Source organism: Microbacterium sp. S308A+, from assembly GCF_049800815.1.
Lineage (GTDB): Bacteria > Actinomycetota > Actinomycetes > Actinomycetales > Microbacteriaceae > Microbacterium.
The window spans coordinates 1-57,110 of record NZ_JBNAFT010000005.1 but is presented as its reverse complement, the minus strand read 5'-3'; the positions used below and the strand labels follow the sequence as shown (position 1 = coordinate 57,110).

General features: G+C 70.6%; 48 protein-coding genes and 3 rRNA genes (1 of these 51 running past the window's edge). 24 read left to right on the top strand and 27 right to left on the bottom strand.

The features are described 5' to 3' along the window. The 5 genes in view from ACP15J_RS12715 to ACP15J_RS12695 are tightly spaced (at most 44 nt apart) and all read right to left on the bottom strand, a layout consistent with a single transcriptional unit that may run on beyond the window. Nucleotides 1–125: the beginning of a hypothetical protein gene (locus ACP15J_RS12715; RefSeq protein ID WP_424937635.1), read on the bottom strand. Its footprint begins 520 nt before the window's first position; the window shows 125 of its 645 coding nt (coding positions 1–125); the start codon lies at nt 123–125; the stop codon falls past the left edge of the window. Nucleotides 126–169: 44 nt separating this feature from the next. Then, nucleotides 170–1,543: an FAD-dependent oxidoreductase gene (locus ACP15J_RS12710; protein ID WP_424937636.1), complete on the bottom strand. Its 1,374-nt coding sequence runs from the start codon at nt 1,541–1,543 to the stop codon at nt 170–172. Nucleotides 1,544–1,555: 12 nt separating this feature from the next. Continuing rightward, nucleotides 1,556–2,617 (bottom strand): polyprenyl synthetase family protein, encoded by a 1,062-nt coding sequence (locus tag ACP15J_RS12705; RefSeq protein WP_424937637.1) that lies wholly within the window; start codon nt 2,615–2,617, stop codon nt 1,556–1,558. 9 nt (nt 2,618–2,626) lie between these two features. Next, nucleotides 2,627–3,376, bottom strand: coding sequence for a class I SAM-dependent methyltransferase (locus tag ACP15J_RS12700; RefSeq protein WP_424937638.1), 750 nt, complete (start codon nt 3,374–3,376; stop codon nt 2,627–2,629). Next, the gene (locus tag ACP15J_RS12695; protein ID WP_424937639.1) at nt 3,373–3,969 is read right to left on the bottom strand and encodes a hypothetical protein; all 597 of its coding nucleotides are present in this window, start codon (nt 3,967–3,969) and stop codon (nt 3,373–3,375) included. The genes ACP15J_RS12700 and ACP15J_RS12695 overlap by 4 nt, the downstream gene beginning before the upstream one ends. A gap of 129 nt (nt 3,970–4,098) precedes the next feature. On the opposite strand from ACP15J_RS12695, the gene ACP15J_RS12690 reads away from it, so the two are divergent. Then, complete coding sequence (locus ACP15J_RS12690; RefSeq protein ID WP_424937640.1) at nt 4,099–5,655, top strand: helix-turn-helix transcriptional regulator; 1,557 nt, start codon at nt 4,099–4,101, stop codon at nt 5,653–5,655. 30 nt (nt 5,656–5,685) lie between these two features. On the opposite strand, the gene ACP15J_RS12685 is transcribed toward ACP15J_RS12690, so the two are convergent. Beyond that, nucleotides 5,686–6,261 (bottom strand): TetR family transcriptional regulator, encoded by a 576-nt coding sequence (locus ACP15J_RS12685; protein WP_424937641.1) that lies wholly within the window; start codon nt 6,259–6,261, stop codon nt 5,686–5,688. Nucleotides 6,262–6,464: 203 nt separating this feature from the next. On the opposite strand from ACP15J_RS12685, the gene ACP15J_RS12680 reads away from it, so the two are divergent. Beyond that, entirely contained in the window at nt 6,465–7,739 is a 1,275-nt protein-coding gene (locus tag ACP15J_RS12680) for an isochorismate synthase (protein WP_424937642.1), read from the top strand. Nucleotides 7,740–7,797: 58 nt separating this feature from the next. Here ACP15J_RS12680 and ACP15J_RS12675 read toward each other — a convergent pair whose 3' ends face one another. The 3 genes from ACP15J_RS12675 to ACP15J_RS12665 all read right to left on the bottom strand — a co-directional run bounded on the left by ACP15J_RS12675 (nt 7,798) and on the right by ACP15J_RS12665 (nt 10,815). Continuing rightward, nucleotides 7,798–8,652 (bottom strand): PPK2 family polyphosphate kinase, encoded by an 855-nt coding sequence (locus ACP15J_RS12675; protein WP_424937643.1) that lies wholly within the window; start codon nt 8,650–8,652, stop codon nt 7,798–7,800. Nucleotides 8,653–8,752: 100 nt separating this feature from the next. Next, on the bottom strand, nt 8,753–10,471 hold the full coding sequence (gene menD / locus ACP15J_RS12670; protein ID WP_424937644.1) for a 2-succinyl-5-enolpyruvyl-6-hydroxy-3-cyclohexene-1-carboxylic-acid synthase: 1,719 nt from the start codon (nt 10,469–10,471) through the stop codon (nt 8,753–8,755). Next, entirely contained in the window at nt 10,468–10,815 is a 348-nt protein-coding gene (locus ACP15J_RS12665; RefSeq protein WP_424937645.1) for a PLDc N-terminal domain-containing protein, read from the bottom strand. The genes menD and ACP15J_RS12665 overlap by 4 nt, the downstream gene beginning before the upstream one ends. A 239-nt stretch (nt 10,816–11,054) precedes the next feature. Between ACP15J_RS12665 and ACP15J_RS12660 the strand changes: the two genes are divergently transcribed. Together ACP15J_RS12660 and ACP15J_RS12655 are read left to right on the top strand one after the other, a co-directional pair. Beyond that, nucleotides 11,055–12,116, top strand: a complete 1,062-nt coding sequence (locus ACP15J_RS12660; protein ID WP_424937647.1) for a hypothetical protein — start codon at nt 11,055–11,057, stop codon at nt 12,114–12,116. Between the two features lie 104 nt (nt 12,117–12,220). Further along, nucleotides 12,221–12,487 (top strand): hypothetical protein, encoded by a 267-nt coding sequence (locus ACP15J_RS12655; protein WP_424937648.1) that lies wholly within the window; start codon nt 12,221–12,223, stop codon nt 12,485–12,487. A gap of 22 nt (nt 12,488–12,509) precedes the next feature. Here ACP15J_RS12655 and ACP15J_RS12650 read toward each other — a convergent pair whose 3' ends face one another. From ACP15J_RS12650 to ACP15J_RS12630, 5 genes are all read right to left on the bottom strand, one after another. After that, on the bottom strand, nt 12,510–13,154 hold the full coding sequence (locus ACP15J_RS12650; RefSeq protein ID WP_424937649.1) for a dihydrofolate reductase family protein: 645 nt from the start codon (nt 13,152–13,154) through the stop codon (nt 12,510–12,512). Between the two features lie 29 nt (nt 13,155–13,183). Next, the gene (locus tag ACP15J_RS12645) at nt 13,184–13,477 is read right to left on the bottom strand and encodes a DUF4287 domain-containing protein (protein WP_424937650.1); all 294 of its coding nucleotides are present in this window, start codon (nt 13,475–13,477) and stop codon (nt 13,184–13,186) included. A 104-nt stretch (nt 13,478–13,581) separates the two neighbouring features. After that, nucleotides 13,582–14,571: a 1,4-dihydroxy-2-naphthoate polyprenyltransferase gene (locus ACP15J_RS12640; protein ID WP_424937651.1), complete on the bottom strand. Its 990-nt coding sequence runs from the start codon at nt 14,569–14,571 to the stop codon at nt 13,582–13,584. A gap of 68 nt (nt 14,572–14,639) precedes the next feature. Further along, on the bottom strand, nt 14,640–15,974 hold the full coding sequence (locus tag ACP15J_RS12635) for an aminotransferase class I/II-fold pyridoxal phosphate-dependent enzyme (RefSeq protein ID WP_424937652.1): 1,335 nt from the start codon (nt 15,972–15,974) through the stop codon (nt 14,640–14,642). Between the two features lie 118 nt (nt 15,975–16,092). Continuing rightward, complete coding sequence (locus tag ACP15J_RS12630; protein ID WP_424937653.1) at nt 16,093–16,545, bottom strand: Lrp/AsnC family transcriptional regulator; 453 nt, start codon at nt 16,543–16,545, stop codon at nt 16,093–16,095. Between the two features lie 72 nt (nt 16,546–16,617). On the opposite strand from ACP15J_RS12630, the gene ACP15J_RS12625 reads away from it, so the two are divergent. Further along, nucleotides 16,618–18,057, top strand: a complete 1,440-nt coding sequence (locus ACP15J_RS12625) for a DUF6421 family protein (RefSeq protein WP_424937654.1) — start codon at nt 16,618–16,620, stop codon at nt 18,055–18,057. A gap of 203 nt (nt 18,058–18,260) precedes the next feature. Further along, the gene (locus ACP15J_RS12620; protein WP_424937655.1) at nt 18,261–19,019 is read left to right on the top strand and encodes an SDR family NAD(P)-dependent oxidoreductase; all 759 of its coding nucleotides are present in this window, start codon (nt 18,261–18,263) and stop codon (nt 19,017–19,019) included. Between the two features lie 16 nt (nt 19,020–19,035). Here the strand turns inward: ACP15J_RS12620 and ACP15J_RS12615 are convergent, their stop codons facing one another. Further along, entirely contained in the window at nt 19,036–20,508 is a 1,473-nt protein-coding gene (locus ACP15J_RS12615) for an MFS transporter (protein ID WP_424980960.1), read from the bottom strand. A gap of 181 nt (nt 20,509–20,689) precedes the next feature. Here ACP15J_RS12615 and ACP15J_RS12610 point away from each other — a divergent pair, with 181 nt between their 5' ends. Further along, entirely contained in the window at nt 20,690–21,757 is a 1,068-nt protein-coding gene (locus ACP15J_RS12610; RefSeq protein WP_424937657.1) for a threonine aldolase family protein, read from the top strand. 180 nt (nt 21,758–21,937) lie between these two features. Here the strand turns inward: ACP15J_RS12610 and ACP15J_RS12605 are convergent, their stop codons facing one another. Continuing rightward, nucleotides 21,938–22,414 carry a nucleoside deaminase gene (locus ACP15J_RS12605; protein ID WP_424937658.1) on the bottom strand — a complete coding sequence of 159 codons (477 nt, stop codon included), beginning with the start codon at nt 22,412–22,414 and terminating at the stop codon, nt 21,938–21,940. Nucleotides 22,415–22,500: 86 nt separating this feature from the next. Here ACP15J_RS12605 and upp point away from each other — a divergent pair, with 86 nt between their 5' ends. The 3 genes from upp (at nt 22,501) to ACP15J_RS12590 (ending at nt 24,798) form a co-directional block, all read left to right on the top strand. Continuing rightward, nucleotides 22,501–23,133 (top strand): uracil phosphoribosyltransferase, encoded by a 633-nt coding sequence (gene upp, locus ACP15J_RS12600; protein ID WP_424937659.1) that lies wholly within the window; start codon nt 22,501–22,503, stop codon nt 23,131–23,133. Between the two features lie 247 nt (nt 23,134–23,380). Continuing rightward, nucleotides 23,381–23,986, top strand: coding sequence for a LysR substrate-binding domain-containing protein (locus ACP15J_RS12595; protein WP_424937660.1), 606 nt, complete (start codon nt 23,381–23,383; stop codon nt 23,984–23,986). A gap of 59 nt (nt 23,987–24,045) precedes the next feature. Further along, on the top strand, nt 24,046–24,798 hold the full coding sequence (locus ACP15J_RS12590; protein WP_424937661.1) for a glutamine amidotransferase-related protein: 753 nt from the start codon (nt 24,046–24,048) through the stop codon (nt 24,796–24,798). Nucleotides 24,799–24,856: 58 nt separating this feature from the next. Here ACP15J_RS12590 and ACP15J_RS12585 read toward each other — a convergent pair whose 3' ends face one another. Beyond that, nucleotides 24,857–25,354: a hypothetical protein gene (locus ACP15J_RS12585; RefSeq protein ID WP_424937662.1), complete on the bottom strand. Its 498-nt coding sequence runs from the start codon at nt 25,352–25,354 to the stop codon at nt 24,857–24,859. Between the two features lie 103 nt (nt 25,355–25,457). On the opposite strand from ACP15J_RS12585, the gene purU reads away from it, so the two are divergent. Both purU and ACP15J_RS12575 read left to right on the top strand, forming a co-directional pair. Continuing rightward, on the top strand, nt 25,458–26,321 hold the full coding sequence (gene purU, locus ACP15J_RS12580) for a formyltetrahydrofolate deformylase (RefSeq protein ID WP_424937663.1): 864 nt from the start codon (nt 25,458–25,460) through the stop codon (nt 26,319–26,321). Between the two features lie 97 nt (nt 26,322–26,418). Beyond that, nucleotides 26,419–27,171: an SDR family oxidoreductase gene (locus tag ACP15J_RS12575; RefSeq protein ID WP_424937664.1), complete on the top strand. Its 753-nt coding sequence runs from the start codon at nt 26,419–26,421 to the stop codon at nt 27,169–27,171. A gap of 48 nt (nt 27,172–27,219) precedes the next feature. On the opposite strand, the gene ACP15J_RS12570 is transcribed toward ACP15J_RS12575, so the two are convergent. Both ACP15J_RS12570 and ACP15J_RS12565 read right to left on the bottom strand, forming a co-directional pair. After that, a complete protein-coding gene (locus tag ACP15J_RS12570) occupies nt 27,220–28,257 on the bottom strand; it encodes an NAD(P)H-dependent flavin oxidoreductase (protein ID WP_424937665.1) in 1,038 nt (345 codons plus the stop codon). Between the two features lie 46 nt (nt 28,258–28,303). Continuing rightward, a complete protein-coding gene (locus ACP15J_RS12565) occupies nt 28,304–29,278 on the bottom strand; it encodes an EamA family transporter (protein WP_424937666.1) in 975 nt (324 codons plus the stop codon). Nucleotides 29,279–29,349: 71 nt separating this feature from the next. On the opposite strand from ACP15J_RS12565, the gene ACP15J_RS12560 reads away from it, so the two are divergent. Next, a complete protein-coding gene (locus ACP15J_RS12560; protein ID WP_424937667.1) occupies nt 29,350–30,285 on the top strand; it encodes a LysR family transcriptional regulator in 936 nt (311 codons plus the stop codon). Nucleotides 30,286–30,320: 35 nt separating this feature from the next. Here the strand turns inward: ACP15J_RS12560 and ACP15J_RS12555 are convergent, their stop codons facing one another. After that, entirely contained in the window at nt 30,321–31,430 is a 1,110-nt protein-coding gene (locus ACP15J_RS12555; protein ID WP_424937668.1) for an alcohol dehydrogenase catalytic domain-containing protein, read from the bottom strand. Between the two features lie 518 nt (nt 31,431–31,948). Here ACP15J_RS12555 and ggt point away from each other — a divergent pair. Beyond that, a complete protein-coding gene (gene ggt, locus ACP15J_RS12550; protein ID WP_424937669.1) occupies nt 31,949–33,907 on the top strand; it encodes a gamma-glutamyltransferase in 1,959 nt (652 codons plus the stop codon). 18 nt (nt 33,908–33,925) lie between these two features. Here ggt and ACP15J_RS12545 read toward each other — a convergent pair whose 3' ends face one another. Beyond that, nucleotides 33,926–34,927, bottom strand: coding sequence for a magnesium and cobalt transport protein CorA (locus ACP15J_RS12545; RefSeq protein ID WP_424937670.1), 1,002 nt, complete (start codon nt 34,925–34,927; stop codon nt 33,926–33,928). 428 nt (nt 34,928–35,355) lie between these two features. Between ACP15J_RS12545 and ACP15J_RS12540 the strand changes: the two genes are divergently transcribed. From ACP15J_RS12540 to ACP15J_RS12525, 4 genes are read left to right on the top strand one after another with little or no spacing between them, the layout of a single operon-like run. Next, a complete protein-coding gene (locus ACP15J_RS12540) occupies nt 35,356–36,210 on the top strand; it encodes a tryptophan 2,3-dioxygenase (RefSeq protein WP_424937671.1) in 855 nt (284 codons plus the stop codon). Next, entirely contained in the window at nt 36,207–37,226 is a 1,020-nt protein-coding gene (locus ACP15J_RS12535; RefSeq protein ID WP_424937672.1) for a hypothetical protein, read from the top strand. The genes ACP15J_RS12540 and ACP15J_RS12535 overlap by 4 nt, the downstream gene beginning before the upstream one ends. After that, nucleotides 37,216–38,472: a kynureninase gene (locus ACP15J_RS12530; protein WP_424937673.1), complete on the top strand. Its 1,257-nt coding sequence runs from the start codon at nt 37,216–37,218 to the stop codon at nt 38,470–38,472. Before ACP15J_RS12535 ends, ACP15J_RS12530 begins: the two co-directional genes overlap by 11 nt. Next, a complete protein-coding gene (locus tag ACP15J_RS12525) occupies nt 38,469–39,440 on the top strand; it encodes a PaaX family transcriptional regulator C-terminal domain-containing protein (RefSeq protein WP_424937674.1) in 972 nt (323 codons plus the stop codon). Before ACP15J_RS12530 ends, ACP15J_RS12525 begins: the two co-directional genes overlap by 4 nt. A gap of 59 nt (nt 39,441–39,499) precedes the next feature. Here ACP15J_RS12525 and helR read toward each other — a convergent pair whose 3' ends face one another. After that, nucleotides 39,500–41,782, bottom strand: a complete 2,283-nt coding sequence (gene helR / locus ACP15J_RS12520; protein WP_424937675.1) for an RNA polymerase recycling motor ATPase HelR — start codon at nt 41,780–41,782, stop codon at nt 39,500–39,502. A 179-nt stretch (nt 41,783–41,961) separates the two neighbouring features. Between helR and ACP15J_RS12515 the strand changes: the two genes are divergently transcribed. The 4 genes from ACP15J_RS12515 to cycA all read left to right on the top strand — a co-directional run bounded on the left by ACP15J_RS12515 (nt 41,962) and on the right by cycA (nt 47,110). After that, entirely contained in the window at nt 41,962–43,251 is a 1,290-nt protein-coding gene (locus ACP15J_RS12515) for a M18 family aminopeptidase (RefSeq protein WP_424937676.1), read from the top strand. 242 nt (nt 43,252–43,493) lie between these two features. After that, complete coding sequence (locus tag ACP15J_RS12510) at nt 43,494–44,963, top strand: purine-cytosine permease family protein (protein ID WP_424937677.1); 1,470 nt, start codon at nt 43,494–43,496, stop codon at nt 44,961–44,963. After that, nucleotides 44,960–45,526 carry a cysteine hydrolase family protein gene (locus ACP15J_RS12505; protein WP_424937678.1) on the top strand — a complete coding sequence of 189 codons (567 nt, stop codon included), beginning with the start codon at nt 44,960–44,962 and terminating at the stop codon, nt 45,524–45,526. Before ACP15J_RS12510 ends, ACP15J_RS12505 begins: the two co-directional genes overlap by 4 nt. 117 nt (nt 45,527–45,643) lie before the next feature. Further along, nucleotides 45,644–47,110 carry a D-serine/D-alanine/glycine transporter gene (gene cycA, locus ACP15J_RS12500; RefSeq protein WP_424937679.1) on the top strand — a complete coding sequence of 489 codons (1,467 nt, stop codon included), beginning with the start codon at nt 45,644–45,646 and terminating at the stop codon, nt 47,108–47,110. Nucleotides 47,111–47,219: 109 nt separating this feature from the next. On the opposite strand, the gene ACP15J_RS12495 is transcribed toward cycA, so the two are convergent. Further along, nucleotides 47,220–47,822 carry a TetR/AcrR family transcriptional regulator gene (locus tag ACP15J_RS12495; protein WP_424937680.1) on the bottom strand — a complete coding sequence of 201 codons (603 nt, stop codon included), beginning with the start codon at nt 47,820–47,822 and terminating at the stop codon, nt 47,220–47,222. 67 nt (nt 47,823–47,889) lie between these two features. Between ACP15J_RS12495 and ACP15J_RS12490 the strand changes: the two genes are divergently transcribed. Then, nucleotides 47,890–48,933: an agmatine deiminase family protein gene (locus ACP15J_RS12490; protein WP_424937681.1), complete on the top strand. Its 1,044-nt coding sequence runs from the start codon at nt 47,890–47,892 to the stop codon at nt 48,931–48,933. Beyond that, the gene (locus tag ACP15J_RS12485; protein ID WP_424937682.1) at nt 48,930–50,663 is read left to right on the top strand and encodes an amidase; all 1,734 of its coding nucleotides are present in this window, start codon (nt 48,930–48,932) and stop codon (nt 50,661–50,663) included. The genes ACP15J_RS12490 and ACP15J_RS12485 overlap by 4 nt, the downstream gene beginning before the upstream one ends. Nucleotides 50,664–50,716: 53 nt before the next feature. On the opposite strand, the gene ACP15J_RS12480 is transcribed toward ACP15J_RS12485, so the two are convergent. The 4 genes from ACP15J_RS12480 to ACP15J_RS12465 form a co-directional block, all read right to left on the bottom strand. After that, entirely contained in the window at nt 50,717–51,199 is a 483-nt protein-coding gene (locus tag ACP15J_RS12480) for an FBP domain-containing protein (protein WP_424937683.1), read from the bottom strand. A 482-nt stretch (nt 51,200–51,681) separates the two neighbouring features. Then, a 5S ribosomal RNA gene (gene rrf / locus ACP15J_RS12475) occupies nt 51,682–51,798 on the bottom strand. Between the two features lie 101 nt (nt 51,799–51,899). Further along, a 23S ribosomal RNA gene (locus ACP15J_RS12470) occupies nt 51,900–55,002 on the bottom strand. Nucleotides 55,003–55,383: 381 nt separating this feature from the next. Beyond that, nucleotides 55,384–56,908: ribosomal RNA gene (locus ACP15J_RS12465) — 16S ribosomal RNA — on the bottom strand. Together the 16S, 23S and 5S rRNA genes form the textbook arrangement of a ribosomal RNA operon. Between the last annotated feature and the right edge of the window lie 202 nt (nt 56,909–57,110).

The following is a 57,110-nucleotide window of genomic DNA, read 5'->3' as shown; positions in this document are numbered from 1 at the left end:
ACGACGACGCCGAGCCACCCCGGCATCGCGCCGCCCCCGGCGACGTGCGAGAGGAGGGCGACGAAGGTCGCGAGCGTCGCCGCAGTCGCCCCACGGGCGGCGCGGATCGCTCTCGTCCTCTCCATGTCCTCCATGCTACTCAGCGGGCGGGAGCCCCGTTTCCGGGCGGCTACGCGCCGCGGGAGATGCGTACCATCTCCTCGCGCGGCACGACCTTCACGCGCGCCCTCTCCTGAGGGGCGCCGAGCCCGATCTCGTGCTCGTCCAGACGGTGCCAGCCGTCGAGGTCGGTCCACGCGACGCCCCGCTCGGCGAGGAGCGCGGGGATCGCCTCTTCGGAGGGGTCTTCCGGCTGCCACCACGACCCCTGGTCGTTGATGAGGTGGCGGACGGTCTCCATCGCGTCGGACTTCGTGTGGCCGATGAGGCCGACAGGCCCGCGCTTGACCCATCCCGTGGCGTAGATGCCCGGCACGCGCTGGTTGGAGTCCTTCTCGAGGACCTGCCCCTCGCGGTTGGGGATGACGCCGTGCTTCTTGTCGAACGGGACGCCGGGGAGCGGGGAGCCGAAGTAGCCGATCGCGCGGTAGAGCGCCTGCACCGGGATCTCGCGCAGCTCGCCCGTGCCGACGGCCCCGCCCTGCCCGTCCGGCTTCGTGCGCTCGTAGACGAGGGCGGCGACCCGGCCGTTCTCGTCCTTTCGGACCTCGACCGGACGTGCCCAGAAGTGCAGGTGCAGCCGGCGGGAGGCCTCGCCCCCGGCGTTGTTGACCGAAGGGCGCTGCCGCCAGGACTGGAGGATGCGGTCGATGACCATCACCTGCTTGTTGCTGGCGACGGCGTCGCGCGAGGCCTCGTCGTAGTCGAAGTCCTCGTCGTACACGACCATGTCCACGTCGCGCAGCTCGCCGAGCTCGCGGAGCTCCAGCGGCGTGAACTTCACCTGCGCGGGGCCACGGCGTCCGAACACGTGCACGTCCGTCACCGCGCTCGCGCGCAGGCCCTCGTACACGTTCTGGGGCACCTCGGTGACGAGGAGGTCCTCCGCGTGCTTTGCCAGCATCCGCGAGACGTCGAGCGCGACGTTGCCGTTGCCGAGCACGGCCACCGACGCGGCGTCGAGCGGCCATTCCCTCGGGACGTCCGGATGGCCGTCGAACCAGCTGACGTAGTCGGCAGCGCCATAGGATCCGACCGCGTCGATGCCGGGGATCTCGAGCGCAGCGTCACGCACGGCCCCGGTCGCGAAGATCACTGCGTTGTAGTGGCGCTTGAGGTCGTCGAGCGTGACGTCCTCGCCGAACCGGACGTTGCCGAAGAGACGGATGTCGCCGCGGTCCAGCACGTCGCGAAGAGCCGTGATGATGCCCTTGATGCGGGGATGGTCGGGGGCCACGCCGTAGCGGACCAGGCCGTAAGGCGCGGGGAGCTGCTCGAACAGGTCGATCGAGACGTCGAAGCGGCGCTCCGCCTTGAGCAGGATGTCCGCCGCGTAGATGCCGGCGGGGCCTGCTCCGACGATGGCGAGCCTGAGCTTGGTCATGGTTTCCTTCCGTCAGCTGCTGCGGTCGGCCAGCGTCTGCGCGAACCGGACCAGCGCGTCACGCACCGGCCCCTTCGGCAGCGGGTCGAGCGCCACGATCGCATCGCGCGTCCAGGAACGCGCCAGTTCCATCGTCTTCTCCGTGACCGCGTGGTCCCGCAGCCGGGCGAGCGGCTCGTCGAGGATCGCGGGGTCCGCGCCGTCGGCGATGCGGGCGACGCCCTCGTCGATCTCGGCGGACAGAGCCCGGGAGACGTCGTCGGCCTCGGCGGCGAGGAGGAGCGAGGGCATCGTCGGCACGCCGGCGCGCAGGTCGGTGCCCGGCACCTTGCCGGTGTCGTCCGGGTTCGCGGAGAGGTCGATCACGTCGTCGAGCAGCTGGAAGGCGACGCCCACCTTCTCGCCGTACACGCGCAGCGGCTCCTCGTACTCCGCGGGCGCGCCGGAGAAGATGGCGCCCGCCTCGGTCGCCGCCGCGATGAGGGAGCCGGTCTTGTCCGCGAGCACCTGGAGGTAGAAGGCGATCGGGTCGTCGCCCTCCTGGGGGCCGACGGTCTCGTGCATCTGCCCCAGCACGAGCCGCTCGAACGTGTCGGCCTGGAGCCGGATGGCCCTGTCGCCGTGGTGCGACATGAGCTGGCTGGCGCGGGAGAAGAGGATGTCTCCGGTGAGGATCGCGACGTTGTTGCCCCAGACCGCGTGCGCGGCGGGCACGCCGCGGCGGCGGTCGGCGCCGTCCATGACGTCGTCGTGGTAGAGCGAGCCGAGATGCGTCATCTCCAGCGCCTTGGCGATGTCGATGACCGCGGGCACGTTGCCCTGCCCCAGCTGGGCGGTCAGGAGCGCCAGGACCGGGCGCACGCGCTTGCCTCCCGCCTCATAGAGGTAGCGGCTGGCGGCGTCCGCGAGCGTGTCGGCGACGCGCAGGTCCTCGGCCAGTCCCTCCTCGACCAGGTCCAGCCCGGCTTCGACCTCGCGCGCGAGCCGGCGCGCGGCGGGCCCGATGAACACGCGGTCGCTGAAGCCGATTCGGCTCGCGAGGCGCGAACCCGGGGCAGGAGCGCTCGAAGTCACCCGTCCAGCCTACCTGGGCGCGCCTGACGCCTCGGTCTCAGCGAGAGGGCTGGTCGCACGGTGCAGGGCGACGATGCCCATCGAGAGGTTGCGATGGGCGACCTCGGTCCATCCGGCCTCACGGATCCACGCGGCCAGCGTCGCCTGGTCCGGCCAGTCCCGGATCGACTCGTTGAGGTAGTCGTACGCCTCGGCGTTCGTCCCGGCCAGGCGGGCGACCTTCGGCAGCACCCGCGCGTTGTAGAAGCGGTAGAGCCGGCGGAAGAACGGCTGCGGCGGCGTGGAGAACTCGTTGACGACGAGTCGCCCGCCCGGCCGCGTGACCCGGAAGAGCTCGGCGAGCGCCTTCTTCGGGTCGTGCACGTTGCGCAGGCTGTACGACATCGTCACCGCGTCGAACTCCCCGTCCGCGAAGGGCAGGGCGGTGGCGTCGGCCTCCACGAAGCTCAGGTTGGGGAGGTGGCCGTGCCGGCGTCGCCCCTCCGCGAGCATCCCCGGCGAGAAGTCCGCGGCGACGACGTCGGCCCCGCTCGCCGCCAGGGACGCGGAGGACGAGGCCGTGCCCGCGCCGAGGTCGAGGATGCGCTCGCCGCGCCGGGGGGCCACCGCGCGCGTGGTCGCCGCACGCCAGAACGCATCGTTGCCGAAGGTCATGACGACGTTGGTGCGGTCGTATCCGGCCGCGACCTGGTCGAACATCCCGCTCACCTGCGCGGGGTCCTTGCCGAGGTCTGCGCGGTTGGGCTCGTCCGGGGTCACGCCTCCGAGTCTAGATGCCCGCTCGGCGCCCCTCCCGAGGCCGGCCCCGGCCGCCGCGCCGCGGAAGGGAGGACCAGCGTCTCGAGACGGTCCAGCCAGGAGCCGGGGACCGCGTCGTCGAACGGCGCCTCCTGCGCGCGCACCCGCCGTTCGAGGTCGAGCGCAAGCGCCTCCAGGTGCGCGACGACCTCGGCGGGATAGCCAAAGCGCACGCGATGCCGCGCCCATTCGTCGCGCTCGTCGACCCATGTCCCTCGCGGCCCCTCGACGCGGACGACGTCGAGGTCCATGTCGACGCCGGTCGCGAGCAGCGGGTCCCGAGAGCCGTCCGCCGCTCCCCCGCAGACCTCCCACCCGAGGTCGATGTAGATCCGCATGCCGCGCGGATGACGACGGTACGCCGTGACCGCATGGTCGCCGCTCGGCGGGACAAGAGTCACGTTGGGCGCGTCCGTGGCGAAGGAGGCGCCGGGGCGGGCGCTCCCCCAGCCGGCCGGCTGCCCGACCCAATCGCCCCAGGCGTCGGCACCGAGGTACACGCACTCGTGCCGCCGGTGCGGCGACCCGTCCCATTTGCGCCAGGGGAAGACCATCGCCTCTCCCGGGGAATGGCGGAGGGGCGCGGACCGACATGGACGCCTCCCCCATCCGGCCCTATCATCATAGTTATCTAACCGGTTACTTAAGGGCCCGAGTATGGCGTCCGGCACAAAGGAGGACGGATGGCCGCACGTGTCGAGGCGGGTCTGACCGCCCTGCATACGAGAGGGCTCAGCGCTGCTCCCTGGGTCGCTTCCTGCGTGATGGACCACACAGGCGGCGACACGACCGCGCTGATCGAGATCATGGCCGGACTCACCCCTGCCCAGAGGAGCGGCCTCTCCGCCCTGCCGGACCCGCTCCCCTTGCCACGCCCGATAGCCAGAGAGACGGCCGACCGCCTCTCTGACGCGACACCGGCAGAGAGACAGGTGCTCGCGACCGCGGCCCTCATGATCAACGATCGCGTGGACCTCCTCGTCGCCGCATCGGCGGTCGAGGCTCATGTCCTGCTCGGCACGGTCGTCTCCCGGGAGCTCGCGGTACGCAACGGGACGTTCTCCTTCCGGGAGGGGCGAGTACGCGCGGCGGCTCTGCAGAGCCTCGACGCCGAGGACCAGTATCGGATCCATCGCACGCTGTTCCGCGTCGCCCGCGCGGCGGGCCTCCGCGACGACGCCGCCTGGCACGCGCTCCTGAGCGGCCGGGCGTCGGCAGCGGAGTACGAGGCCGGCGTGGCACGGCTGGCGACGCGGCTCCTGCAAGCGGGGAACGCGGACGCGGCAGCCAGAAGCGCGGCGCGACTCGCGTCCGCGGTGACGGGACAGCGACGGGACCGCGCCCAGGTGCTCGCCGCCGGTGCCGCTCTCGCCGCGGGCTACCATGCGGACGCTGTCGCGCGGAGCCTGCGGGCACAATCCGGCGGGTCCGCGGTCCTGCACGCCGAGGCCGCGCGCATCGCCGCTGCCGCACAGGCCTTCGAGGAGGGCCCACCTCACCGCGGCGGCCCGATAGACCGACTGTCAACGCAGATCGACGCGCTCCGGGTTGCGGCGGCGACGGTCACCGACGGCACCACCGTCGATCGGATCTCGGAGGTGATCGCACTGTGGGTCACCAACCGCGGTGCGGCGGACGCGCGACAGGCGACCCTCCTCCTCTCGATGATCGAGACGCCACCCACCTGGCCCTGGACGAGCACAGCAGGCCCGCTCTCGCCCCTCGTCAACGCCTGGCTCCTGGCCCAGCAGATCTGGTTCCAGCTCTATGCAGGCGAGGACGAAGCGGCCTTCGAGACGCTGTCGGATGTCGTCGAGCGCTTTCCCATCACCCACACGGGCGGGGGCATGACCCACAGCGCCGCTCGCATCCTTGCTGCCCGAGGCCTCTCTATCGGCACCGAGACGATCATCGCACTCGGCCGGAACGCACCCGCCTCGCCGATCGAATACGCCATCGAGGGCCCTGCCAGCACCGACTACGCGGTGGTCGCCGCACGTCGCGGAGGCCCATCGGAACGGCGCCGCAACCGCGCCGACCGTCTGAGAGCGATGCTGACCCCGCGCCAGGAAGAAGCTTTCTCGCTCCTGCTCCGGGGATATTCGAACATGCGGATCTCGCAGGCGATGGGCATCTCACCCCGTACGGTGGAGGTCCACCTCACACAGGTGTTCCGACACGTCGGTGCCCGGTCCCGCGGCGAGCTGATCGCACGCACCTACGGGTCGGATCCCACGTGACCCGGCTCACGATCGGCGCGGTGGGCACGATCAGGGCGCGTCGCAGAGCCGGCGGACGCCGTCGACCAGCGCGACGCGGTGCGTGTTCAGCCGCGCCAGGGACTGAGGGCTTTCGTGGTGCAGTCCGTGCAAAGCCGATGACGCTCCAGCCCACGAGGTGACGAGCGCGAGAAGCATCGCCAGAAGGTCGACGGCGTCGACTCCACGGGGAAGAAGGCCCCGCTCCTGGGCTTCGCGCATCGCATCGACCTTGGCCCGGTAGGCGGCGGCCTCGCCCTGCGACGCCGCCGGGCGCTCGAGGTTCGCCCAGGTCGAGAGGCGCAGGATCTCGGGACGGCGCCCGAGATGATCGAAGAGGCGCCCCGCATAGCCAGGAAGATCGTCGGCGGTGAACGCGACATCCTCCGACAGCTCCTGCAGCGTGCGCGCGACGACGATGTCGAACAGCTCTTCCTTGTTGCCGAAATGGACGTAGATCGAGCGCTTGTTCACCTGGCCCGCCTCGGCGATCCGATCCACACGTGCGCCGGCGAGGCCGTGCGTCGCAAACTCGGCCAGTGCCGCGGCGAGAGTCCGCGCCTTTGTCGCCGATGCGTCGGGAGGCATAGAGAACACCTTATCGCCCACCCGCCGACGGCCGTGGGGCCGCCAGCGTCTGCTGACGGCCCCACGGGAGAGAGACGAGTGGACGTCAGTAGGACGCACGCTCGGTGATCGCCCGACCCACCATCGTCACGGCGGCTCCGGCCTCTGGAGCCGCCTTCTCGTCGGCGACGGCAGCGCTCCCAGCGGCGGATTAGGCTGGACGGGTGAGCAGCGCCCTGGTCGTGGAGACGCGGGAGATCGATCCCGTCGACGACCTCCTCCCCTACGCCGACCCCGATCTCCCCCTCGTCTGGCTGCGGCGGGGCGAAGGGATCGTCGCGGCGGGATCCGGCATCGCCGCCGCGCTGCGCGTGCCCTCCGGGGCCGCCGCGTCGCGCACGACGGCCCTCGCGGCGACATGGCGCGAGCTCACCGCCGCAGCCGTGGTGGAGGATCCGCTGCGGCTCCCCGGCACGGGACTCGTCGGCTTCGGCACCCTCGTGTTCGACGAGGGATCGGCGAAGGACAGCGCGATCGTCGTGCCGCGCATGATCCTCGGACGCCACCGCGGTCGCTGCTGGATCACCCGGATCCGGGACGCGGACGACCCCGCCGACGGCGAGCGCGACGACGCATCCCCCCGCGCGTACGGCGAGCACTGGTCGGGCACGCTCGGCCCCGGCGCGCAGTCGCCGCAGGGCTACCAGGACGCGGTCCGCGCCGCGGTCGCCGAGATCGCCGCCGGCGACTACGGGAAGGTCGTGCTCGCACGCGACCTCGTCGGCACCGCCCCGGCCGGCGCCGACCTGCGCCGCCTCGTGCGCGCGCTCGCCACCGGTTACCCCGACACCTGGACCTTCGCCGTCGAGGGGCTGATCGGGGCGAGCCCGGAGACCCTCGTGACCTCCCGACGCGGGACGGTCACGGCCCGGGTGCTCGCCGGGACCACCGCCCGTGGCGCCGACCCCGACGCGGACGCCGCCGCGGTGGCCGCCCTCGCCTCGAGCCCGAAGGACCTCGACGAGCACGGGTACGCCGTGCAGAGCGTCCTCGCAGCCCTGCGCCCGCACACGCGCGCCCTCGCCGCGAGCGAGCAGCCGTTCACGCTCGAGCTCCCGAACCTCTTCCACCTCGCGACCGACGTCGAGGGCGAGCTCTCGGACGGCGACTCGGTGCTCGACCTGGTCGGCGCGCTCCACCCGACCGCCGCCGTCGCCGGCACCCCGACCCCGACGGCCGTCGCGGCCATCCGACGCCTGGAGCCCTTCGACCGAGGCCGGTACGCGGGTCCGGTCGGCTGGATCGACGGCGACGGCGACGGCGAATGGGCCATCGCCCTGCGCTGCGCACAGTTCGGCCGCCCCCTGGGCCCGGGCGACGAAGGCCTCATCCCGGTCACGGCCTACGCGGGAGCCGGGATCGTCGCCGGAAGCGACCCGGAGGCCGAGCTGCTCGAGACCAGGGTGAAGTTCCGCCCGATCGTCGACGCGCTCGCCTGAGCCCCGTCCCAGGCGCCGCGCGTCCGGGACGTCCGGGGCGTTCAGGCCATCCGGGCGCTCAGCTCTCGGCCAGACGTCTCCGCTCGACCTCGACGTCGAAGTCCGCCGCCGGCCACTGCGGATCGATGTCCTGCAACGCGGCGAGCAGGAGCTCCTGCACGGCCAGACGCGCGTACCACTTGCGGTTCGCCGGGATCACGTGCCACGGCGCCGCCGCTGTCGAGGTCCGGTCGAAGACGGTCTGGTATGCGGCCATGTAGTCGTCCCAGAGCAAGCGCTCGTCCACGTCGCCCGGGTTGTACTTCCAGTGCTTGTCCGGGCGGTCGAGCCGCTCCATCAGCCGCTCCCTCTGCTCGTCACGGGAGATGTGGAGCATGACCTTCACGACCCTCGTGCCCGTCGCGGCGACGCGCTCCTCGAAGTCGGCGATCGCGCCGTAGCGCCGCTCGATCTCCTCGGCCGGAGCGAGAGCGCGCACCCGCCCGATCAGGACGTCCTCATAATGCGATCGGTCGAAGACGCCGATGAGCCCCGGCTCGGGGAGCCGTTTCTCGATGCGCCACAGGAAATCCTGCGCGCGCTCCTCGGGGGTCGGCGCCTTGAACGCGGCGAGCGCCACGCCCTGCGGATCGACGCCGCCCACGACATGGCGCACGATCCCTCCCTTGCCGGCGGAGTCCATCGCCTGCAGCACGAGCAGGACCGCGTCACGCGTCTCGCCCACGCGGCTGCGGGCGAACAGGCGCTCCTGCAGGTCGCCGAGCAGGACGAGCCCTGCGGCCAGGTCCCGTGCGCCCTCGGCCTTGTCCCCGTCGTATCCCGGGGTCGACGCCGGATCCACGTCATCGAGGCGGAAACCGGGGCCCACCCGGAGGACATCTGCGGCATCGGCGGTCCATCGCTTCGCGGTCATGGCCTCATCCTGCCGCACCGGTCGCCGATCCGAGCGATGGCACGACCGATCGGGGACGGGGACAGGCCCGGAGAGGGCGACCCGACTCGTCTCGGAGCTGTCAGCGCGGGAGCGGGACCTCGATGATCTGCGGGCCGGACACCGGCGAGGTGAGCGACTGATCGAGAGCGGCCCGCGTCTCGACGCGACGATGCTCCCAGCCGTAGGCGGCCGCCAGCGGTCTGAGATCCACCGACTGCGGCGTGTAGAACGCGCGGTCGAGGTCGGTCGCCGGAGCGGAGCCCGCCACCTCCAGCCCGTCGAAGATCGTCCCTCCGCCGTCGTTCCCCACGACGACCTGGATCCGCGGCGCGGGCTCGTCGGCGGGGAGGAGGAGCGCGCCGACATCGTGCAGGAACGCGAGGTCCCCCAGGAGCACCCGGGTGACGCCAGGAGCGCCGTCGGCCTGACTCGCCAGAGCGATGCCGGTGGCGGTCGCGATCGTCCCGTCGATCCCGGCCAGACCCCGGTTGGCGTGCACCGGCACCCGCTTGCCGGCCAGCAGCGCATCCGCGACGCGCACGAGCCGCGACGAGCCGAAGACCAGACGGTCGTGCGGCCAGGTCGCCCTCCAGACCGCGTCGACGAGCAGCGTCCGGTCCAGCGGCCGGCGCACCGCCGCGAGCTCTGCCCGCACGGCCTCCCGACGGGTCTCGGGATCGGTCGAGGCGAGCGCGTCCGGGTCGGGGGCGGCGGCATCGAGATCCACGGCGGCGCCGACGGAGGCACGCATCCATTCTCCGAGCCAGGCGCGATCGGCCTGTTCCTGCCGCATGCCGGCGGCATCGACCTCGGCGACGAGCGTCACGGCGTCCACGCCGCGAGCACCGCCGGGGCCGAGGGCGACGAGCTCGCCGCCGCGGCGCACCACGATCACCTCGACGTCTGCGCGAGCGAGCAGGGCGGAGACCTCGCGGCTGAGCGTGGGGTGGCCGAAGACGACCACGCGCTCGATGCGCCCGCCGAGCGACGGCTCCCGCAGCAGCCTCCGGTAGTCCCGCACGACCCGACGACCGAAGCGGGCTCCGCTCACGATCTCGGCGATGAGGGGCCAGCCCGCCGCGTGGGCCAGCTCCTCGGCCGCCGCTCCCGCGTCGGCGCCGGCGACGACGACCGTCCTCGCACCCCGCGCGAGCACGGCGGCCGGCTCACGGGGGACGGCGGGCAGCGCCCCGGGGGCGAGGGGCGGAAGGTCTCCCGCCGGTCCCGACAGCGGGTCGCGGACGGGGAGGTTCAGATGCACCGGTCCCGCCACGCCGGGAAGGCCGCTGCCCGTGACGCCGACCGCGGCGGAAACGGCCCGGAACGCGAGCATGCCGAACGCGTCCGGCCCCGCCTCACCGGGGACGGGGGCGTCCACGGCGTCCCGCACCCAGGCGTCGAACATGCCCGGCTGCACCGTGGCCTGGTTCGCGCCGACGCCGCGGAGCTCCGGCGGACGGTCGGCGGTGAGCAGGAGCAGCGGCACCCCGGCGTGGAACGCCTCCATCGTCGCAGGGAGGAGGCCGGCGGTCGCCGTGCCCGAGGTGCACAGGACCGCGACGGGCGTCCCGGTCTCCCTGGCCATGCCCAGCGCGGTGAAGGCGGCGACGCGCTCGTCGAGCCGCACGTGCAGCCGCAGCGCCCCTGCCCGCGCCGCATCCGCCGCCGCCAGCGCCAGTGCCTGCGACCGCGATCCCGGGGAGAGCACGAGGTCACGAACACCGTGCTCGACGAAGCCGCGCACGAGCGCCACGGCAGCCGTGGTGGCAGGGACGAGGCCTCCGCCAGCGTCGGTCATGAACGGTCGCCCGGGGCGTCGCCCTCCCGAGGATCGTCGAGACGGGCGAGCTCCTCCTCCAGCTCGCGGATGCGGCGATCCTGCTCGGCCTCGCTGACCCGACGCAGGCGGGCGGGGTCGTCGTCGAGCGGCACGAGGCCCTCAGGCCCGCTCCTCTCCCCGCGCGAGCGTCCGATCGCGAACCAGAGGATCCCGCCGATCACCGGGATGAGCACGACGATCGCGACCCAGGCACCCTTCGACACCCCACGGTGACGCGTCGCCGGCTGAAGCGAGCAGTCGACGATGCTGAAGATCCAGAAGACCGCGGCCAGGAAGCCGCCGATCACGAGAAACCGCGCCACCGTCCCAGTCTAGGCATGTCATGCGGCGGCGGCGCGCGAGAGAGCGGCGAGGACGCCGCCCCCGCCGCCGGACGCCGCGATCGCGAGGTGCCCACCGGCACGATCCGGATCGGATTCCTCACTCGCCGGGGGCCGATACCTCACCGATCCTCCACCGGCATCCCGCCGTGCGCGGAGGGCCGGGTGCAATGGGACGAGCAGTCCAGACATACATCTATATGCCATACGGAAGGAACAGCGTGGAAGAGCCCAGAGGAACCAGCCCCCAGCACGACGCCTCTCGCCTCCTTCGTCGGCGCACGATCGTCAAGGGCGCCGCGTGGACCGTACCGGCGATCGCGACCGCCGTCGCCGTCCCCGCCGCGTCCGCGTCCGCCGGATGCACGCCTGGGAGGCAGACCTTCACCCAATGGGGACCGAACGACACCGTGGCGATCCCGCCCTGCGCCTCGGTCGTGCATTTCGAGATCGCCGGGGCGGGTGGCTCCGGCCCCTTCGGAACCGCGCTCACCGGCTCCAACGGCGGCAGCGGCGCGCTGATCTCCGGCACCCTCACCGGGGTCGCCGGGCAGGTGCTCGTCTGCGTCGTCGGGACCGGCGGCGGCAGCGCGACCCCCGGCAACGGCAGCAGTGGTGGCGCAGGCGGTCAGCCGGGCTACGGCAACGGCGGCTCCGGCGGCACCGCGGGAGCCGGTGACCCCGACGTCAGCGGCGGTGGCGGCGGCGCCGGCAGCGCCATCCTCCTCGGCAGCCTCCCGCTCGTCGTCGCCGGTGGCGGCGGCGGCGCCGGCAGTGCGATATCACCCCTCACCAATCCGCCGGTCGCGCAGCCGGGCGGCGACGCCGGTGCGGCAGGCGGGTCCTCCACGTCCACCCACCCGGACGGGCAGGCCTTCTCCGCGACCGGCGGGCAGCCTGGCTCGGGCGGCAACGGAGGCGCAGGCGGTGGGCAGGGCGCCGGAGCCACCGGCGGCAGCGCAGGGGCCTCGGGCGGCGGCATCGGCAGCGGCGGGGTCAGCGGCGGGAACGGCGCGAACGGCGCCGGCACCAACACCGCGATCGCGGCCGGCTCGGGCGGCGGCGGCGGTTGGGGCGGCGGCGGCGCCGGCGGCCTCGGCACCTACGAGGGCATCGTCAACGGCCAGTCGATCGTGATGGGCGTGGGCGGGGCCGGCGGAGGCGGCGGCTCCTACACCACCGACCCCAAGGTCACGGTGCAGACGATGGGCAGCGCCGGAAACGGATCCACGGCCCAAGGGCAGCCGGGCGGCGACGGCATGATCACCATCTCCTGGACCTGACGTCAGGGACGCCCCGGCGGTGCGTGGGGCGAGCGGAGTCGCTCTCACCCCACGCATCGCCGCCTCACAGCGGACCCCTCGGGCGGCGAGCCTAGACTGTCCGGGTGAAGCTTCCGCCCCTGCTCGTCTACTCCGTCCTGCGGCTGCTCGCCTTCCTCGTGCCTCTCGGCATCCTCTGGTACTTCTTCCCGATCTTCCGGGAGTTCTGGTGGCTGGCGGCGCTCTTCGCCGCGCTCATCGGCATCAGCATCTCGATGCTGTTCCTGCGCCGTCCGCTCTCGGACGCGTCGCGCACGATCTACGAGCGACGCGAGAGCGGCGTGGCGCAGGTCCGCGACGAGGACGTCGAGGACGGGACCACGCGCCGCTGATCCGCCTCGCGGCGGCGGCCCCTCAGCGGCGGTCGAACGTGACGTGCACGATGCCGCCCGGCGCGGTCTCCGCCGTCACGGCGTAGCCGGACTCCAGGCCGCGGAGGTCCTCCCACAGCCGTTGCCCGCGACCGAGCACGATCGGCGCGATCGCGACGTGCAGCCGGTCGACGAGCCCTGCGGCAAGGTACTCCTGCACGACGCTCACGCCACCGCCGATGCGCACGTCGGCGCCCCCGGCCGCCTCGGTGGCCCTGTCGAGGGCGTCCTTCGGCGAGGCCTCCAGGAAGTGGAAGGTGGTGCCGCCGGCCATCTCGATGGACGGACGCGGCGTATGGGTGAGGACGAAGACCGGCACGTGGAAGGGCGGCTCTTCTCCCCACCATCCCCTCCAGTCGGGGTCGTCGGGGAAGGAGTGCAGGCCGAACATCCCCGCCCCCATGATCTCGGCCCCGATCCCCTCGAAGTATCGCTGGGCATAGGCGTCATCGACACCCGTCGTCCCCTCGCCGGAGGCATCGCCCAGCACCCGGGCACGGAACGTGCGGGTGGCGGTGTAGGCGGCGACGAGGCGGGACCAGTCCTCGCCCATCGGGTTCTCGGGCGTCTGGTCGGCCGTCGAGGCGTAGCCGTCGAGCGAGATGTTGAGATCGGCGCGGACCACCATGCGGGCTCTTCCCTTCTTCCGGCTTCGGGTCAGGCGTTCGCCGGGTTGCTCGAGCGGCCCTCCAGCCAGAGGGTGTCCGAGGCGTCGCCGTGCGGCCCGCTGCGCCCGACGTGCTTGTCGCCGATCTTGGCGCCCTTCGTGATGACGTGCACGAGCGCCATGCCGTGGCCGCGCGCGAGCCCGTGCTCCTCCTTGAGCCATTCGAGGATCGGGGTGGCCTTGGTCCCGGGGCCGAACCCGCGCTCGGCGGCGAGGTCGATGAACTGGCGCGGGGTGAGACCCGTCTTCTCCTCGATGTTGTCGAGATAGGACTGGAAGGACATCGATGCTCCGTTCGGTCGTGCGCGGTCCTCGACGATCCGGCCCGCTAGCCCACTCTGGCAAAAGTCCGGCTCCGGCGCGAGGGCGGGCCGGGACAGGACCGTCTTCAGCCGGTGAAGGCCCAGAACAGGGCGCCGGCGAAGAGGAGCGATGTGAGCGAGGTCAGCGCGAGCGCGATCACCAGCTCCTTCGCCTCCCGGTACATCCAGACGATCGTGATCGCCGGGAGGGCCGCGAGCAGGGCGAGCAACGAGAGCCAGGCGATCGGGTAGAACACCGCGAGGAAGACTGCGATCCCGAACGGGACCACGGCGCAGAGGGTGTATAGGACCTGCGTCGCGCGCTTGCCGACGCGGACCGTGAGCGTGCGCTTGCCGGAGACGCGGTCCTGATCGATGTCGCGGAGGTTGTTCGCCAGCAGCACCGCGCACGCGAAGAGCCCCGCTGCGACGGCGCCGAACCACGCCTCCTGCGGCAGGTCGAGGACCTGCACCCAGGTCGTGCCGAGCGTGGCGACGAGCCCGAAGAAGACGAAGACGAAGACCTCGCCGAGTCCGGCGTATCCGTAGGGACGCTTCCCTCCGGTGTAGAACCAGGCCGCCACGATGCACACGGCGCCGACCGCGATCATCCACCACTGCTGAGCGCGGACGACGACCGCGAGGCCCACGACCGCGGCGAGCGCGAAGAAGGCGAGCCCGACGAGGAGGACCACGCGTGCCGGCACGCGCCCCGACGCCGTCAACCGGGCCGGCCCCACCCGGTGCGCATCGGTCCCGCGTACGCCGTCGCTGTAGTCGTTGGTGAAGTTCACGCCGATCTGCAGGAAGATCGCGATCGCCAGGCAGGCGAGGGCCAGGACCCAGTGGAACTGCGGCTCGGAGAGCCGCGCGGCGCCCGTGCCGATGAGCACCGGGGCGATCGCGAGCGGCAGGGTGCGGGGCCGCGCCGCGCCGATCCAGTCGCCCGCTGTCACCGGCCGCGGGGCCGCGACAGGTCGTCGGGCGGGATTGCCGGAGCGATGCGCCGGGTTCCCCGAACGGGAACGGTTCGCGGGACGGGAGGCCGGACGGCGGGAACGCGGGGAGGATGCCACGCCGAAATCCTAGTCACGGACGCTGTCCCGCCGCCCTGACATCGCGCCAGGGCGCAGCGCCGCCGGGCTCAGCGCCCTCTGACCGGCCGGCGGTCTCCGGCTTCGTCGATCGCCGCGCGGAGGTCGTCGGCGAGTCCGCGGAGCCCGGCGTCGTCGAGCGTGTGCGCGGTGAGACGGAGCTCCGGCGCCGCCTCGTCCGGATGGAGGTGGAAGACGCCGCCGGTGCGCACCAGCCAGCCACGGCGCATCATCGCCGCCGAGACCGCGCGCGCGTCCGCCCGGCACTCCACCCAGACGTTGAGGCCGTCGTCGCCGCGCGCCGTGATCTCGCGTTCGCGCAGCAGACCGCGCAGCATGTCGTTGCGCTCAGCGTAGTGCGCCGCCGCCCGTTCGAGCGCTCCCGGGGTGTCGGGGTGGTCGAGCATCCCCACCGCGACGCGCTGCAGGATCCGGCTCACCCAGGTCGTCCCCGGCGAGAGGCGGGCGCGCAGCTGCACGGCGGTGTCCGGATCGGTGGCCAGGAGCGCCAGGCGCAGGTCAGGGCCGAGGAACTTCGACATCGACCGGACCAGCGCCCACCGTCCGTGTCGCCCGGGGATGACCGAGTGGTACGGACGCCGGGAGAGCAGCGAGTAATGGTCGTCCTCGATCACCAGCACATGCGGCACCTCGGCGAGGACTTCGCGCAGGGCGGCGGCACGGCGCTCGCTGAGACTGACGCCGGTGGGGTTGTGCGCGCGGGGCGTGCAGACGATCGCCCGCGCCCCGGCGTCGATCGCGGCACGCAGGCCGTCCACCGTCATGCCCTCATCGTCGAGGGGGATGCCCACGGGGCGGTAGCCGCCGAGGGTGACGACCGTGATGCTGGAGAGGAAGCAGGGATCCTCCATCCCCACGACGTCGCCGTGCGCCAGGGACGCGGCGAGCAGGCGCTCCAGGGCATCCACCGCGCCCGAGGTCACGCTGAGCTCGAAGGGGCGCGGCTGCGCGCGGCTCAGCCAGTCGGTCGCCCAGGCGCGCAGATCGGCGTCGATGAGGGCGTCGCCGTACAGCGCGGGAGTGCGCAGGTCGAGCTCGGAGAGCACGGGGAGCGGGAGGAGGTCGGGATCGGGGTTGCCGCTGCCGATGTCGCGCAGCACGGTCTCGCGGGCGAAACCCTCCTCCTCCGTGCGGACGGGACCGGCCACCACCGTGCCCGATCGCCCGCGGCTGAGGACCGCTCCGGCGCGCGCGAGGGAGCGGTAGGCGGAGGAGACCGTGTTGCGGTTCACTCCCAGCTCCTCGGCGAGCGCTCGGACGGTCGGCAGCGGGTCCGCCGCCGCGAGCACGCCGGTGTCGATCAGGGCGCGGATGCTGTCGGCGATCTCGCCCGCGGTGCCGCCCTGGATCCTCACCTCGCTCACGGTCCCAGCCTAGGGGCGCGCCCGCGAGGCAGCGGCGAGCAGCATGGCGGCCGCCGGGTCGTCCGGCGCGATCGGCGCGCGCCCGCGAAGCCACGGCGAGCAGGAGCGACGGTCCCGCTCAGGGTGCGACGGGGACGATCGGACGCCCCTCGTAAAAGGTCTGCAGGACCACGGTCGTGCGGGTGCTGACCGAGGCGGCGAGACGGATGTCCCGCACGAGCTGCTCCAGATCGCGCGGCGTGGCCACACGGACGAACAGCATGTAGCTCGCGTCGCCGGCGATCGAATGGCAGGCCTCGATCGCGTCCAGATGCTCCAACAGCTCCGGGGCGTTGTCGGGCTGAGCCGGATCCAGCGGCGTGATCTCGATGAAGGCAGAGAGCGGACGTCCGACGGCCTCGGGGTCCAGGAGCGTCCGGTAGCCGCTGATGACGCCCCGCGACTCCAGCCGCCGGAGCCGGGACTGGACGGCCGAGACCGACAGGCCCACGGCCTGTGAGAGCTGCGCGAGGGTCGTCCGGGCGTCGCGGGACATCTCGGCGAGGATCGCGCGATCGACAGCATGGTCCATACGTGGAAGAATATCGCTGCTGATCGCAAATCGTCGGAAAATTTCCGCCCTACCTCATGATCGGAGGCACCGATGTCCACCATCTCTCCCAAGGCGACCACCGTCCAGGCCATCATCGGCGAACCCGAGGTCGTGGAGGACGCCGCCGTCGCCGAGAAGAGCGACGCGTGGCGCCTGCTCAAGGACGCTGCGATCGCGATCCGCCCGCTGCAGGTCAAGGACGGTTCTATCCCCGAGGCGACCGACCACGACGCCGCACGCGGTCATGTCGCGGCGATCGTGGCGGGCATCCGGGCGCTCGCTCCGGCCTTCCCGCACGACGCCGACTATCTCGCCGCCGCGGTGCGCGACTTCGAGCGCTGGGCCGACGAAGGCTTCGGCGTGCCCGACTTCCACGACTCGCTCGTAGCGTTCCAGCCGCAGCAGCACCGGACGGACGGCATCCGTCACCTCGTCGTGTTCCCGATGTACACCCAGAACGGATCCAGCGACCGTCTCGTCGAGGCGCTGATCGTCCAGGCGATCTGGCCGGAGTTCATCGCAGAGCTGGAGGCGGGCGACTACGGCAACAAGCTGTTCGTCTCGCTCCGGCTCGTGGACTTCACACCGGGCTACGACACGAACTCCGCCGTGCTCTTCCCCGAGACCGTCGCGATGCGCGAGATCCCGGCGTTCACCTGGGGCGCCATCTTCCAGGACCGCGAGGCCGCCCGCTACCGCAGGGTGGTCCGCGCCGCGAGCGAGATCACCAAGCTCGACCTGCCGGAACGGGCAGCGGCGATGCTCGACGACCAGGAGCTCGCCGAGAAGACGTTCGTGATGTGGGACCTCATCCACGACCGCACCCACATGCGCGGCGACCTGCCGTTCGATCCGTTCATGATCAAGCAGCGCATGCCGTACTTCCTCTACTCGCTGGAGGAGCTGCGCTGCGACCTCACCGCCTTCCGCGAGTCGGTGAGGATCGAGCGCACGCTCGGCGCCCGCATCGCGTCCGGCGAGAGGCTGACCGCGAGCGAGCAGGAGATGCACGACTACGCCGGCCTCGTGCAGTACGCGGTGATCTTCGACCGGATCTTCCGGTTCGCGATCACCGGGTCCAGGGTGCGCAACTACGACGGCCTCGGCGGCCAGCTGCTGTTCGCCTGGCTGCACCAGCGGGGCGTGCTGCACTGGACCGACACGGCCCTCGCCTTCGACTGGGAGCGTGTGCCGGACGCCGTGGTCGCTCTCGGCGACGCGATCGACGAGCTGTACTGGCGCTCGATCGACCGGCCGAAGGTCGCACACTGGCTCGCCGCGTACGAGCTGGTCCGGGGCACCGTCGAGCCGCACCCCGCGTCGCACTGGGCGCGCGGGCTGTCGGACGATATCCTCGCCGGACCGCCGAAGGGGTACACCGACGCGGTTCTTCCCGACGAGTTCCCGCTCTCGATGTTCTTCGAGGCGCTGGACAAGAAGATGAAGCCGGTCATCGAGTCGACGGTCGGCATCCGCGGCACCGACGACTGAAGCCGGGCGCGGCGCCTCCGGCCAAGGCACGGGAGGCGCCGCGCCCGCCGATCCACGGCACCGGCCTGGCCGGAGAGCAAAACGTCGGAGGCGGGTGAGAATGTCGGCCAGGATCCACGGATCGAGCCGACGTTCTTCCTTCGGTCCGACATCCTTGATCGATCGACGTCGCGACCGAGCGGGCACGACGAGAGGAGCCAGTCATGTCGGACATGCCGAGTGAGATCGGGAACGCGCCGGGCGGCGCCGCGGGGCGGACCGTCCTGCTCGCCGGGGCGACGAGTCCGTCGGGGCTCGCGATCGCCCGTGCGCTGCTGTCCCGCCGAGCCCGTGTCATCGGTGTGGGTCGCGATCCGCAGAAGCTCGCCGCCCTGACCGCCGCGCTCGGCGCCATGCCCGCGGCATCGGGAGCCTCTGCCGGGCCGGGGCGGAAAGATGCGCCGGGAACGCTGCGCACCGAGACCTGCTCCCTCACGAACGAGACAGAGGTCGCCGCGCTCGCCACGCGGCTCGCCGCCGACGGCGAGCGCGTCGACGGCGTGATCCCGCTCGTCGGCGGCTGGCGTGGCGGTGGTGGCCTCGCCGGGCAGACCGAGGGAGACTACCGGGCGCTGGAGGAGTCCTTCACCGCGGTCCGGATCGTCAGCCGCGCCTTCGACACCGACCTGCGCGCCTCCTCGGCCGGCCGGTTCGCGATCGTGTCCTCGTCCGCGGTCGCTCGTCCGCTCGCGGGCGGTGCCAACTACGCCGCGGTCAAGGCCGCGAGCGAGGCCTGGACCCGTGCGATCGCACAGGGCTTCGCGAAGGCGGCGCGAGACACGGGCGAGCCGCTGCGCGCCGCCGCGATCGTGTTCCGTGTACGCAGCCTCGACGTGGTCGTCGACGAGCTCGCGCAGCGGATCGCCGGTCTGTGGGACGCCGAGGCGGACGCGCTCAACGACGCCGTGGTCGACGTCGGCTGACGCCCCCTCACGGCGCTCAGGACTCTCGGGACACCGTCGGCTCGGCTCCCGCAGCCCCCTCGCCCTCGGCGGACACCTCGACTGTCGCCGGCCTCTCGACCGCCGCCGGCCTCTCGACCGCCGCCGGCCTCTCGTCCGCCACGGAGGTCTCAGCCGTGGCGGACGCCTCAGCTGCCTCGGACGCCTCCGCCGCCGCGGACCTCTCGGCGTACCCTGCGCTGACCGTGCGGTAGGCCTTGGTGGTGAACGCGACGAGGCCGAGCGCCACGGTCGCCAGGCCCGCGAAGAAGAAGATCACGGCGATCCCTCGCGCGATGCCGTCGCCGACCAGCCAGCCCCAGAGATCCGCCCCCTGCGCGGACTCGACGGCGGGGATGATCGCGTACTGCGCCAGCGGCGCGATGAGGAAGGCCGTGATCGGCGCCGCGGAAGCCTCCATCGCCGAGGCGAGCCCGAAGACCCTCCCCTGCCTCTCGAACGGCACGACGGTCTGGATCACGGTCTGCTCCGCCGCCTCCACCGCGGGGACGAGGGCCATGTAGAGCCAGATCCCCACGGCGTACAACGGCCACCAGTCTCGGATCGTGAACGCGGCGCCGAGCACTCCCATGAGGATGACGAGCAGCAGCATCGTCCGGATCGGATTGGGGCCGAGGCCGCGCGCGGCCACGACGAGCCCGCCGACGACGAAGCCGGTCGAGGCGACGCCGAACACGATGCCCCACCACTGCACCGGCATGAGCTCGAGCCCGTAGGGATCCATCAAGGCCATGTAGACCCCGCCGATGAGGTTGTTGAACATGGCGAAGAAGAGCAGGACGAAGAGCCCTGGCACCGCGCGGATCGCCGCGACGCTGCCCCGCACGTCGAGCAGGCTCGAGGCTGCGTCGTCGCGCGCCGGCCGCTCCTCGGGAATGCGCACGAAGAGGATGTGCGCGAGCGAGACCGCGGTGAGCACGATCGCGATCACCAGGGTGCCGCCCATGCCCAGGAACCCCACCGCCAGGCCGCTGAACACGCTCGTGACGATGAAGGCCATGCCCTGGACCGTCCCGACGAGGCCGTTCGCGTTCGCCCTCCGGTCGACGGGGACGAGCAGGGTGACGGTGGTGGACAACGCGATGTTGCGCATCTGCTCAACCACCGCGCCGGCCAGGATGATGCCGGAGAAGAGCCAGAACCACGGTCCGCCGAAGTCGAGCAGCGCGGACTCCGGCTGCATGAGGAAGATGACCCCTGAGATCACGAACGCGATCGTGGTCGCGACGCTGGAGAAGATGAAGACGCTGCGCTTGCGGTGCCGGTCGACGATCGTGCCGAAGACCATGGCGAACACCGCGACGAGCAGCATGTACGCGCCGCCGACGATTCCGGTGGCCATGACGTTGCGCGTCTCGAGGTAGACCCAGAAGGTGAGGGCGAACCAGAGGAAGCTGGTGGTGACGTTGGCCACCATGGTGTTCACGAGGACCTGCGCGAAGCTGCGCATCCCGTGCCGCTGCTCGGCGGTGAGCGGCGGGCGGGCGGATGGCGCATCGCCGGATGGCGCGGCGGCGGTGTCGGTCGGTGTCTCGGCCATGCGTCGAGGGTACGCACGGGCACCGACATCGCACCAGGTCCCGGGTGCTCGCGCGGCAAGATCTATCAGCGCCGCCGCGTAGGCTGGGAGGGTGACCGCTCTGCACGACACCGCCCTGCGCGGCTTCGCCTCCGACAACTACTCCGGCATCCACCCCGAGGTCCTCGCGGCCATCGCGGAAGCCAACGACGGGCACCAGATCGCCTATGGCGAGGACGTGTACACGACCCGGCTGCAGGAGGTCTTCCGCGCCCGTCTCGGAGACGATGTCACCGCGTTCCCGGTCTTCAACGGCACCGGAGCGAACGTCGTGGGACTGCAGTCGATGCTCCCCCGTTGGGGCGCCGTGATCGCCGCCTCCACCGCGCACATCAACGTGGACGAGGGCGGAGCGCCCGAGCGCGTGGGCGGCCTGAAGCTGCTGACCGTCCCGACCCCCGACGGCAAGCTCACTCCCGAGCTCGTGGACCGCGAGGCCTGGGGCTGGGGCGACGAGCACCGCGCACAGCCGCTCGTGGTCTCGATCACACAGTCGACCGAGCTCGGCACGCTCTACTCGGTCGAGGAGATCCGCGCGCTCGCCGACCACGCGCATGAGCGCGGCATGCGCCTGCACATGGACGGCGCCAGGGTCTCGAACGCCGCCGCCGCCCTCGACCTCCCCTTGCGCGCCTTCACCCGCGACGCCGGCGTCGACGTGATGAGCTTCGGCGGCACCAAGAACGGCGCGATGCTGGGCGAGGCCGTCGTGGTCCTCGACCCCGAGGCGTCCTCCGGCCTCGTCTACGGGCGGAAGTTCAACATGCAGCTCGCCTCGAAGATGCGCTTCGTCTCGGCTCAGCTGGTCGCGCTCCTCGAGGGAGACCTGTGGCTGCGCAACGCCCGCCACGCGAACGCGATGGCGAAGCGCCTGCGTGCCTCCGTCGAGGCGGGCCTCGCCGATGGCTCGATCCGTGGCGTGGCCTTCACGCAGCCGACGCAGTCCAACGGCGTCTTCGCAACCCTCCCCGAGGGCGTCGCCGACCGCCTGCGCGAGACGTTCCGCTTCTACGACTGGGACGAGGCGGCACGAGAGGTTCGCTGGATGTGCAGCTTCGACACGACCGAGGCCGACGTCGACGCGTTCGTCGCCGCGCTCTCCCGTCTGACCACGGCCTGACGGACCCGGCGAGGTCCTGTCCGTTCGCGTCCTGGCTGCCCGGCGCTCCGCCGTCCGGGTGGCTGACGGTTCTCCGGCTGACGGACGATCCCGCACGGGGCCGTCAGCCGGCCGGAGAAGACTCAGTCGTTCGTGTCCTGCAACCGCCCGGTGTCCAGCGACAGAGCCGACCGGGAAGGATCAGCGACGGGCGGCGAAGAACGCCTGGAGCAGCGCGACCGACTCGGCCTCGCGGACCCCGCCCACGACCTCGGCGCGATACGGGAGCCGGCGGTCGCGCAGCACGTCGTAGGCGGATCCCGCCGCACCGGCCTTGTCATCCCAGGCACCGAAGATCACACGACCGATCCGGGCCTGCAGCGCCGCGCCCGCGCACATGAGGCACGGCTCGAGCGTGACGACGAGAGTGCAGCCCTCGAGGTTCCACGACCCGCGCGCCGCCGCGGCCGCGCGCAGCGCGACCACCTCGGCGTGCCCGGTCGGGTCCGCCGTCGCCTCGCGGTCGTTGCGTCCCTCGCCGAGCACGCCTCCCTCGGTGTCGAGGACCACTGCGCCGACCGGGATCTCCTGCGCCTCAGCGGCATCTGCGGCGAGGACGAGCGCCCTCGCCATCGCCGCGTCGTGCATGCGGCGGACGGGATCGGGTTCCTCGGACATGGCTCCTCCTCTCCAGGAGCCTATGCTCCCGCCGTCGGAGCCGCGGCGCGCCAGCGGCACGAGGCCGCGCCGACTACCCTGTAACCATGCGTGTGCACGTCGCCGACCATCCTCTCGTCACCCACAAGCTGACGGTGCTGCGCGACGCGCGCACCCCGTCGCCGGTGTTCCGTCAGCTCACCGAGGAGCTCGTGACGCTGCTCGCCTACGAGGCCACCCGGAACGTGCGGGTGTCGCCGATCGAGATCACGACGCCGGTGACGACCACGACGGGCGTGAAGATCTCGGAGCCGCGGCCCATCGTCGTCCCGATCCTCCGCGCCGGGCTCGGCATGCTGGAGGGCCTGGTGAAGCTCCTCCCCACCGCGGAGGTCGGCTTCCTCGGCATGGTGCGCGACGAGGAGACCTTCGAGCCGACCACCTACGCCGAGCGCCTGCCCACCGATCTCGCGGGGCGCCAGTGCTTCGCGATCGACCCGATGCTCGCGACCGGCGGATCCCTCGGCGCGGCCATCCAGTTCCTCTTCGACCGCGGCGCCGACGACGTGACCGCGATCTGCCTCCTGGGCACGCCCGAAGGCGTCGAGACCATCGAGAAGCTCGTCGGCGACCGCAACGTGACCCTCGTCCTGGGCGCGCTCGACGAGCGCCTCGACGAGAAGGGCTACATCGTGCCGGGGCTGGGCGACGCGGGCGACCGCCTCTACGGCACGGTCTGACCCGCTGTCCGCCCGACGATCCGGGAGCGTGAGACACATGGCCAGGAGCGGACGACGCCCCGCGGCCCGCGGCGCGCGACGCAGGCCCTCCGCGCAGGGGAACGCCCCCCGCAAGGGATCTGCGCCGAGAGGGGCAGGGGCGAACGGGGCCAAAGGGGCAGGAAGCACCGCAGCGCGGAACGGCTCGGCACCGCGGCGCGCGTCCGCAGGCGGCGGCTCCGGCGCATCGGGGGCGGACGGCCCACCGGTGACACCGGAGGAGGCGCGCGTCCTCCGGCTGGGCGCGGTGCCCGGCACGACGCCGGGACGATGGATCGACATCTGGAAGCGGCGGATGCCGCATGTCGACCTCGAGCTCGTCCCGCTCCCCTTCGCCGCCCAGCACGCGCCGCTCGCGGAGGGCACGGTCGACCTCGCCCTCGTGCGCGATCCCTTTCCCCGTGACGGCATGCACGCGATCCCGCTGTATGAGGAGGTCCCGGTGGTGATCGCCCCGATCGACTCGCATCTCCTCGCCGCCGACGAGCTCGAGCCCGGCGATCTCGCCGGAGAGGTCCTGCTCCGCACGCGCGAGGACGTCCTCGGCCCGCTGGAGCTGCCGGCCACGCCCGCATCGATCCCGGCTCTGGCGACGGTCGCCGACGCCGTGGAGACGGTCGCCGCGGGCGTGGGGATCCTGGTCGCCCCGATGTCCCTCGCCCGCCTGCACCACCGCAAGGACGTCGGCCACCGCCCTCTTCGCAGCGGCCCTGCCTCGGCGGTGCTGCTCGCCTGGCCCTCAGACCGCACGACGCCGGATGTCGAGGCGTTCATCGGCATCGTCCGCGGCCGCACCGAGAACTCCTCCCGATGACGACGGGTCGGATGACGAAGGCGGAGAGCTCACGGGTCCCCCTCGCCTAGAATCGCGGGATGGCCTCGCTTCTCTATCTCAGCGTGCGCCCCGAGCGCGATGCGGCCACGGCGGAGCACGCCTCTTTCCGGACCGCCCTCGGCGTTCCGGCCGCCCGGCTCGACCGCCTGGACCTCGTGACCGGCGCGCTGCCGGACGACGTCTTCGACCGGTACGACGGGTTCGTGGTCGGCGGATCGCCCTTCAACGTCACCGATGCCGCGAAGTCCGAGACGCAGCGGCGGGTCGAGCGCGACCTCGAACGGATCGCCGAGAACGCGCTGCAGGGCGGTCGTCCCGCGTTCTTCACCTGCTTCGGGATCGGCGTCGTGACCCGACTGCTCGGCGGCGTGGTGACGACGAGCCATCCCGAGCAGACCAGCGCGGCGGAAGTACGCACCACTCCCGAGGCGGCGCAGGATCCGCTCTTCTCCCCCGCCGGTCCTGCGTTCACGGCGTTCACGGCACACAAGGAGGGGTCGGCGCACGTCCCCGCTGACGCCGTGCGGCTCGCGGGGAACGACGCCTGTCCCGTGCAGGCGTATCGCGTCGGCGACCGGCTGTACGCGACGCAGTTCCATCCCGAGCCGTCGCCGCGAGACTTCGCCGACCGGATGACGTTCTACCGCACGACCGGCTACTTCGATCCCCGCGCCTTCATCAGCGTGCAGGAGGCGGTGCTGAGCGCGACCGTCGTCGAGCCCGCCCGGATCCTCGGCCGATTCGCCGACCTCGTGGGCACGGCCGGAGCCGTCGGCGTCCTTCGCCGCTGAGCCCGGTGCGCTTCGCCTCGCGACCGTGGCCCGCCTCGCGCGAGATCCGGGATCCGGCTCACTCCTCCCCACGCAGCAGGGCGAGCCGCTCCCGGAGGTATGCCTCAAGCGGCATGTAGCCGCCCGCGGCCGACCAGCGCACGCAGGGAACACCCTCGCGAAGGGCGAGCGGGCCGGATGATCCACCGCGATCGACGGCCGTGACGTCGATCGCGGTCCAGCCGACATGAACGACGTCTCCGGGGGCGAAGCCGCCGCGCAGGGCTTCCTCCCGTCTCTCCGCCCTCGCTCGCGCCGACGCCGCCGTGTATCCACGGCGGCCGGGATCGGCCGCGCACAGCACCTCCGCCGTCGCGTACGTCGCGTCGTCGGCGAGGAGGAGGACGCCGACGTGCCAGGCCGATCCCGCCCGCACGATCCGCGGTGCACGCCAGCGCGAGGTCCTCTCCCGGCCGAGCCCGTCCCGGGGGACGTCCGCGAGCCTCCGCCGCGCCTCGTCGAGGAGCCAGGCCGCCGAGACGGGCTCGGTCCCCGATCCGGGATCGCTGGTGGTCACGGTCCCAGGCTAACGAGTCGATCCCGCCCCGTGGATTCGCCTCGGAGCGGTCGCCGCGGCAGAATCGACGGACACCCCCTGCGCGAGCCCGTCGAGGAGCACCATGGCCCAGCCCGATACCGCACGTCTGCTGATCGCCTGCGACGATCAGCCCGGCATCGTCGCCGCCGTCGCCGGCGTGCTCGCCGAGCACGGCGCGAACATCATCTCGCTCGACCAGCACTCGACCGACGCGGCCGGCGGACGCTTCTTCCAGCGGACGGTGATCCACCTCGACGGCCTCGCCGCCGCACGGCCCGCGCTGGAGGCGTCGCTCGCGCTGGTCGCCGAGCGTTTCGGCATGGAGTGGTCGCTGCACGACGCCGCACGCCGCAAGCGCGTGGCGATCTTCGTCTCGAAGTACGACCACTGCCTCATGGAGCTGCTCTGGCGCACGCAGCGCGGGCAGCTGGACGTGGACGTGTCGATGGTCGTCTCCAACCACCCCGACCTCGCCGAGGCCGTGCGCACCTTCGGCGTCCCGTTCGTGCACATCCCCTCCGGCTCCGGCCCCGAGGCGAAGGCCGAGATGGAGCGCCGGCAGCTGGAGCTGCTGCAGGGCAACGTCGACCTCGTCGTGCTCGCCCGGTACATGCAGATCCTCACCGACGACTTCATCGAGCGGCTGGGAGCGCCGGTGATCAACATCCACCACTCGTTCCTCCCTGCCTTCATCGGCGCCAACCCGTACGCCCGCGCCAAGGAACGCGGGGTCAAGCTCATCGGCGCCACCGCGCACTACGCCACCGCCGACCTCGACGAGGGGCCGATCATCGAGCAGGACGTCACCCGCGTGACCCATGCCGAGTCCGCGGCCGAGCTGCAGCGGCGCGGCGCCGACGTGGAACGCCTGGTCCTGGCCAGGGCCGTGCAATGGCACGCGGAGGACCGGGTGATCGTGCACGGCCGTTCGACGGTCATCCTCTGATCTTTCCGGTCAGCCCTCCTCCGCCCGCGCCGGGGCACTCGGTATCGTCGGACCCGCTGCAGATCGCAGACCGTCTCGCCGGGGAAGGGAAGAACGCATGAGGATCATCGTCCCCGGAGGAACAGGCCTCGTCGGACGCCATGTCGTCTCGGCCGCCGCCGAGCGCGGCCACGACGTCGTCCCCCTCTCCCGGCGCAGCGGCGCCGACGTGCTCACAGGCGCCGGCCTGGACGCCGCACTGGCCGGCGCGGACGCCGTGATCGACGTCACGAACATCACCACGCTGTCCGCGAAGAAGAGCACCGCGTTCTTCACGACCGCGACCGCGAACCTGCTGGCTGCCGAGGCCGCGGCCGGCGTCGGCCATCACGTCGCGCTGTCGATCGTGGGCATCGACGGCATCGACGCCCTGTACTACGCGGGCAAGCTCGCTCAGGAGCGGGCGGTCGCCGCCGGGAGCGTCCCGTTCACGATCGCGCGAGCCACGCAGTTCCACGAGTTCGCCGGGCAGCTGCTCGCCGCGATGGCGGGGCCGGTCGCCGTCCTTCCCCGCACCCTCATGCGCCCGGTCGCCGCGCGGGAGGTGGGTGCGCACCTGGTGTCCGTCGCCGAGGGCGGGCCGGTGCGCCGCGCACCCGACCTCGTCGGTCCTCGCGACGAGGCGCTCATCGACCTCGCCCGTCGCCAGCTCGCCTTCGACGGGGTCCGTCGCCGGGTCCTCGGCCTGCGCCTTCCCGGCGCGTACGGCAAAGGCCTCGCGTCCGGAGCGCTGCGGGGAGGCCCGGAGGCCGTCCAGGGGGCGATCACGTTCGATGAGTGGCTGCGCGGCCCCGACCATGTGCGCGGCTGAGCCCCGGATCCCGCCGTCCCTGCCTCGCAGACGTCCTGCCCGGGAAGCTCAGGGCAGGCCGGCGGAGAGCTCCGCGAACACCTCCGCCGCGGTGTCTCCCCGCCCCAGCGCCGCCGCCTGGCCGAGCCAGAGCGACTGCAGATCGCCCCGGCCCTGGGCTCCCGCCGGCGTGCGGAAGCGCCCGGTGAGCCAGTTCTGCGCGGGGAACGGGGCGATGGCCCCCGCGGCCTCGATCTCGGCGACCGCGCGGTTGCGGAGGCCACGGGCGAGGCGGCCGCTCATCGCCCGTGTGAGCACGCTGTCCTCGGCTGCGGCGGAGCGGATCGCAGCGCGATGCGCGGCGGTCGCGGCCGATTCCCGCGTCGCGAGGAACGCCGTCCCGACCTGCACCGCCGAGGCGCCGAGCGCGAAGGCGGCGGCCACCCCGCGGCGGTCCGCGATCCCGCCGGCCGCGATCACGGGGACCGACACGGCGTCCACGACCTGGGGAACGAGGGCGAAGGTCCCCACGAGCGACTCCTCCGCCGGCTTCAGGAAGGAGACCCGATGCCCGGCCGCCTCGGCGCCGGTCGCGACGATCGCGTCGACGCCGGCCGCATCCAGGGCGGAGGCCTCGGCCACGGTCGTCGCCGTCCCCACGATCCGGACACCACGACGATGGGCCTCGGCCACGAGAGCCGCCGACGGCACCCCGAAGACGGTGCTGAGGACGGCGGGAGCGACGTCCCACACCGCGTCCAGCTGCTCCGCCAGCGGCGGGACGTAGCGCTCCGGCCGCGACGGAGCGCCCACGCCGACCTCGGCGAACAGCGGCGCGAGGGCCTGGGCGTGGCGGTCGTGCTCCGGACCTGGCTCGACCTCGTCCCCCGTCGGCAGCCAGATGTTCAGCCCGAACGGCCGGTCGGTGGCCGAATGCAGCTCCTCGCCGACACGGCTGATCCGCTCGCCGTCATAGCCGTAGAGGCCGAAGGAGCCCAGGCCGCCCGCCTCGCTGACCGCCGCGGTCAGCGCGACGGAGGAGAGCCCGCCGAAGGGGCCGAGGACGAGGGGGACGTCGATGCCGAGCAGATCCGTGAACGCGCTCATGTCCTCGAGGCTACGCGCGATCGTCGCCCTCGGCTCCGCGGTCGTCTCAGTTCGGCACGACCGGGAGCGACCCCGTGAGCGGCGGCACCTCCGCCCCGTTCTCCGTCCCTCTCCTCGCACCGACGCCGGTCTCGGCCGGGCGCTCGTCCGCCTTCCTCCGCCCTCGGATCGCCAGGGTGGTCCCGACGCTCGCGGCGACGACCAGCACCACGGCCACGACCCGCAGCGGCGTCACCTGCTGCCCCAGCAGCAGGAAGCCGGCGAGGGTCGCGAAGGCCGGCTCGAGGCTGAGGAGGATCCCGAAGACCCGCTGCGGGATCCTCCTCAGCGCCGCCAGCTCGAACGTGTACGGGATGACCGAGGACAGGAGCGCAGTCAGCGCGGCGAACAGGAGCAGCGAGGGATCTCCGGCGACGGTGATCGCTGCTGGCACCCCGAACGGCAGCAGAAGGACCGAGGCCACGACGAGCGCCATCGCGAGCCCGCCGTTGCCCGGGATGACCGCGCCGACCCTGGCGCTCATCCGGATGTACAGCGCCCAGAAGACCGCCGCGACCAGCACGAGCGCGACGCCGAGCGGATCCAGCGGCTCGGCTCCGACGATCCCGTCGATGCCGAGCAGGGCCATCCCGACCACCGCGACCCCGACCCAGATCGCATCGACGGCCCGGCGGGTGAGCACCGCAGCGAGCACAAGCGGACCGAGGAACTCGATCGCCACCGCCGACCCCAGCGGGATGCGGTCGATGGCCGCGTAGAAGAAGCCGTTCATGCACGCGAGGGAGATCCCGAACAGCACCGCGGCGCCCCATTGCCGTCGGTCCCACCGATGCATCGCAGGCCGCACCGCGAGCATCACGACGACCGCGGCGATCGTGACGCGCAGCGCCGTCACTCCCCAAGGCCCGAGCGCGGGGAACAGCTGCGCGGCGACCGCGGCGCCGAACGGCAGCGACAGGCACGATCCGATCACCAGCGCGATGCCCGTAGCGGGCCGGGAAGAAACGGGGGCGGGGTTCACCGTTCCATCCTGGGCCCTTGCTAAGATTCAGTCCAGCGACTCTTTCTTACCCGAAAGCATAAGGAAAGCTGATGCTTAGTCTGCCCCGGCTTCGTCTGCTCAGCGAGCTGCACCGCCGGGGCACGATCGCCGCGACGGCGAAGGCGCTCGCCTACACGCCGTCCGCCGTCTCGCAGCAGCTCGCCCAGCTGGAGCGGGAGACGAGCGTGCCCCTGCTCGAACGCGTCGGACGCGGGGTCAGGCTGACACCGGACGCGGTGACCCTCGTCGCCCATGCCGACGCCGTGTTCGCCCGCCTGGAACAGGCCGAGGCCGACCTCGCCACGGCACAGCCCGAGCTGCGGGGCACCCTGCGGGTGGCGTCTTTCCAGAGCGTCGTGCTCGCGCTCGCTCCCGCGGCGCTGCGCCTGCTCGGGGAACGGCATCCGCAGCTCCGCGTGGACATCACACAGCGTGAGGTCGTCCCCGCCTACGAGGGGCTCCTCTCCTACGACTTCGATCTGATCCTCGGCGAGGAGTACCCTGGGCTCGTCGGGAAGGCGCCCGACGGGGTGGACCGCGCCGACCTGCTGGCCGACCCCCTCTGCCTCGTCCTTCCGGCCACCGGACCGTATGCGACCCGCCCCCACCGTCTCGCCGACCTCGCCGACACACCCTGGGCCCTCGACCCCGCCGACACCCCGACCGGCCAGTGGGCGCGCACGATCTGCCGGCGGGCCGGGTTCGAGCCCAGGGTGCAGTTCGACAGCCCCGATCCGCTGCTGCACGCGCATCTCGCGCGCTCGGGGCTCGCCGCGGCGGTCGTCCCCGCTCTGCTCGCGGCCGAGCACCTCGCGGGGACGCGTCTGGTGAGTCTCCCCGGCGACCCGCACCGCATGCTCTACACCGCAGTCCGCGCCGGACGGGCCGCGCATCCCGCGGTGCGCGCGTTTCGCGAGGCGCTGGCCGACGCCCTCGCCGCCCAGAAGCCTGCCTCCCCTTCCTGGGCGGTGGTGCTCGACGGCTGACACCCCTGGTCGACCGCGCTCGGCGCCGCGCCCGGTCAGCGCGGCGCCACCCCGATGCGAAGCGGAGCGTCAGGCCCGGCGGCCTCGGCCAGCGCCTCGTCGACGGCGGCCAGGGGACGGATCGCGCCGACGAGATCGGCGAACGGATAGGCACGCCCGCGGCCGGCCATGAACGCCACGGCCGCGGCCAGCTCCTCCTCGGTGTAACCCTGCACGCCGGTCACCGTGAGAAACCGGCTGACGACGCGCTCGGCGTCCAGGAGGGCGGCGCCGTCGGCGACGACGTCCCCCACCAGCACCACGGCCGCGCCGACGTCGGCGGCGTCGAGTGCGGCCGCGACGGCGCGTCCCGACGACGCGATCACCACGTCGGCCGCACCGTCCGCGACCGCGTCGGGCGGCGCCGTGGTCAGCCCGAACCGGGCCGCGGTCGTGCGGCGAGCGGGGTCCGACTCGACCATGAGCACGGTCGCGCCGTCCTCCGCCGCGATGACCGCCGCCGTGAGGCCGACGAGGCCCGCGCCGAACACGACCACCCGCGCGCCGCCGAGCGCGTGCTCTCGCGCGCCACGGGCGACGGCCGCCCACGCCATGGCCGTCGCGCAGGGCACAGGGGCGAGCACGGCCGCCGCCATCGCCTCGGGGACGCGGACGACTGCGGTCCGTCCGCGCAGGTGCACGTGCCCGGCGAAGCCCCCGGTCAGCTCCCAGCGCGGCTCGACCCTGGCGCGGCCGTACCCCGCCGGCCGTCGGCAGGTCTGCGCCCGGCCCGATGCGCATCGGTCGCACGCGCCGCACGGGACCGCGGCAGCCCACACGATCCGATCGCCCACCTGCAACGCGCTCCCGTCGATGGCGGGGACCCCGGCCTCGCCGACCGCGATCACGCGCCCCACGCTCTCGTGCCCGAGCACGAGCGGGGCGGGAGCGGACCGGTGCCCTTGCACGACGCGGACGTCGTCTCCGCAGATCGTGGTGAGCTCGACGGCGACGAGCAGGTCGTCCGGTGCGAGCGCGACCCCCGGGACAGCCATCTCCTGATGCCGCTGGCCGACGCCGGTCCACACCATCGCGATCGCCGCAGGACGCAGCGCGACGTCCTGGCGATGAACCGGCTCGCCGCCGGGCGCGATCATCGTCCGCATGTCAGAGCCCTCGCCTGATCGACGACGCTCCGAGACCGGGCGATCTCCGCCGTACGCGGTCGTCGGCGCCGGCCAGGGCGGGAAGAGCGCAGAGATCCATGGAGGCCTTTCCGAGGGGACGATCCCTCAGGAACCCTCTCAAACGCGCGGTCCGAGGTGTGCGCTCGACTCGGGCAGTTCGCCCACTGTTCACCTTCCGCACCCGCCCGATTCCTCTCCCCTCGGGCCGCCTCGACTCCCCTGCGGGCCGCCTCGGCACTCGGCCTGAGGCGGCCCGCCCGGCCCCGCCTCGTTCCGCGGCATCCCTCGCGAGGAACGCGCACCGTGACGGAGACCGGCCTCCTCCTCTGCGTCCGCCCCGAGCGGGCCACCCGCTCGGGAGCGCGGAATCCCGGGACCGCGCGGCAACGGTTTGGTCACGGTCCGACATGAGCCAGGACCACGATGAGGCGATGAGTCAGCATGGCCGCGGCTGGACCCGGATTCGACGAACACCACCGCAGAGGGAGAAAACATCCATGGCCTTCCGTTCCGCTCGCCCGCTGGTCGCCGCCGGTGTGGCCGTCCTGGCTCTGCCCGCCCTCCTCGTCGGCTGCACGGGCGGAACGGACGACTCGACGCCGCCGACCGCGGGCGCCGGGTCGTGCGCCGTGCCGTCCGAGATCGGGACGGCAGCCCCCTCCGCGCCCGCCTCCAGTGACGCCGACGCCTCGACCGCCCCCGAGCAGTCCTCCGGTTATCGCTCCGGCATAAGGGCGGCCGCTGTGCAGGACTATGTCGCCGTCACGGCGAACCCCGTGGCGAGCGCGACGGCATGCCAGGTCCTTCAGGACGGCGGCACCGCGGCCGATGCCCTCGTCGCGGCGCAGATGGTGCTCGGCCTCGTCGAGCCGCAGTCCTCGGGGATCGGCGGAGGGGCCTTCGCCCTCTACTACGACGCCGCGAGCGGAGCCGTCACCGCCTATGACGGACGGGAGACGGCGCCCGCCGCCGCGACAGAGAACGATCTCCGCTGGATCGCCGACACCGCGCAGCAGGAGCCGCTCCCGTCTGCCCGCGCCTCGGGACGCGCGATCGGCGTGCCGGGGACGCTGCGGCTCCTGGAGGCGGTGCACGGCGCGTACGGGAAGAAGCCCTGGGCCGAGGGCTTCTCTCCCGCGATCGGGCTGGCCGAGGACGGATTCCGGATCAGCCCCCGTCTGGCCGGCGCCATCGACGCGGAGCGTCAGAGCGTCCTCCTCGACGCGGAGATGAGCCGCTACCTCCTCACCGAGGACGGGGAACCCCAGCCCGCCGGCACGCTGCTGAAGAACCCCGCCTACGCCGCGACGCTGTCGGCGATCGCGAAGGAGGGCGCAGATGCGTTCTACACCGGCGACATCGCGCAGAGCATCGTCGACAGCGTCACCGCGCCGTCGGGCGAGCGCACGCCGGGAAAGATGACGCTCGACGATCTCGCCTCCTACCGGGCCGTCGAACGCGATCCGCTCTGCGAACGGTACCGGGATCGCGGGCTCTGCAGCATGCCGCCGCCCTCGTCCGGCGGCATCGCCGTCGCGCAGACGCTGGGGATCCTGGCGTCCTTCGACCTCTCGGATCTCGGTCCCGCCGACAAGACGACGGACGGCGGCATCCCCCGTTCGCAGGCGATCCACCTCGTCAGCGAGGCCGAGCGTCTCGCCTACGCCGACCGCAACGCCTACGTCGCCGACCCCGACTTCGTGCCGCTTCCCGGCGGCTCGTCCGACGCGCTCCTGGCTCCGTCCTACCTCTCCTCGCGCGCCGCCCTCATCGACCGGGAACACTCGATGGGCACGGCCCGGCCCGGTGACTTCCCCGGGATCGGCGGGAACGCGGACACGCCGGAGCACGGCACGAGCCACATCACCGTGGCCGACCGCTTCGGCAACGTCGCCGCGATGACCACGACGATCGAGTCCGCCTTCGGCAGCTACCACATGACCGACACCGGCATCATCCTCAACAACGAGCTGACCGACTTCTCCGCGACGCCGACGGACGAGGCAGGCACTCCCGTGGCCAACCGGCTGGAGGGCGGGAAGCGCCCGCGCAGCTCGATGTCGCCGACCCTGCTCTTCGATCTCACCGCGGACGGCGCGCGCGATCGGGTGATCGGGGCGGTCGGCTCCCCCGGCGGCTCCGTGATCATCCAGTACGTGGTGAAGGCGATCGTCGGGATGACCGACTGGGGGATGGACCCGCAGCAGGCCATCTCGATGGTGAACTTCGGCGCCGGGAACACGCCCACCACCGGCGTCGGGGGCGAGCATCCGCTCGTCGCCGGCCCGGCGGGGCAGGCGGTGATCGCCGAGCTCATCGCGAGAGGCCACACCGTCTCGACGACCGCCCAGACCTCGGGTGCCTCTGCGATCATCCGCTCGGGCGACTCCGGATGGCTCGGGGGCGCCGACCCCCGTCGCGAAGGGGTCGTCCTCGGCGGGTCCCCTTCGCGCTGAGCGTGCGACGCGTCGGGCTCAGAGCCACTTCTTGTACTTGAAGATCCCGAACAGCCCGACGGCGAAGCCGAGCATCGCCAGAAGCGCGGCCGGGTAGCCGAAGGGCAGATGCAGTTCGGGCATGTCGTCGAAGTTCATCCCGTAGATCGTGCCCACCAGCGTGGGCGCGAAGATGATCGCCGCCCACGACGAGATCTTCTTGATCTCGTCGTTCTGCGCGAGGCTCGCATCCGCCTGCCGCCGCGCGACGAGCGCCGACTGCACGGTCAGCGCGTTCTCCAGGATCGCGCGGAACGAGACGACGCGCTCGTCGATGCGCAGGACGTGGTCGAGCACGTCGCGCAGGGAGCGCCGGAGCTCGACGTCCACGTTGTACTTCTCCGACCCCCGCCGCAGCGACTCCAGCATCGCGGCGAGGGGGTGCACGGCGCGCTGCAGGTCGATGACCTCTCGGGAGAGGGTGTAGATGCGACGCGAGAGCGCGTCGTCGTCGCTGTCGCCGAAGAGCTGGTCCTCGATCTCGTCGATGTCGTTCTCGAGGCCGGCCACGACCGGCTCGTACTCGTCCACGACCTCGTCCAGGATCGCGTAGAGCACCGCCTCCGGCCCCATCGCCAGCAGCTCGGGGTTCGCCTCCATCCGCCGGCGCACGGCCGCCAGGTCCGGCGACTCCGCGTGACGGATCGTGACCACGAAGTCGGGCCCGACGAAGAGGTGGAGCTCGCCGATCTCGACATGCTCCTGCTCGTCGCGGTAGCGTGCCGGCCGCAGCACGGCGAAGAGCGTGTCGCCGTAGCGCTCCAGCTTCGAGCGCTGGTGCCCGCTCAATGCGTCCTCCACGGCGAGCGGATGCAGGCCGAACTCCTCGGCGACCGAGGTGATCTCCTCACGGCTCGGCCGATACAGGCCAATCCAGGCGAGCCCGGCATGGGCGTCCATGATGCGGTAGGTGTCGTCCAGGTTCACGGGCGCGTCCACCCGGCGGCCGGCGACGTACACGCCGTTGTCGATAAGGGCCATCTCTTCGATCCGTCCTCGCGCGCGCGACCGTCCGGCCGCGCGATATCCGTTCTCGTCCAGGGAGGGCGCCACCGGGCCGGAAACGACGGATCGTCTTCGCACGTCGAGGAGATCCCTCGGTGCAGGCTACGCGCGGGGCGACTCCCCGGGCGCGGCAGGACGGCGTCGCAGCACGGCGGCGCCGGTACTATCACCTGCCATCGCGCTCACCGCCTCTGCGTCCGCGCCCCTCAGGGCGTGCTGGGTGTCGGCTCGGGGAGCCGGATCGGAAGGGCGCGGCACGGGTGGCATCGCCCGGCCACGAGTCTACCCCCGCCCGCCGCTCCGAACCTGTCCGCGACCTGAGGTATATCTCACTATCGTGACGACCGCCATGGTTGAGATATGTTCGAGGCACCGCCACGACACCGCGACGACGAGGAGGACGGATGGCCGCGCACGGGAACGAGCGCTCGCTCGAGGAGGGGATCGTCACCGACCTCCGCGATCGGATGACCTACAGCTCCTACCTCGAGCTCGACCGCCTGCTGTCGGCGCAGCATCCGGTGAGCGTCCCCGAGCACCACGACGAGCTGCTGTTCATCATCCAGCACCAGACGACGGAGCTTTGGCTCAAGCTCGTGCTGCACGAGCTCGGCACCGCACGGAGCCGTCTCGCGGAGGACGACCTGCGTGCGGCGCTCAAGCACATCGCCCGCGTCAAGCACATCCAGGAGGTGCTGACCCAGCAGTGGTCGGTCCTGGCGACGCTCACCCCCACCGAGTACGCGCAGTTCCGCGGAGCGCTCGGCAACTCCTCGGGATTCCAGTCCGTGCAGTACCGAGCGGTGGAGTTCGCGCTCGGCAACAAGAACGAGCGGATGCTGGGCGTGTTCCGCGCACAGCCCGACGACCTCGCCCTCTTGACCGCCGAGTGGGAGCGCCCGACGCTCTATGACGAGTTCCTGCGCCTCGTCGCACGACGTGATCTTCCCGTGCCGGCAGAGATCCTCGACCGCGACGTGCGCGAGCCCTATCGGATGCACGAGGGCCTCGTCCCCGTGCTCCGCGAGGTGTACGAGGACCCGCATCGGCACTGGGAGCTGTACGAGGCGTGCGAGGAGCTCGTCGACGTCGAGGACAACTTCCAGCTCTGGCGCTTCCGCCATCTGCGCACGGTGACCAGGACCATCGGCCGCAAGACCGGCACCGGCGGGTCCAGCGGCGTCGACTTCCTCCAGCGTGCGCTCGACCTCACCTTCTTCCCCGAGCTGTACGCCGTGCGCACGGAGATCGGACAGTGACCGGCGCCCCGACACGCGAGGCCGTGCACGGCGCCGGCCCGGCGTGCACCGCCGTGGCCGTCTCGTTCTTCGACGGGGAGCGGATCCGCGACGGCCAGCTGGTCCGGCGGAACGACGGCGCACTCCGGCTCGACCCCCTGCCCGCCCCTTCCGGCACCCCGCGGGTCGACGGCGTGGTCTTGGGCTTGCCGACCGACCATCACGTGCACCTCGAGCTCGTCGACGCCGCGGCGCTGGAGGGGAGCCGGCTCGGCCATGTCATCGACCTCGGCGCTGCCCCGGATCGGATCCGGGCGCTCGCCGCCGGTCGCGACGTCTCCTACGCCGGTGCCTTCCTCACCCCGCCCGGCGGATATCCGAGCGACCGCGCCTGGGCGCCCCCAGGATCCGTGCGCGAGATCGCGGACGCGGAGGCCGCGGCAGCCGCCGTCGCCGAGATGGCCGCCGCGGGCGCCTCGGCGATCAAGGTCGCCGCCAACAGCACCGCCGGCCCAGTGTTCGACGACGAGCTCCTGCGGACGATCGTCCGCCTCGCCCACGCCGCGGGCCTCCCGGCGATCGTGCACGCCGAGGGCAGGGGCGAGGCCATGCGCGCGGTCCGCGCCGGAGCGGACCTGCTGGCCCATGCGCCGTTCTCGGAACGGCTCTCGGACGAGGAGATCGCCGTGCACGCGACGCAGATCGAATGGATCTCCACCCTCGCGGTCCACGAGGGCGAGGCGCGCCGCGCCGCTCTCGACAACGTCCGTCGCTTCCACGCCGCCGGCGGATCGGTGCGTTACGGGACCGACATGGGCAACGGGGACATCCCGGTCGACCTCAGCACCCAGGAGCTCGACGCCCTGAGTGAAGCCGGCGTGGAGGGCACAGCGCTGCTGCGCACGCTCGCTCCCGCCGACCCTCTCGCCGCCGACGCCGTGCTCCTGCTCGCGCCAGGAGGCGATCCCGCCCGCGCACGACGCCTGAGCCGCACCGACACCGACGCCGACACCGAAGGAGCCCCCGATGACCTCTGACGCCCCGGCCACTGTCCCGGCCCTCGCCTCCGCCGAGACACTGCGCGACGAGGCCCGGCGCCTCGACGCCGCCGATCCGCTCGCCCGCCATCTGTCCGCGTTCGCCGAGGCGCCGGGCGTCGAGGCCTACCTTGACGGAAACTCCCTCGGCCGTCCGCTCGCCACGATGCCGGAGCGGATCGCGGCGTTCGTGCGCGAGGACTGGGGGACGCGGCTCATCCGTTCCTGGGACGAGCAGTGGATGGATCTGCCGATGCGCCTGGGCGACCGCATCGGCGCGGTGACGCTCGGCGCCGCCGCCGGGCAGACGATCGTCGCCGACTCGACGAGCGTGCTGCTGTACAAGCTCATCCGCGCGGCCCTCGCGCACGATCCGGCCCGCACCGAGATCGTGATCGAGACGGGCAACTTCCCCACCGACCGGTTCATCGCCGACGGCGCGGCGGCCGAGGCCGGCGCCACGGTGCGGCGGGTCGAGCCCGATCCCGTCCACGGCGTCACCGCCGACGACCTGCGCGACGTGCTGAGCGAACGCACGGCGCTCGTCGTGCTCAGTCACGTCGACTACCGCTCCGGCGCGCTCGCGGACATGGCCCGGATCACCGCCACGGCGCACGCCGCCGGCGCCCTGGTGCTCTGGGACCTCTGCCACTCGGTCGGCGTCGTCCCGCTCGCCCTGGACGCCTGCGGAGCGGACCTCGCGGTGGGCTGCACGTACAAGTACCTCAACGGAGGGCCGGGATCCCCCGCCTTCGGCTACGTCCGCGCGGGGCTCCAGGCGACGCTCCGCCAGCCGATCCAGGGATGGTGGAGCGCCGCCGACGTCTTCGCAATGGGCCCGGAGTACGCGCCGGCCGCCGGGATCCGTCAACTGCTCAGCGGCACCCCGCCCGTGCTGTCGATGCTGGCGATGCAGGGCATGCTCGACCTCATCGCCGACGCCGGGATCGAGGCCGTCCGCAGGAAGTCCGTCTCGCTCACCGGCTTCGTCGTGCGGGCGTACGATGCTCTCCTCGCCCCGCTCGGCGTGCGGCTGCTGACCCCGCGCGACGCGGAGCGCCGGGGAGGCCACGTGACGATCGGCCATCCGGACTTCCGCGCGGTCACCGCACGGCTCTGGGCCGACGGCGTGATCCCCGACTTCCGATTCCCGGACGGGATCCGCCTCGGGCTCTCGCCGCTCAGCACCTCGCACGACGAGACGCTGCGCGGGATCCTCGCCGTCCGCGACGCGCTCGCCGCATGAGCACGGCCCCTGTCGACGTCGCCACGGCCGTGAGACTCGCCTCCGCCGCGCCGCTCACGTCGCCCGACACGCTGCCGACACCGTCCGACGCCCTCCTGGACGACATCGATGCGCGCCCCGGCAGCGCCGTCTCGACCCTGCGCACCCTCGTCGGCCTGTATCTCCGCAGGCTCGGCGGCTGGTCCTCCACGGCGACCCTCGTCCGGCTGATGGCGGACACCGGAGTCCCCGCCACCCGGACGCGCACCGCCCTCGCCCGCGTGAAGCAGCACGGGCTCCTCCGCGCCGAGCAACGGCAGGGCACCGGGTACGCGCTCGTCCCCTCCGCCCTCCCGATGCTCGCACGAGGCGACCGACGGATCTTCGCCGTCAGGCAGATGCGGCTGGAAGAGGGCTGGTGCCTCATCTCCTTCTCCGTCCCGGAGAGCCGGCGCGACCTGCGCCATCAGCTCCGCCGCAGACTGCGCTGGATCGGATGCGGGATGGTCTCCCCCGCGCTGTGGATCTGCCCCGACCATCTCGGCGACGAGGCGCAGTCGATCGTGGACCAGCTCGGCGCGCGCCCGTTCACGGCCCTCTTCCGCCGCGCCGCGATGGACGCCGACCTTCCCGCCGCCGTGCGATCGTGGTGGGATCTCGACGCGCTCCGCCAGGAGCACGAGAGGTTCCAGGCGGCGATCGCGCCGATCCTCGCCCGCTCGCAGACGGAGCCGTCTCGCGGTGCCTCCTCCCTGCCCTCCGAGGCCGCAGGGGCCACCGGCCCGGAGGTCGTCGGGGACGCCCGCGCGTTCGCGGACTACGTGCGCCTCATCGACGCCTGGCGCGTGCTGCCGTACGTCGATCCGGGGCTGCCTTCCTCGCTCCTGCCCGAGGACTGGCCGGGCGGACGCAGCGTCACGGACTTCGCCGCGCTCTCCGCCCGCCTCGCAGGCCCGGCCTGGCGCCACGTGCGCGCCGTCGCCGGCTGAGACCTCCGTCCGGCCGCTCGCTCCCGACCATCGTCGGGCCGCCGACCGGCGTGTACGCCTCACCGGTCGAGGACCACCAGCTCCCTGGTGGCCCTCGTCATCGCGACATAGTGGTCGACGGCTCCTTCCACGCCCTCGCCGAACGAGGCAGGGTCCGCGAGAACGACGAGGTCGAACTCCAGCCCTTTCGCGGTCTGCGGTGTGAGCGAACGGACCCGCGGATGCGGATACGGCTCGCCGCCGATCACACACGCGATCCCCTCGTCGGCGCGGGACAGCCAGTCGCTCAGGATCGCGTCCTGCTCCGCCGTCGCGGCGTGACGGACGGGGATGCCGCCGCGCCGGACCGACGTCGGGACGTTGGCGTCCGGAAGGACGGCCCGGATCACCGGCTCGGCAGCCTGCATCACCTCCTCGGGGGTCCGGTAGTTGATGCTCAGCGTCGTCTCGCGGACGTCCTTCAGCCCGATCCGCTCCAGACGCTCACGCCAGCTCTCACGGAACCCGTGCCTGGCCTGCGCCCGGTCGCCGACGATCGTGAGGCTGCGCGACGGCACCCGCCGCAGCAGCATGCGCCACTCGGCGTCGGTCAGCTCCTGCGCCTCGTCGACGATCAGGTGGGCGAAGGGCCCGGCGAGCGCGTCCGGGGCCGTCCGCAGCTGCGCGGCCTCGGTCAGCAGCACGTCGCGCATGCCCTCGCCGTCCGGCCCGCGGAAGTACCCGGTCACGGCGCTCTCGAGGTCGTCGTCGGCGGCGAGGAGCTCGTCGATCACGCGCTCGCGGTACTCCCGCTCCTCCGCGGTGACCGCCTCCTCGCGCCGCCGGGACGACGGCGCGGACGGGTCGCCGATGAGGTCGCGGGCGGCGTCGAGGAAGGGGAGATCCGACCGCGTCCAGGCGCGGGGATCCGTCCGCTGAAGCGCCGAGCGCTCTGCCTCCGTGAGCCAGCGCGCGCAGAGGCGGAGGTACGCGGGGACCGACCAGAGGTCGGCCACGACGCCGGCCGGGTCCAGCACCGGCCAGGCACGGGCGAACACGCGCTGCAGAGCGCCGCTCTGCCGCAGGGCCCTGTCGAGCTGCCGCGGGGGGAGGTCGTCGTCCGCGTATGCCTCGACGAGCCCGCCGATCAGCGCGTCCCACACGACGTCGCGCGCCTCGTTGTGGGGCGTGCCGGACTCGGCCGCGTCGAAAGCGTCGGCCCAGTCCTCCGCCGTCACCCGCAGGTCGCGCCAGGGCGTCTCCACGCGCAGCGGCGTCTCCGGCGGCTGCTCGTGGTAGCGCACCGCGGCGGTCACCGCGTCGAGCAGGCGCCCTCCTGACTTCAGCCTCAGGACCTCGGGGTCCGTCTCGACGGGCATCTCGTCGCCGTCGCGTCCCTCCGGCACGAGATCGGGGAGCGTGCAGACGCGCACGCTGTCCTCGCCCAGGCTCGGCAGCACGTCCTCGACATAGGCGAGGTAGGGGCGATGCGGGCCGACGAAGAGCATCCCGCCGCCGCCTGGGCCGAGCCGGGGCTCCGCGTGCATGAGATAAGCGGCACGGTGGAGCGCCACGACGGTCTTGCCCGTCCCCGGGCCGCCGTCCACCACGAGCGCACCCCGAGCCGAGGCGCGGACGATCGCGTCCTGGTCCGCCTGGATCGTGCTCAGCACGTCCCGCATCCGGGCCGACCGGCTCGCCCCCAGGCTGGCGATGAAGGCGGACTGCTCGTCGAGCGCGGCGTGGGCCGCCTCGGCCGCGCGCAGGGCATCGGCATCGAAGACCTCGTCCCAGTAGTCGGTCACACGCCGATCGGTCCAGCGGTAGCGGCGGCGGCTGACCAGCCCGTGCGGGTCGGCGTGCGTGGCGCCGAAGAAGGGCTCCGCGGCGGGCGCCCGCCAGTCCACGAGGAGCCGGCGTCCGTCGGGGGCGGTCAGGCCGATCCGGCCGATGTACACCGGCTCCGGATCGTCGCGGCCGACCATCCGGCCGAGGCACAGGTCGGCGCCGAACCTCCGCAGCACCTGACGGCGGGCGGTGGCGCGGTGGAGGGCGAGGTCGCGATCCAGGGCTTCCTGGCCGAGGCGGGCGTACTGGGCGCTCAGCTCCTCGATGCGGACGCCGAGCGCGTCGATCTCCGTGGCCAGCGCGGCGGAGATCGCTTGAAGGCGGGCCTCGTCCGCGGCGATCGCCGCCGGATCCGCCTTGCGGGCGAGGCCGGTGGGCAGGGCGAAGATCGAGGAATCGGCGGGGGTCGGCGTCGGGGCGGTCCACGGTGGCGATGCGACCCCGGCAGGGGCGGCGGACGAGGGCGAGGCGGCAGGGTTCTCTACGGACGGATTCGTGCTCTGATCAGGTGACATCAAGGCTCCGGTCTCACGGCGAAGTCACCCATTCTGACGGGCGGAGGGGACCTTGCCGCAAGCCCCCGGGTCGCCGGTAGAATGAAAGTGCGGGCAGGGAGACCTGCCGGATGGGCGAAGCACTCCGCCGACTACGATCGAAGGAGCCGTGCCCGCCGTCGCCAGGAAGGCCTTTCTCGATGACCCCCTCGTCCGCCGCTCTCGCCCACGCCGAGGACCTTGCCGACTTCGTGACGGCGTCGCCGTCGAGCTACCACGCCGCGGAGGAGGTCGCCCGTCGGCTCGAGGCCGTCGGGTTCACCCGGCTCGACGAGGCCGCGGCCTGGCCGACACAGGCGGGAGGGCGGTTCGTGGTCGTGCGCGACGGCGCGGCGATCGCCTGGGCCGTCCCCGCGGGCGCCGCCCCGACCACGCCCTTCCACATCCTCGGCGCGCACACGGACTCCCCCGGGTTCAAGCTCAAGCCGCAGCCGACCACGGGGGCCAAGGGGTGGCTGCAGGCCGGGGTCGAGGTGTACGGCGGTCCACTGCTGAACTCGTGGCTCGACCGCGAGCTGCGTCTCGCCGGCCGCCTCGTGCTCGCCGACGGACGGGTCGCGCTCGCCGCCACCGGCCCGCTGCTTCGCCTCCCCCAGCTCGCGATCCACCTCGATCGCGGCGCGAACAACGGCCTCAGCCTCGACAAGCAGTACGAGACGCAGCCGGTGTGGGGGCTCGGCGACCCCGCCGACGCGGACCTCCTCGCCGAGCTCGCGGACGCAGCGGGCGTCGACCCGCGTGCGATCCGCGGCTTCGACGCCGTGGTCGCCGACACCGCCCAGGGCGCGGTCTTCGGCAAGGACGACGCGTTCTTCGCGAGCGGCCGCCTGGACGACCTCGCCTCGGTCCACGCCGGGGTCATCGCGCTCACCGAGCTCGCCGAGCAGCCGTTCGAGGGCGACCGGATCCCGGTGCTCGCCGCGTTCGACCATGAGGAGCTGGGCTCCGGCTCCCGCTCCGGCGCCGCGGGCCCGATCCTGGCGGACGTGCTGGAGCGCATCACGGCGGGGCTCGGCGGCGACGCCACGGACCTCCGCCGCGCCTACGCCGCGTCCTGGTGCCTCTCCAGCGACGTCGGCCACTCGGTGCACCCCAACTATGCGGGCAAGCACGATCCCGTCGTGCAGCCGGTGCTGGGCTCGGGACCGATCCTCAAGATCAACGCCAACCAGCGCTATGCGACCGACGCCGTCGGCGCCGCCGCCTGGCACGCATGGTGCGAGGCGGCGGGAGTCTCGTCGCAGGAGTTCGTCTCGAACAACGGCGTGCCCTGCGGTTCGACGATCGGGCCGATCACCGCCACCCGGCTCGGGATCCGCACGGTCGACGTGGGCATCCCGATCCTCTCGATGCACTCGGCACGGGAGCTCGCGGGGGTCAGCGACCTGCACGACCTCTCACGCGTCGCCCGTTCCTTCTTCGCCGTCTGACCTCGTCGTCTCCACCCCGCGCGACCCCTCCGCCGGCGTCTGCCCCGCGACGGATGCATGAGGGTTCCCCGAATGGCAGAGGATCCGGCACACGGCTCCCCGCCATCCGTCAGATCCTCAGCCGGGTGAAAGGCCGCAGCGGGAGACGGCGAGGCGATCCATCGCCCGTCCCGGCCCCGCCGGTGCCAGGATGGAGCCAACCGCCATGACGGCGGCTCCTCGTCCCTTCTCCGGAGGCACCCATGACGCAGACGTCCGAGACCCCGGGCCCGGCGACGCCCGCCCTGATCGAACGCGCGGGGATCGAGATCATCCCCGAGTCCGACCGCACCGCCCGTCCGCGCGATCTCTTCTGGCCGTGGTTCGCGGCGAACGTCTCGGTGTTCGGGATGTCGTACGGCTCGTTCCTCCTCGGGTTCGGGATCTCCCTCTGGCAGGCGACGGTGGTCGCGGTCGTCGGGATCGCTGTCTCGTTCTTCCTCTGCGGCCTGATCGCGATCGCCGGGAAACGCGGGTCCGCGCCCACGATGGTGCTGTCGCGCGCGGCATTCGGAGTCCGGGGACAGAAGGTCCCCGGCGTCGTCTCCTGGCTCACCTCCATCGGATGGGAGACCTCGCTCGCGATCACCGCCGTCCTCGCCACGACCACGGTCCTGCATACCCTGGGCTGGGTCGGCGCGGACGGCGACGTGCTGGTCAAGGTCATCGCGACCGTGCTCGTCGCGGCCCTCATCGTCGGGGCCTCGGTCCTCGGCTATCACACGATCATGCGGCTGCAGTCGATCCTCACCTGGCTCACCGGCGGCTTCACGCTCCTGTTCCTCGTGCTCACCTTCCAGCACATCGATTGGACGACCGCCTTCTCCCGCCCGGACGGCACCTTCGCACAGACCATCGGCGCGCTCGTGATGGTCATGACCGGGTTCGGCCTGGGCTGGATCAACATCGCCGCCGACTGGTCGCGGTATCAGCGGCGCACCGCCTCGGACGCGCAGATCGTCGCCTGGAACACGATCGGCGGCTCGGTCGCCCCCGTCGTCCTGGTGTTCTTCGGTCTGCTGCTGGCCGGCTCCGACGAGCAGCTCGCCGCCGCGGTCGGCGGCGACCCGATCGGCGCGCTCGCCTCACTCCTTCCGACATGGGCGCTCTTCCCGTTCCTCGTCGTCGCGATCCTCACCCTCGTCTCGGGGGCGGTGCTCGGCATCTACTCGTCGGGGCTCACCCTGCTGAGCCTCGGCATCCGCATCCCCCGGCCGGCCGCCGCGGCGGTCGACGGCGTCATCCTCACAGCGGGCACGATCTTCGTGGTCTTCTTCGCGACGAGCTTCATCGGGCCGTTCCAGTCGTTCCTCATCACGCTCGGCGTGCCCATGGCGTCCTGGGCGGGCATCCTCATCGCCGACATCCTGCGCCGCCGCCGCGACTACGACGAGGAGGCGCTGTTCGACCCCCGGGGACGCTACGGTGCCTGGGACCTGACCTCGATCGTCACCATGGCGGGGGCCTCGGCGATCGGCTGGGGCTTCGTGGTGAACACCTTCGCCGACGCGGCGCCGTGGAACAACTGGCAGGGCTATCTGCTGTTCCTCGTCGGCGGCAAGGACGGCGAATGGGCGTACGCGAACCTCGGCGTCTTCTTCGCCCTCGCGCTCTCCTTCGTCGTCGCCTGGTTCGCCCGCGCGGGCCGGATCCGCCGGCAGGAGGAGCGATGACCGCGACGGCGACAGCGCCGCCCTGGCTCGTCGTCATCGACCCGCAGCACATCTTCGCCGCACCGGACTCCCCCTGGGGAGCGCCGCTGTTCGATGCCGCGCTCACCCGCATCCGGCGCCTCGCCGACGCGGCGGACGGCCGCGTGCTCGTGACGCGCTGGCTGCCGACCGCCGACCGGACGACGTCCTGGGGCGACTACTTCGCCGCCTGGCCCTTCGCCGACCAGTCGGACGACGACCCGCTCTTCGCCCTGGTCCCCGAGGCCGAGACGCTCTCCGCTCACCCGACGCTGGACCGGCCGACCTTCGGCAAGTGGGGCCAGGAGCTCGAGGAGGCCACCGGCGGCGCCCCCGTCGTCCTGGCCGGGGTTTCCACCGACTGCTGCGTGATCTCCACGGCGCTCGCCGGAGCGGACGCCGGCGGCCGGATCACGGTCGCCGCCGACGCCTGCGCCGGTTCCTCCCCCGAGAACCACGCCGCCGCGTTGCGGGTCATGTCCCTCTATCCGCCGCAGATCGTCGTCTCCGACACGGCCGCCTGCGTCGAGCTGCTCCGGGCCTGACCCGCCGCCCGCTCCGGGCCCGACCCGCCTCTGACCCGCCGGCGGCTCGCGCGGCGGCGTGGCGCCGACGATGCAGTACAGTGACGACGGTCAAGGAAGACGAGGGGGGACAACGACATGAGCGATGTTCGAAAAGTCGGCGGTGGGGCTGACGGGATCGCCGGGGAGACCGGCGAGGCGCATCTCCAGCGCGCGCTGAGCAACCGGCACATCCAGCTCCTCGCGATCGGCGGGGCGATCGGCACGGGGCTGTTCATGGGCAGCGGCAAGACGATCTCGGTCGCGGGGCCGTCGGTGATCTTCGTCTACATGATCATCGGCTTCATGCTGTTCTTCGTCATGCGGGCGATGGGAGAGCTGCTGCTCTCGAACCTGAAGTACAAGTCCTTCAGCGACTTCGCCGGTGACCTTCTGGGTCCCTGGGCCAGCTTCTTCACCGGCTGGACGTACTGGTTCTGCTGGGTGGTCACGGGGGTCGCCGACGTGATCGCGATCGCGGGCTACACCCAGGTGCTGATCCCCGGCATTCCGCTGTGGGTGCCGGGCCTGCTGGTCATCCTGATCCTTCTCGCCTTGAACCTGCCCACCGTGGCGGCCTTCGGCGAGGTGGAGTTCTGGTTCGCGCTCATCAAGATCGTGGCGATCGTGGCGCTCATCCTCACCGGCCTGTACCTCATCTTCACCGGTTTCCAGCACCCCGCAGGCCAGGCGAGCTTCGCGAACCTCTGGGACCACGGCGGGATGTTCCCGCATGGGTTCATGGGCTTCGTCGCGGGGTTCCAGATCGCCGTGTTCGCGTTCGTCGGCATCGAGCTCGTGGGCACCGCCGCCGCCGAGACGAAGAACCCGCGCCGCAACCTCCCGAAGGCGATCAACGCGATCCCGATCCGAGTGATGCTCTTCTACGTCGGCGCGCTGGTCGTGCTGATGGCGGTCACGCCATGGACCGAGTACAAGGCCGGCGAGAGCCCCTTCATCGCGATGTTCGCGCTCGCCGGACTCGGGATCGCGGCCGTGGTCGTGAACCTCGTGGTGCTCACCTCGGCGATGTCGAGCGCGAACTCCGGGATCTACTCGACCTCGCGGATGGTCTTCGGGCTCGCCCAGGACGGCGACGCGCCCCGGATCTTCGGCAGGCTCTCGAAGCGGAAGGTGCCGCAGAACGCGCTCTTCCTCTCCTGCATCCTGCTGCTGTCCGGCGTCGTCCTGCTGTACGCGGGCAAGGACATCGGCACGGCCTTCGACATGGTGACGACCGTGTCCGCCGTCTGCTTCATGTTCGTCTGGACGATCTTCCTGCTGAGCTACCTCGCCTACCGCCGGAAGCGCCCCGAGCTCGCGGCGGCCTCGGCCTACAAGCTGCCCGGCGGCATCGTCATGGTCTTCGTCGTCCTCGCGTTCTTCCTGTTCGTGCTCTGGGCGCTCACGACCCAGCCGGACACGCTGACCGCTCTCCTGGTGACCCCGGTCTGGTTCGCGATCCTCGTAGTCGCCTGGCTGTTCGTCCGTCGTTCGCAGAACCACCTGACCCGGCACGCCGCGCACATCGCCTACCTGCGAGCCCCCGGCGGTCAGGACGACTGAGCCGGGACGGGCGCTCGCTCGACACGGCTCGCTGCTCCCGTCTCGATATCTGTCGCTGCCCGCCGCGAATGGCGACAGATATCGCGACGGGAGCGGAAGCGCCATGGGGTCAGCGGTGGTCGAGGGCAGCGGCGAGCATGCGGCGAGCGAGGGCGACACGGTCATCGGGCGCCCAGCCCACGAGCGAGTGCGCGTTCATCCCGTCGACCATCGCGAGCAGCAGCCAGGCGGCGACGCCGATCTGTGACGGCGGGATCTCCCCCGTCTCCGCGCCCTCGACGAGCACCGCCTCCAGGCCCTGACGCCACACGTCCATCTCGTCTCGCACCCGCGCGGCGAGCTCCTCGTTGCGGAAGCCCGCGGCCCATGCCTGGACCCAGACCAGGGTCACGTCGTCCCGCCTCGGGTCGAGCAGCGTCTCCACCACCGCGGCGAGCCGTTCCCGCATGCCGGTCGTGCCGTCCAGTGCACCGAACACCTCGACCCGCTCCGCGGAGACGATCGCCCCGAACACCTCCGCGACGAAGGCGTCCATACTCGGCCGGTAGTGGGCGACGAGCGCCGGGGTCACCCCTGCACGGGCGGCGATCGTGCGCATCGTGAGCCCGGCGATGCCGTCCTCCCGCGCCACGGCGATCGCAGCCTCCCTGATCGCCCGCTCGCGGGCCTCCGGGGCCATGCGCCGGCCCGTTCCCCTTGACGAGGTCTTCATGGCTAGGTAGCCTATCGCCTATTGATCGAGCGTTCAACAATGAACGTCGCGCCGACGAGGAGATCGCATGTCCTGGCGAATGCCGTCCGAGACCACGCCGCACGCCCGCACCTGGATGGCGTTCCCGGCGGAGGGCCTGACCCTCGGCGACACCGACGTCCTCCGCGACGAGGGCTACGCGACCTGGACCGCGGTGGCTCATGCCGTCGCCGAGTTCGAGCCCGTGTCGATCCTCGTCGACCCGTCGGAGCTCACCCGCGCCCGACGGATGCTGTCCTCGGACATCACGATCGTCGAGGCGCCGGTCGACGAGTTCTGGATGCGGGACTCGGGTCCGACCTTCGTGCTCGACCCCGAGCGCCCCGGTGTGCTCGGGGCGGTGGACTGGGTCTTCAACGGCTGGGGCTCCCCCGACTGGGCTGAGTGGGGATGCGCGGCCGAGCACGCCAGGATCGTCGCCGCGGAGACCGGCGCCGAGCTGGTCAGCTCGACGCTCGTGAACGAGGGCGGAGGCATCCACGTCGACGGCGAGGGGACCGTGCTGCTGACGGAGACGGTGCAGCTCGATCCGCGCCGCAACCCCTTTCTCGACCGGGCAAGGGTGGAGGCGGAGCTGGGCAGGACGATCGGCGCCTCGAAGGCGGTCTGGCTCTCCCGCGGCCTCACCCGGGACTACGACGACCTCGGCACCAACGGGCACGTCGACATCGTTGCGACGATCCCGTCCCCGGGACGCGTCCTGCTGCACTCCCAGCCCGACGCCGCGCACCCCGACCATGCGGTGACAGCCGCGCTGCGCGCGGAGCTCGCGGCCCAGACCGATGCCGGGGGCCGGAGCTTCGAGATCGTGGAGCTGCCCGCGCCTCCGACCCTCCGCGACGCCGACGGGTTCGTGGACTGGAGCTACGTCAACCATCTCGTGGCGAACGACGGCGTCGTGGCCTGTGGCTTCGGCGATGCGCAGGCCGACGCCCGAGCGCGGTCCGTCCTCGCCGAGGCCTACCCCGGTCGCCGCGTGGTGACTGTCGATGCCCGCCCGCTCTTCGACCGCGGCGGGGGCATCCACTGCATCACGCAGCAGCAGCCCGCCCTGACCCCGATCGGAGCATGACCGTGTTCGATGTCGTCGAGGCCCCCATCGCGCGCCTCCGCACGGCCCTCGAGAGCGGAGAGACCACCTCCGTCGAACTGGTGGATGCCTACCTCGCCCGGATCGACGCCTACGACGAGCCCGACACCGCCACGGCGCTGAACGCCGTCGTCGTGCGGAACCCCGCGGCCCGTTCCGAAGCGGCCGCCTCCGACGAGCGCCGTGCCCGGGATACGACACGGGGCCCGCTCGACGGGATCCCCTACACCGCCAAGGACAGCTATCTCGTCCGCGGGCTCACCGCCGCCGCGGGCTCACCGGCCTTTGCCGCGCTCGTCGCCCAGCGCGACGCCTTCACGATCGAGCGGCTGCGCGCGGGAGGGGCCGTCTGCCTCGGGCTCACGAACATGCCGCCCATGGCGAACGGGGGCATGCAGCGCGGGGTCTACGGGCGCGCCGAGAGCCCGTACAACGCCGCGTTTCTCACCGCGCCGTTCGCCTCCGGCTCCTCCAACGGCTCTGGCACCGCCACGGCGGCGAGCTTCGGCGCGTTCGGTCTCGCCGAGGAGACCTGGTCGAGCGGGCGGGGGCCCGCGACCAACAACGCACTCTGCGCGTACACCCCCTCACGCGGAGTGATCTCCGTGCGAGGGAACTGGCCGCTCGTCCCCACGATGGACGTCGTCGTGCCGCACACCAGGACCATGGCCGACCTGCTGGAGGTCCTCGACGTCATCGTCGCCGACGACGCCGACACCCGCGGCGACTTCTGGCGCGCCCAGCCGTGGATCAGCCTGCCCACCGCCTCGGCGGTGCGCCCAGACTCCTACCCGGCGCTCGGAGCACCCGACGCCACGCACGGCGCCGAGGTCCTCGCCGGACGACGGATCGGCGTCCCACGGATGTACGTCAACGCCGATCCCGAAGCGGGCACGGCGGAGCGTCCTGGCATCGGCGGGCCGACCGGGCGACGGATCGAGACGCGCCCGTCCGTCCTCGCGCGTTGGGAGGCCGCACGCGCCGATCTGGAACGCGCCGGCGCCGAGGTCATCGAGGTCGACTTTCCCGTCGTCTCGAACTACGAGGGCGACCGGCCGGGGGCGCCGACCATCGCGACCAGGGGTCTCGTCTCGCCCGAGTTCCTCCGCCGCGAGATCGTCGACCTCTCCGCCTGGGCATGGGAGGACTTCCTTCAGGCCAATGGCGATCCGGCGCTGCGCACGCTCGCGGAGATCGACGGGGCGACGATCTTCCCCCACCCCGAGGGCGCACTCCCCGACCGCTACGCCGGCTTCGACGACGACATCGCCGAGTACCCCGGCTGGGTGCGCGCGCACCCGGCAACGGAGATGACCGACATGCCGGAGCTTCCCGCCGGACTCGCCTGCCTCGAGGAGACCCGGCGCCGCGACCTCGAGGGCTGGATGGACGGCATCGGCCTCGATGCCGTGGTCTTCCCCGCGGTCGCCGACGTGGGCCCCGCCGACATGGACCGAAACGAGACCTCGGCCGACCGGGGATGGCGCAACGGCACCTGGATCGCCAACGGCAACCTGGCCATGCGCCATCTCGGGATCCCCAGCGTGACCGTGCCGATGGGCCTCCTCTCGGACATCGGCATGCCGATCGGGCTGACCTTCATCGGGCGCGCCTACGACGACAGCGCGCTGCTCCGCCTGGCGTCCGCGTTCGAGGCGGTCGGAGCCGACGGGGATCGCCGCACTCCGCCGCCTCGAACGCCCAGGATCTGATGTGCCCCGGCTCGGCGTCCGTCGGGCGGGGTGAGACGAGCCCCAGCGCGTCGTCAGCCGAGCTCGCGAATGAACCCCTGCACGTGCTCCTGCAACCGCAGGATCCGCAGATCCCGCGCCGCCTCCTGGTCATATCCCTCGTAGGCGAGAGGAGGAAGGCGCCGCACGCTCGCGGAACAGCCGAAGTTCGTGCAGAGAAGCGTGCCGATCGTCCCGCCGTTGCGACCGGCGGCACCGGCCTTGCGCGCCGAGAAGAACTGGACGTCGTTGCGCAGCGTGACATCCTCGCACCAGGAGCACTGGACCTTGGCGCGGAATCGCTGCTCGGCGTGTTGCAGGAGCACCCCGATCGGACCCTCCGGTCCTGGGGCGACGACGTAAGCACGCCGGGGCAGCTTCGGATCGGTCCAGCCGAGATAGTCGAGCCGACCGAAGTCGACCTCGTCGAACGACGGCGGAAGGGTCAGCGACGAGGCCTCCTTGCGGGAGGCGTTGACGAAGGATGCGCGGATCTCGCGCTCGGTGACAGAGAGCATGTCGGTGCTTTCGTGAGAGATGCGAGGCGGCATCCGGTGATGCCGCGAAGATGACCATGGATCATGAGATCCACGGCGGCGAGGCGGTGCCCAGAGACAGACGAGCCACCGGCGACGGGATCCGTCACCGGTCGAGGAGTCAGCCTCTGCAGCCGGCGACGAGAGCGCCGACGACCTCCTGACGCGCCGGAGAAGCGCTTACGACGACATGCACATTCATAGAATACGCCAGCTCTGCTCAGACGGGGTCCGCCGACGCCCGGCGGGCGCCGGCGCAGAACGCCGTGACGCGCCCGCCGTGACGCGCCCGACGCGTCGCGCCTCGCGACGACGTGAGCGGGCGGGTGGCCCGCCACCTCGACAGGCATCCGATGCCGCAGGGCGGAGCAGAGAATCCCGCCGCGCAGCGGCGGAGGTCGATGCTGCGCCCGCGGTTAACGCAGAATGGCCACCCATCTCTGGGTGGCCATTCCGTAAAGGGAGTCCGGCGGTGTCCTACTCTCCCACAGGGTCCCCCCTGCAGTACCATCGGCGCTGTGAGGCTTAGCTTCCGGGTTCGGAATGTGACCGGGCGTTTCCCTCACGCTATGGCCGCCGAAACACTATTGACGTTTCAGTCATACACACAACACAAGATGTTGTGTGGTTCCCGACCATACGTCGAGAACCACAAAGTGGACGCAAGCACCAAGAACGGTGTGTTATCAAGTCATCGGCTTATTAGTACCAGTCAGCTGCACACGTTACCGTGCTTCCACATCTGGCCTATCAACCCAGTAGTCTGGCTGGGAGCCTCTCCACCCGAAGGTGATGGAAGTCTCATCTTGAGGCCGGCTTCCCGCTTAGATGCTTTCAGCGGTTATCCATCCCGAACGTAGCTAACCAGCGGTGCTCCTGGCGGAACAACTGGCACACCAGAGGTTCGTCCAACCCGGTCCTCTCGTACTAGGGTCAGATCCTCTCAAACTTCCTACGCGCGCAGCGGATAGGGACCGAACTGTCTCACGACGTTCTAAACCCAGCTCGCGTACCGCTTTAATGGGCGAACAGCCCAACCCTTGGGACCTACTCCAGCCCCAGGATGCGACGAGCCGACATCGAGGTGCCAAACCATGCCGTCGATATGGACTCTTGGGCAAGATCAGCCTGTTATCCCCGAGGTACCTTTTATCCGTTGAGCGACAGCGCTTCCACAAGCCACTGCCGGATCACTAGTCCCGACTTTCGTCCCTGCTCGACCTGTCAGTCTCACAGTCAAGCTCCCTTGTGCACTTACACTCGACACCTGATTGCCAACCAGGTTGAGGGAACCTTTGGGCGCCTCCGTTACTCTTTGGGAGGCAACCGCCCCAGTTAAACTACCCACCAGGCACTGTCCCTGAACCGGATCACGGTTCGAAGTTAGATATCCAGAGTGACCAGAGTGGTATTTCAACAATGACTCCACATGAACTGGCGTCCACGCTTCAAAGTCTCCCACCTATCCTACACAAGCCACACCGAACACCAATACCAAGCTGTAGTAAAGGTCACGGGGTCTTTCCGTCCTGCTGCGCGTAACGAGCATCTTTACTCGTAATGCAATTTCGCCGAGTTCGCGGTTGAGACAGTTGGGAAGTCGTTACGCCATTCGTGCAGGTCGGAACTTACCCGACAAGGAATTTCGCTACCTTAGGATGGTTATAGTTACCACCGCCGTTTACTGGGGCTTAAATTCTGAGCTTCGCCGAAGCTAACCCGTCCTCTTAACCTTCCAGCACCGGGCAGGCGTCAGTCCGTATACATCGTCTTGCGACTTGGCACGGACCTGTGTTTTTAGTAAACAGTCGCTACCCACTAGTCTCTGCGGCCACCACACCCTTTCGGAGTAAATCCTAATAAGTGGATGGCCCCCCTTCTCCCGAAGTTACGGGGGCATTTTGCCGAGTTCCTTAACCACGATTCTCTCGATCTCCTTGGTATTCTCTACCTGACCACCTGAGTCGGTTTGGGGTACGGGCAGCTAGAACCTCGCGTCGATGCTTTTCTCGGCAGCATAGGATCACCCACTTTTCATCCGCATCGTGTCTCAGCCTGCATGAACGGCGGATTTGCCTACCGTTCGGCCTACGCACTTGCACCAGGACAACCATCGCCTGGCTTGGGCTACCTTCCTGCGTCACACCTGTTAATACGCTAGCCGCACCAGCATGGGGTCGCGCGCTCCCCAGCACGGTGCCACCCGAAGGTGACGATGCACTGGTTTGGGCGCTTAGCACCACTGGATTAGCTTGGGCGGTTCTTCGCCGGTACGGGAATATCAACCCGTTGTCCATCGACTACGCCTGTCGGCCTCGCCTTAGGTCCCGACTTACCCAGGGAAGATTAGCTTGACCCTGGAACCCTTGGTCTTCCGGAGGACGTGTTTCTCACACGTCTTTCGCTACTCATGCCTGCATTCTCACTCGTGTAGCGTCCACGGCTGGTTCACACCGCCGCTTCACTCGCCACACGACGCTCTCCTACCCATCAACACGGCTGGACCACGAAGGCCTACCAATAATGTCAATGCCACAACTTCGGTGGCGTGCTTGAGCCCCGTTACATTGTCGGCGCGGAATCACTTGACCAGTGAGCTATTACGCACTCTTTCAAGGGTGGCTGCTTCTAAGCCAACCTCCTGGTTGTCTGAGCAACTCCACATCCTTTCCCACTTAGCACGCGCTTAGGGACCTTAGTTGGTGGTCTGGGTTGTTTCCCTCTCGACTATGAAGCTTATCCCCCACAGTCTCACTGCTGCGCTCTCACTTACCGGCATTCGGAGTTTGGCTGACGTCAGTAACCTTGTAGGGCCCATCGGCCATCCAGTAGCTCTACCTCCGGCAAGAAACACGCAACGCTGCACCTAAATGCATTTCGGAGAGAACCAGCTATCACGAAGTTTGATTGGCCTTTCACCCCTATCCACAGCTCATCCCCTCAGTTTTCAACCTAAGTGGGTTCGGCCCTCCACGACGTCTTACCGTCGCTTCAGCCTGGCCATGGATAGATCACTTCGCTTCGGGTCTAGGACATGCGACTAAAACGCCCTATTCAGACTCGCTTTCGCTACGGCTACCCCACACGGGTTAACCTCGCCACATATCACTAACTCGCAGGCTCATTCTTCAAAAGGCACGCTGTCACACCTACCAGGGGTGCTCCAACGGTTTGTAAGCAAACGGTTTCAGGTACTATTTCACTCCCCTCCCGGGGTACTTTTCACCTTTCCCTCACGGTACTTGTCCGCTATCGGTCATCTGGGAGTATTTAGGCTTATCAGGTGGTCCTGACAGATTCACACGGGATTTCTCGGGCCCCGTGCTACTTGGGATACACACCACGCCAGAACACGCATTTCGACTACGGGGTTGGCACCCTCTATGACCGGCCTTTCAAGACCGTTCGTCTATACGCTTCTGTCACGTCGATCCTTCGGCAGAAAAATCAGGTATGTCCCACAACCCCGAGCATGCAACGCCTGCCGGCTATCACACACACCCGGTTTAGCCTGATCCGGTTTCGCTCGCCACTACTAACGGAATCGCGGTTGCTTTCTCTTCCTGTGGGTACTGAGATGTTTCACTTCCCCACGTTCCCTCTACCCGCCCTATATATTCAGGCGGGAGTCACTAGGTCGGCACGCCGCCCAGCGGGGTTTCCCCATTCGGACATCCTCGGATCAAAACTCGCTTATCAGTTCCCCGAGGCTTATCGCAGATTGCTACGTCCTTCTTCGGCTCCAGATGCCAAGGCATCCACCGTTTGCTCTTAAAGACTTGAAATCACATGAGTTCATCAAGAATCGAAAAATTCGAAATTGACTAATGATCTTTAAGATCATCAAAACGACACAACCCCAAAGGGCCATGTCGAAGATGCTCGCGTCCACTGTGTAGTTCTCAAAGTACGGGCGGCACCCCTCCCCACCTCCCACAAAGGAAGACAGCAAGAGGCCCAGAGGAACGGACTCACATCCGGTCCCTCAGGACCCAACAGCGTGCAGACACCCCGCTCACCCATCCCCCCTTTCCCACCGCGAACGGCGTACTCAGAGAAACAAACTGCGCTGATGCCATGTCAAACGTTCCACCCATGAGCCCCAGCGAACCACATTCGGATTCGACCTGGGTTCTGGACACCCGAAAGTGTCAGATGCTCCTTAGAAAGGAGGTGATCCAGCCGCACCTTCCGGTACGGCTACCTTGTTACGACTTAGTCCTAATTACCGATCCCACCTTCGACGGCTCCCTCCACAAGGGTTAGGCCACCGGCTTCAGGTGTTACCGACTTTCATGACTTGACGGGCGGTGTGTACAAGACCCGGGAACGTATTCACCGCAGCGTTGCTGATCTGCGATTACTAGCGACTCCGACTTCATGAGGTCGAGTTGCAGACCTCAATCCGAACTGGGACCGGCTTTTTGGGATTCGCTCCACCTCACGGTATTGCAGCCCTTTGTACCGGCCATTGTAGCATGCGTGAAGCCCAAGACATAAGGGGCATGATGATTTGACGTCATCCCCACCTTCCTCCGAGTTGACCCCGGCAGTATCCCATGAGTTCCCACCATAACGTGCTGGCAACATAGAACGAGGGTTGCGCTCGTTGCGGGACTTAACCCAACATCTCACGACACGAGCTGACGACAACCATGCACCACCTGTTCACGAGTGTCCAAAGAGTTGACCATTTCTGGCCCGTTCTCGTGTATGTCAAGCCTTGGTAAGGTTCTTCGCGTTGCATCGAATTAATCCGCATGCTCCGCCGCTTGTGCGGGTCCCCGTCAATTCCTTTGAGTTTTAGCCTTGCGGCCGTACTCCCCAGGCGGGGAACTTAATGCGTTAGCTGCGTCACGGAATCCGTGGAAAGGACCCCACAACTAGTTCCCAACGTTTACGGGGTGGACTACCAGGGTATCTAAGCCTGTTTGCTCCCCACCCTTTCGCTCCTCAGCGTCAGTTACGGCCCAGAGATCTGCCTTCGCCATCGGTGTTCCTCCTGATATCTGCGCATTCCACCGCTACACCAGGAATTCCAATCTCCCCTACCGCACTCTAGTCTGCCCGTACCCACTGCAGGCCCGAGGTTGAGCCTCGGGATTTCACAGCAGACGCGACAGACCGCCTACGAGCTCTTTACGCCCAATAATTCCGGATAACGCTTGCGCCCTACGTATTACCGCGGCTGCTGGCACGTAGTTAGCCGGCGCTTTTTCTGCAGGTACCGTCACTCACGCTTCTTCCCTGCTAAAAGAGGTTTACAACCCGAAGGCCGTCATCCCTCACGCGGCGTTGCTGCATCAGGCTTCCGCCCATTGTGCAATATTCCCCACTGCTGCCTCCCGTAGGAGTCTGGGCCGTGTCTCAGTCCCAGTGTGGCCGGTCACCCTCTCAGGCCGGCTACCCGTCGACGCCTTGGTGAGCCATTACCTCACCAACAAGCTGATAGGCCGCGAGCCCATCCTCCACCAAAAAATCTTTCCAAACACTAACCATGCGGTTGCGTCTCATATCCAGTATTAGACGCCGTTTCCAGCGCTTATCCCAGAGTGAAGGGCAGGTTGCTCACGTGTTACTCACCCGTTCGCCACTAATCCCCCAAAGCAAGCTAAGGGTTCATCGTTCGACTTGCATGTGTTAAGCACGCCGCCAGCGTTCATCCTGAGCCAGGATCAAACTCTCCGTAAAGAAAAAATGCATACAACCCCGGGAAAACGAGGCCGCAGCGAGTTCGAAACTGACCAAAGAGACAAAATCAACTGACTTCATCCAATGCCACCCAAAAAGAGTGGTCTTCGATCCAAAGGAATCTCCCCCAGCCGAAGCCGAGGCGAGGTTACTTGGCATTTGACAAGTGCACGCTGTTGAGTTCTCAAGGAACGGATGCTCC

Excerpts from the sequence above, each read along its gene's own strand:
- ACP15J_RS12490 (WP_424937681.1), top strand. The coding sequence starts at position 47,890 with ATGTCCTGGCGAATGCCGTCCGAGACCACGCCGCACGCCCGCACCTGG.
- ACP15J_RS12675 (WP_424937643.1), bottom strand. The coding sequence starts at position 8,652 with ATGACCGCGAAGCGATGGACCGCCGATGCCGCAGATGTCCTCCGGGTG.
- ACP15J_RS12575 (WP_424937664.1), top strand. The coding sequence starts at position 26,419 with ATGAGGATCATCGTCCCCGGAGGAACAGGCCTCGTCGGACGCCATGTC.
- ACP15J_RS12515 (WP_424937676.1), top strand. The coding sequence starts at position 41,962 with ATGACCCCCTCGTCCGCCGCTCTCGCCCACGCCGAGGACCTTGCCGAC.
- ACP15J_RS12650 (WP_424937649.1), bottom strand. The coding sequence starts at position 13,154 with ATGGTGGTCCGCGCCGATCTCAACATCTCGCTCGACGGCTACGCCTCG.
- ACP15J_RS12690 (WP_424937640.1), top strand. The coding sequence starts at position 4,099 with ATGGCCGCACGTGTCGAGGCGGGTCTGACCGCCCTGCATACGAGAGGG.
- ACP15J_RS12545 (WP_424937670.1), bottom strand. The coding sequence starts at position 34,927 with ATGGCCCTTATCGACAACGGCGTGTACGTCGCCGGCCGCCGGGTGGAC.
- ACP15J_RS12570 (WP_424937665.1), bottom strand. The coding sequence starts at position 28,257 with ATGAGCGCGTTCACGGATCTGCTCGGCATCGACGTCCCCCTCGTCCTC.
- ACP15J_RS12510 (WP_424937677.1), top strand. The coding sequence starts at position 43,494 with ATGACGCAGACGTCCGAGACCCCGGGCCCGGCGACGCCCGCCCTGATC.
- ACP15J_RS12590 (WP_424937661.1), top strand. The coding sequence starts at position 24,046 with ATGGCCTCGCTTCTCTATCTCAGCGTGCGCCCCGAGCGCGATGCGGCC.
- ACP15J_RS12645 (WP_424937650.1), bottom strand. The coding sequence starts at position 13,477 with ATGTCCTTCCAGTCCTATCTCGACAACATCGAGGAGAAGACGGGTCTC.
- purU (WP_424937663.1), top strand. The coding sequence starts at position 25,458 with ATGGCCCAGCCCGATACCGCACGTCTGCTGATCGCCTGCGACGATCAG.
- ACP15J_RS12685 (WP_424937641.1), bottom strand. The coding sequence starts at position 6,261 with ATGCCTCCCGACGCATCGGCGACAAAGGCGCGGACTCTCGCCGCGGCA.
- ACP15J_RS12530 (WP_424937673.1), top strand. The coding sequence starts at position 37,216 with ATGACCTCTGACGCCCCGGCCACTGTCCCGGCCCTCGCCTCCGCCGAG.
- ACP15J_RS12615 (WP_424980960.1), bottom strand. The coding sequence starts at position 20,508 with ATGCGCAGCTTCGCGCAGGTCCTCGTGAACACCATGGTGGCCAACGTC.
- ACP15J_RS12485 (WP_424937682.1), top strand. The coding sequence starts at position 48,930 with ATGACCGTGTTCGATGTCGTCGAGGCCCCCATCGCGCGCCTCCGCACG.
- ACP15J_RS12560 (WP_424937667.1), top strand. The coding sequence starts at position 29,350 with ATGCTTAGTCTGCCCCGGCTTCGTCTGCTCAGCGAGCTGCACCGCCGG.
- ACP15J_RS12605 (WP_424937658.1), bottom strand. The coding sequence starts at position 22,414 with ATGTCCGAGGAACCCGATCCCGTCCGCCGCATGCACGACGCGGCGATG.
- ACP15J_RS12710 (WP_424937636.1), bottom strand. The coding sequence starts at position 1,543 with ATGACCAAGCTCAGGCTCGCCATCGTCGGAGCAGGCCCCGCCGGCATC.
- ACP15J_RS12625 (WP_424937654.1), top strand. The coding sequence starts at position 16,618 with ATGTCCACCATCTCTCCCAAGGCGACCACCGTCCAGGCCATCATCGGC.
- ACP15J_RS12695 (WP_424937639.1), bottom strand. The coding sequence starts at position 3,969 with ATGGTCTTCCCCTGGCGCAAATGGGACGGGTCGCCGCACCGGCGGCAC.
- upp (WP_424937659.1), top strand. The coding sequence starts at position 22,501 with ATGCGTGTGCACGTCGCCGACCATCCTCTCGTCACCCACAAGCTGACG.
- ggt (WP_424937669.1), top strand. The coding sequence starts at position 31,949 with ATGGCCTTCCGTTCCGCTCGCCCGCTGGTCGCCGCCGGTGTGGCCGTC.
- ACP15J_RS12505 (WP_424937678.1), top strand. The coding sequence starts at position 44,960 with ATGACCGCGACGGCGACAGCGCCGCCCTGGCTCGTCGTCATCGACCCG.
- ACP15J_RS12555 (WP_424937668.1), bottom strand. The coding sequence starts at position 31,430 with ATGCGGACGATGATCGCGCCCGGCGGCGAGCCGGTTCATCGCCAGGAC.
- ACP15J_RS12495 (WP_424937680.1), bottom strand. The coding sequence starts at position 47,822 with ATGAAGACCTCGTCAAGGGGAACGGGCCGGCGCATGGCCCCGGAGGCC.
- helR (WP_424937675.1), bottom strand. The coding sequence starts at position 41,782 with ATGTCACCTGATCAGAGCACGAATCCGTCCGTAGAGAACCCTGCCGCC.
- cycA (WP_424937679.1), top strand. The coding sequence starts at position 45,644 with ATGAGCGATGTTCGAAAAGTCGGCGGTGGGGCTGACGGGATCGCCGGG.
- ACP15J_RS12480 (WP_424937683.1), bottom strand. The coding sequence starts at position 51,199 with ATGCTCTCTGTCACCGAGCGCGAGATCCGCGCATCCTTCGTCAACGCC.
- ACP15J_RS12620 (WP_424937655.1), top strand. The coding sequence starts at position 18,261 with ATGTCGGACATGCCGAGTGAGATCGGGAACGCGCCGGGCGGCGCCGCG.
- ACP15J_RS12540 (WP_424937671.1), top strand. The coding sequence starts at position 35,356 with ATGGCCGCGCACGGGAACGAGCGCTCGCTCGAGGAGGGGATCGTCACC.
- ACP15J_RS12525 (WP_424937674.1), top strand. The coding sequence starts at position 38,469 with ATGAGCACGGCCCCTGTCGACGTCGCCACGGCCGTGAGACTCGCCTCC.
- ACP15J_RS12630 (WP_424937653.1), bottom strand. The coding sequence starts at position 16,545 with ATGGACCATGCTGTCGATCGCGCGATCCTCGCCGAGATGTCCCGCGAC.
- menD (WP_424937644.1), bottom strand. The coding sequence starts at position 10,471 with ATGACCGACGCTGGCGGAGGCCTCGTCCCTGCCACCACGGCTGCCGTG.